Source organism: Aestuariirhabdus haliotis, from assembly GCF_023509475.1.
GTDB lineage: Bacteria > Pseudomonadota > Gammaproteobacteria > Pseudomonadales > Aestuariirhabdaceae > Aestuariirhabdus > Aestuariirhabdus haliotis.
Map to the genome: position 1 here is coordinate 1 of NZ_JAKSDZ010000017.1, position 55,714 is coordinate 55,714.

Genomic DNA, 55,714 nt, shown 5'->3' on the forward strand with positions numbered 1-55,714 from the left:
TCGGATAGATCTCTGCGGATCCTAAAATGGTTTTTATCAAGGCGAAGCTCGCCGTTCATGTCGAGACCTGAACAAGGGCTTCAACACCGAGAAAAGCCATTTTTAGGCCCGCCCTACGGGACTTTCAGGCGAATCCAGAGTTCATCTGAATTAATCAGAGGTGCCTTAAACGGTTGAACGAAAATTCATGCAGGGAGGGTCTAGCAAATGAAACCAGCGTTAACCAAAGGTTTTTTTGCGCTTCTGGCGGAAGCCGAGAAAGTCGTAGAGAGCCTGACCGTCGAGCAGGTACAGCAAGCAAGAAAAAATTCTGATGCGTTGCTGGTTGATCTGCGGGATATACGCGAAGTGCAGCGTGAAGGGAAGATTCCAGGTGCCTTTCATATGCCCAGAGGCATGATGGAGTTCTGGATCGATCCCGAAAGCCCTTACTTTAAAGGCATTTTCGCCGAGCACTCGCGCTGGATCTTCTATTGTAATAAGGGATGGCGTTCGGCGCTCACAACCCATACGGCCATGCGAATGGGGGTGACCGAGATTGCCCACCTCGAAGGTGGTTTTAGCGCCTGGACTGAAGCGGGGGGTGAAATAGAATCCGTTAGTAAACGCTAATCTTGCGCTGCCATGTTGGTGGCAGCTGGATGGCTCGATAACCTACAAAACCTGGAAAGGAAGACAAGCGATGAAATGGATTACACGAATACTGGCAGGGCTCAGTGCGATGGCCATATTGGCAGGATTACCGATAGCTGCGGTGCAAGCGGATGATGGCCTTGTATGGGTACGCAGTGCTCATTCGGTAGCGAACACCAGCGAACGCTTACAGGCCATGTTCAAGAAGAAAGGGGTAACTCTGTTCGCTCGGGTGGATCACGCCAAAGGTGCCATGTCGGTTGGTAATGACTTGGCCCCCACGGAGCTGTTGATTTTCGGTAATCCGAAGTTGGGGACGCCTTTAATGAAATGCCAACCCAGTGTTGCCATCGATCTGCCTCAGAAAATGTTGATCAGCGAAGACAACAAAGGGCAGGTCTGGATCAGTTACAACGCGCCCGCGTATCTGGCCGAACGGCATCAAATGCAGGGCTGCGCTCCCGTGCTGAAAAAAATCGCTACGGTATTAGAGACCTTCGCAAGCAAAGCCGCAGCGCCTTAAGGGGCCTGCTGGTTTAGCGAACCTGTTCAATGCCGCTCAGGGTATCGGCCGAGATATCCTTGGCGGTTAACAGGAAATCCTGCATAAAGGGCGTGTCCAGCTGATCTTCCCGCACTGCGGCAAACAGGGTGCCGGTGACACCATTGGGCCCCAGCGGGCGCGCACTGACATAGCCTTTTTCCAGATATTCTGCCAAGGCCCAGTTGGGCAGGGCCGAGACTCCCCGGCCGCTGGCCACCAGTTGCATCATCATGACGGTTAACTCCGAGGTACGGACCGCCAGTGGCTCAATGCCTGCCGGGTCGAGAAAGCGATTAAATACATCGAGACGATTACGCTCGACCGGATAGCTAATCAGCACCTCCTGGCGCAGGTCTTCAGGCTCAATATGATTGCGTGCTGCCAGTGGATGCTGGTTGGCGACGGCTAATAGGCTTTCGTAGCGAAACAGAGGGATATAACTGACGCCGACCAGTTCTTCGGGGTCGGAGGTGACCACCAGGTCGAGATCGCCGCGCTGCAGGGCAGGTAAAGGAGCAAAATTGAATCCGCTGGCCAGATCCAGTTCGACATCGGGCCAATGGTTTCGAAATTCGTCGATAGTGGGCATCAACCATTGGTAGCAGCTGTGGCACTCGATGGCTAAATGCAGTCGACCTGCTTCGCCCCCCGCCAGACGCTCCAGGTCAAGCTCGGCACTGCGCACCATGGGCAATATATCGCTGGCCAGATTGAGCAGGCGTTGGCCACCGGTAGTAAAGCGCAGTGGTCGGGTTTTGCGAATAACCAGTGTGGTGCCTGCCCGACCTTCGAGATCTTTCAGTTGATGGGACAGCGCCGATTGAGTTAGCCCTATACGGGATGCGGCTTCGGCCATGCTGTCGCAATCGCGCAAGGCGATCAGTGTTTTCAGGTGACGCAGTTCGAGCATTATTAAAAAATCTCAATAAAATTAATATTGTTTGATTGGTATTCAATTTTACGGGCTCGTTCCCCAAGCGTCCAGCCTGATATGGATGGTGATAGCTGCGAAGCTTTATCGAGTGTTATGCTCCATCAATAGATCTCGGCTCGGTATCGGCGGCCGGAAAAAGTAACCAGGAAAGCAGGGAAGAAGGAACCGGATTATGACCCAATACCTGATGGCTATTGACCAGGGGACAACCAGCACACGCGCTATTATATTTAACACCAAGGGGGTCCCCCTTTGGCAGAGCCAGCAGGAGTTTAGCCAGATCTATCCGAATGATGGCTGGGTTGAGCATAATCCGCAAGAGATCTGGGAAAGCACCCTCGAGGTGTGTCGGCAGGTGTTGAAAAAGGGGCATCTGGAAGCGTCCGACGTGGCCGGAATTGGCATCACGAATCAGCGTGAAACGACCATTGTCTGGGAGCGTGAAAGTGGCCAGCCGATCTACAATGCAATCGTCTGGCAGGACCGGCGGACTGCAAAACAATGCGAATTATTAAAGCGGCAGGGGCATGAAGACAGGGTCGCTGAGAAAACCGGGTTATTACTCGATCCATACTTCTCGGCTACCAAGACGGCCTGGATCCTGGATCACGTCGAGGGCGCCCGCGAACGCGCAGAACGCGGCGAGCTGATGTTTGGCACCGTGGACAGCTTCTTACTGTGGCGCCTGACCGGTGGCCGAAGCCACAAGACCGATGCGACCAATGCGTCGCGTACCCTGATGTTCGATATCCACCGGCAGCAATGGGACCCGGAGTTGCTGGAATTGTTTCAGGTGCCTGCTGCCATGTTGCCCGAGGTGGAGGATTGCAGTGCCGATTTTGGGGCTACCGATAAAGCGCTGTTTGGCAGTGAAATTCCGATTGTTGCTATCGCCGGTGATCAGCAAGCGGCGCTCGTAGGCCAAGCCTGTTTTCAGCCTGGTATGGCCAAGAGTACTTACGGTACCGGCTGCTTCCTGATTTTAAACACCGGTGACAAGGCGGTGCGCTCCAATAATCGTCTGCTTACGACGGTGGGCTACCGCTTGAATGGTAAAGTCAGCTACGCTGTCGAGGGCAGTATTTTTGTGGCCGGTGCCGCTGTGCAGTGGTTGCGGGACGGCATTCGATTGATTCCCCACGCCAGCGTCACCGAAGCTCTGGCCAAGGAGGCCCGCGATTCCAGTGTCTATCTGGTGCCTGCCTTTACCGGGTTGGGAGCACCTTACTGGGACCCCAATGCGCGAGGTGCCATTATGGGCTTAACCCGCGATAGCGGCATTCCTGAAATAGTGGCCGCCGGGCTTCAGTCCGTTTGTTACCAGACAAGGGATTTGATGCTGGCGATGCAAGCCGATGGCGCACAAAAGCCGGAAACCCTGAGGGTAGACGGAGGCATGGTGGTCAATAACTGGCTGGTGCAATTTCTCGCCGATATGCTCGATGCCAGGGTCGAACGGCCCGAAGTTACCGAAACCACCGCCCTGGGAGTGGCCTACCTGGCAGGGTTGCAGCTGGGCATTTATGACTCTTTGGAGAGTATTAGCAAGCTTTGGTACGGTGATCGCAGTTTCGAGGTCAATATGGATGCGGAGCGTCGGGAATCACTCTATAAAGGCTGGCTCGATGCGGTTGCCCGGGTTAGCAGTGAGATTCCGGGCAAGTGAAGTGCGAGTGTCCAGTTGAACAAAACTGGACACAGGCTCGTCCATGATTGCTCCGGCATAAGCGGCCGGGGCAACGGCAAACAGGGATCGGTGCCGGTTTTTTTGAGGCTATCAGGCCTCGCGATAGGTGCGGGAAAACTCCGGATTGCCATCGGTCGGAGTGGCAAACACCACCAGGTGATCCGCCTCCACGCGTACGCCCATCTCTTCACCGACGTCCAGATCGAGGTGACTGGGGATCAGTGACTCAACCACACTGCCGGTGGGTAAGCGTAACTGGTATTGGGTGACGGCGCCCATAAAGGTTTTACGGATGACCGTTCCGAGGCAGCTACTGTTTTTGTCGGGGATAACATCGTCCGGGCGCAATAATACTTCCACGGGAGTGCCCTCGGGCCAGTTGAACACTCGGTTGCCGGCCAGCACTCCGAGTTCAGTCTGTATGCTGTCAGCCCGTTTCATCTGGCCGCGAATAAAGTGCCCCTGACCAATAAAATTGGCAACAAAAGGGGAGTTGGGCTCGTGATACAGCTCGTACGGAGTATCCCATTGCAGCAGGTTGCCCTCTTTGATGACACCGACCTTGTCAGAAAAGGCGAAGGCCTCTTCCTGGTCGTGGGTGACCAGGATGGCACTGATTTTCTGCTCTTTGAGAATCTCACGTACCTCCTGGCTGAGCCGGCGACGCAGGTCGACATCCAGATTGGAAAAGGGCTCGTCGAGCAGCAATAAACGGGGCTCGGGTGCCATAGCGCGCGCCAGGGCCACTCGCTGTTGTTGTCCGCCGGAGAGTTCGTGGGGGTAGCGCCGGTCCAGACCTGACAGGTTTACCAACTTCAGTAGACGTTTAACGGTCGCGCCTTTATTGCGCTGTTGCTTGATACCAAAGGCGATATTTTCGTAGATGGTCAGGTGAGGGAAGAGAGCATAGTCCTGAAACACCATGCCAATCTGGCGTTGTTCGGGTGGCAGCTGGTTATCTGCCGAGGAGAGCACTCGCCCATCCAGCCGAATTTCTCCTCCAAGCAGGGATTCAAAACCTGCGATTGCGCGAAGAGTGGTGGTTTTGCCGCACCCGCTGGGGCCTAGCAAGCTGCAGATATCACCGTCGTTGACGTGAAAACTCAGGTCATTAACGATGATCTGATGTTCATAGGCCAGCTTAATCTGGCTGACCTCGAGAAGTAGATCCATGTAGGTCCCGGTTAGAATTCGCCTTTGGCGCGCAGGAAATATGAAGGGGTATTTTAAAGGCTGCGTCCATCACGAGCAATGAAACTCATTCGCAATACTGTCGTAGATCAACGGGAGTGAAAAATATGGACGGGATTTATATTCAATTCATAGATCATCAGCTTGATTGATAGATCATCATCCATCTGGTGAACGCGGTTGCGTGAGGACTGAGGCCGGCGCTAATCTGATTCCATAATAATCATTGAGCACCATAACGAGTGCCCCGAGAGTAACCTGATATGTCGACCAGCGAACAAACCCATTACCGAGCCTGTCATCTGTGTGAAGCCATCTGCGGCCTGAAAATTGTCACTCAGGGAGATAAAGTGATCTCCATCAAGGGGGATGAAGATGATCCTCTGAGCCGCGGGCATATCTGCCCTAAAGCCGTAGCTTTGCAGGATTTGCACGAAGATCCCGACCGACTCAAGAAACCAATCAAGCGAGATGGTGATCAATGGCATGAGATCGAGTGGGAACAGGCCTTCAAAGAGGTGGCTGACGCGCTGTTTGCTGTGCAGGAGTCTTATGGCGCCGATGCGATAGCGACTTATCAGGGCAATCCCAACGCCCACAATATAGGTTCTATTACCCACGCAAAGCAGGTGACCAAGCCGATTCGAACTCGAAATCGGTTTACCGCGACCTCGGTCGACCAGCTGCCCCACCATCTGAATTCCCTTTGGTTGTATGGGCACCAGTTTTTGTTGCCGGTGCCGGATATTGATCGTACCGATTACCTGTTGATGCTGGGTGGTAACCCTATGGCGTCAAACGGTTCCTTGATGACAGTGCCCGATTTCCGCAAGCGTGTGAAAGCCCTTCAGGACCGAAAGGGACAATTGGTTGTCGTTGATCCCCGGCGTACCGAGACCGCTGAAATTGCCGATCAGCACCACTTTATTCGCCCCGAATCCGACGTTTTGTTGCTGCTGGCCATCCTGAATCGAATGTTAATGGCCGGGTATCGTGGCAAGGGGGAAATCGGCGAACGTTTGCAGGGCATTGAAACCGTAGCCGAGCGTATTAAAACCTTTACAGCAGCATCGGTCAGCAATCGCACCGGTATCGCTGCAGAAGACATAGAGGCGATGGCGAGCGCGCTGATGAAAGAGCGTTCACTCTGCTATGGCCGCATGGGGGTATCGACTCAACGATTTGGCGCACTCTGTCATTGGCTGATTAACCTGATTAATCTGGTCGGCGGCAATATCGACCAGCCGGGCGGAATGATGTTCCCGGCCCCGGCGATTGATTTCACCGCTTTTGGCCCGGCAGGGCATTTCAACAAGTGGCAGAGTCGTGTGCGCGGATTACCAGAATTTTCCGGTGAACTGCCGGCTTCGGCAATGGCAGAAGAGATGCTGGAGCCTGGCGAAGGCCAGATCAAGGCGTTGATGACCATTGCGGGGAATCCGGTACTGTCGACGCCCAATGGTAAACAGATGGAAAAAGCCCTGGCAGGGCTCGATTTTATGGTCGCCATTGACCCCTACCTGAATGAAACCACCCGTTTTGCCAATATCATATTACCTCCGGCTTCTCCCTTGGTGCATGAACAGTACGATATGGTGTTTCACCATTTTGCCGTACGCGATACCCAGCGTTATAGCAAAGCAGTCTTCGCCAAAGAGGAGGGGACGCTGCTGGATTGGGAGCTCTTCAATGGGTTGGGGCAGGCTATTGTCGAGCGCATGGGAGACAGCTTCCAGCCGTTGCCATCACCGCGGCAGGTGGTGGATCGCGGTTTGTCGGTCGGTGGTTTGAGTGTTGATGAACTGCAGCAAGCACCCAGTGGTATCGATCGTGGGCCCATGCGCCCCAATCTGCTGCAACGTATAAAAACCGCCGATGGCCAGATCCATTGTGATGTAACCGAGTGCTTGCAGGACATCGATCGTGTTGAGGCCGCAGCGCAGACTCCGGTACAGGGCTTGCAACTTATTGGTCGCCGTCATGTACGCTGCAATAACTCCTGGATGCACAACAGTCAGCGGCTGGTTAAAGGCAAGTCACGCACGGCGCTGTTGATGAACCCCGAGGATGCATCGAGCCATAGTCTGTCGGAGGGTGATAAAGCTGTGCTGAAATCCCGAGTTGGAGAAGCTCTTGTGACGGTATCCACTACTGACAGCCTGATGCCCGGGGTGGTCAGTTTGCCTCATGGATGGGGGCATCAGCGCCCCGGGGTTAAGCTTCGGGTAGCCTCTGAGCAGAGTGCCCCGAGTGCTAACGACCTCACCGATGAGTTGTGGCTGGATAGCTTGTCGGGCAACGCCGCCATCAATGGAGTGCCGGTGACCGTAAAGGCGGTTACTCCTGACTGAGGATATGGGGGACCAAAATGCAGGTATTTGTTGTAGAATGCGCGCAGGAGACGGTGAGGGCACTGTAAAGCAGACCAAGCCGCGGAATCGACGTTGATTACACAGAGGTAACCTGATGGATATTATGGATCAGATCAAACAGCAGATTGAAAGCAACAACGTACTGCTGTTTATGAAAGGCACCCCCAATATGCCCCAGTGCGGGTTTTCCTCGAAAGCTGCTCAGGTGGTGATGGCGTGCGGTGAGCGTTTCGCCTACGTCAATATTCTTGAGCAGCCTGAGATTCGTGCGAATTTGCCCAAGTATGCCAACTGGCCAACCTTTCCCCAGCTGTGGGTGGGTGGCGAGCTGGTAGGTGGTAGCGATATTTTGGTTGAAATGTATGAATCTGGCGAATTGCAAACCCTGATCAAGGAGTCTGCAGCGAAAGCGGATTCTGAATCTGACGCCGAATAAGCTCGGCTCCGGATCATGCCTTAAAGCACAAAGCCCGCAGATTGCGGGCTTTGTGCTTTAAGGGCTCGGCCTGTCCGAGAAAGGGCTTCAGGGTTGTGAGCTGGCAGACTGTAAATAGTTTTGCAGCCCCATTTTATCGATAAGATCCAGTTGGGTTTCCAGCCAGTCAATATGCTCTTCTTCGGAATCCAGAATCTTCTCCAGCAGTTCCCGGCTGACATAATCCCGAACACTTTCGCAGTAGGCGATCCCTTCGCGCAGGTCTGGCACGGCTCTCTTCATTTCAAGATCCAGATCGCTTTGTAGCATTTCAGGGGTGTTTTCACCGATGTTGAGCTTACCCAGATCTTGCAAGTTAGGCAGGCCTTCGAGAAACAGGATACGTTCGATCAGCCAGTCGGCGTGTTTCATTTCGTCGATGGATTCGTGGTATTCCTTTTCGGCCAGTTCGCTCAAGCCCCAGTCCTTGTACATCCGGGCGTGAAGAAAGTATTGGTTGATGGCAATCAACTCGTTGCCAAGACATTGGTTGAGGTGTTGGATGACCTTGCTGTCGCCCTTCATGATGCGCCTCCTGCAGCCGCTATCGCACTGATCTATTGATAACTCAGTATGGATCAAGCAAGTAGATTGGCAAGCCAGAGGCGGGCACTACCAGATCAGGCAGTGCTAATAGAGGTTATTCAGCCTGTGTTAAATGGCAGAATAATAATCGCAGCGCGATGCGCTGTTGTTGCTATCGGATTGGCGCAGAAGATCCCGAGTGACGCTGGCACATTTTCCGCATTGTGTGCCGACCCCCAGACTTTCGCGTAAATCACGCAGATTGCCGGCACCGGCATCAATCGATTGCTGTATTTGGCTGCTGGTGATTCCTTTGCAGAGGCAAACGTACATAAAGGGCTCTCTTGTCGGAGTGGATATCAGAATGCGCAAATGATAAAGCAAACAGGAATCATTATCAATTGTCTTGGGTTGTATTTATATCATTGTTTATCCAATAGTGATTTTCTATCGGTGTGCAAAGAAAAATCAATCGACGATTGCTGGGCTGCCCCAATGGGGCGGTGTAAAATTCTTAACCTGACTCAGTAGGCCGGGTGTTATACACTCAGCCTTCCAGAGAAAACCATCAGCAAGTCCAGTATTCTGCTAACTCGTCTTCACCTTTTGATTGTGCCCTATGGCAGGGTGTTGTTATTGGGTTGCTCATGGCTTTCGCTGGTAGTAGCACCTTTACCTTAAATTAACATTGGAGAGAATGATCCATGGGCGTATTAGTAGGCAAATCTGCACCTGACTTTACCGCAGCGGCTGTGCTGGGAAATGGCGAAATTGTTGATGAGTACACTTTATCAGCGGCCATCAAAGGTAAAAAAGCCGTTGTCTTTTTCTATCCGCTGGACTTCACCTTTGTTTGTCCTTCCGAGCTGATCGCTTTTGATCACCGCATCGAAGAGTTCACCAGCCGTGGTGTTGAAGTAATTGGTGTTTCTATCGATTCCCAGTTCAGCCACAACGCCTGGCGTAACACGCCAGTGAACGAGGGCGGTATTGGTCCCGTTAAGTACACTCTGGTAGCCGATGTGAAGCACGAAATCTGCCGTGCCTACGATGTCGAAGCCGAGGGTGGCGTTGCTTTCCGTGGTTCTTTCCTGATCGACGAAGACGGCCTGGTCCGTCACCAGGTGGTGAATGACCTGCCACTGGGACGTAACGTCGATGAGATGCTGCGTATGATCGACGCACTGGCGTTCCATCAGGAGCACGGCGAAGTATGTCCGGCAGGCTGGAACAAAGGTGACAAGGGTATGAACGCTTCACCTGACGGTGTTGCCAAGTACCTGAGTGAAAACGCTGAAGGGCTGTAATTACTTGACCTTAGTAATTAGCTTTTAGCAAAAAAGGGCGCATTGTTTGCGCCCTTTTTTGTGGTTGTCAGAACCCGTTTGGTTTGTGTATTTAATCGAGGTTCAGCGAAAGGGATTCCAGCCACCGAGTTCTTGCCAACGATTGACAATGGCACAAAACAGCTCCGCTGTTTTTTCGGTATCGTAAAGGGCTGAGTGTGCCTCGCGGTTATCAAATTCGATACCGGCCGACTGACAGGATTTGGCCAGTACGGTTTGTCCGTAGGCCAGTCCGGCCAGGGTCGCTGTATCAAAGCTTGAGAAGGGGTGAAACGGATTGCGTTTCAGTTCGCTGCGATTAACGGCCGCATTGAGAAAGCCCAGATCAAAGGTCGCGTTATGTCCGACCAGTACCGCACGGTTACAGCCGGTACTCTTGACCGTTTTGCGTACGATACGGAAGATCTTTTCCAGCGCCTCTTTCTCCTCCACAGCACCGCGCAGGGGGTTGGTCGGATCTATGCCCGTGAATTCCAGGGCCGCGGACTCAATGTTGGCTCCGGTAAAGGGTTCTACATTGAAGGAGATGGCTTCATCCGGATAGAGAAAACCCTCTTCGTCCATGCTCATGGTGACGGCGGCGATTTCCAGCAGGGCGTCGGTCGCCGCATTGAAACCACCGGTTTCGACATCGATTACAACCGGTAGAAAGCCACGAAAGCGGCCAGCCATCAGGGTTTTTGGCGGGTTCTCTTCGCTGTTCAAGATCGTTCCTCATCGATAACCTGCCACTGCAGTGTTTCACCGGCTCGTAATGGAACCAGTACCTGCTCCCCGAGCTGTTGTGTTTCTGGAATCGTCCAGGGCTGTCTACGCAGAGTAATCTGATCGGTATGGCGTGGCAGTCGATAGAAGTCGGGGCCATTAAAGCTGGCAAAGGCTTCGAGTTTGTCCAGCACTCCCAGTTCTTCAAACACCTCGGCGTAGAGTTCCAGTGCCGCATGAGCGCTGTAACAACCGGCGCAGCCACAGCTGTTTTCTTTGGCGTTTTGTGCATGGGGCGCCGAATCGGTACCCAGGAAGAAACGGTTATCGCCACTGGCGACCACGTCCCGTAAAGCCTGTTGGTGACGATTTCGCTTGAGCACCGGCAAGCAGTAGAAATGGGGTTTGATACCACCGACCAACAGGTGATTACGATTGTACATCAGGTGTTGAGGCGTAATGGTTGCACCCACATTGCTGTCGGCGGAGCGAACAAACTGGGCAGCGTCTTCAGTGGTGATGTGTTCAAAGACGATTCTAAGTTCAGGGTAGCGCTCCCTCAGGGGGGAAAGTTGCTGGTCGATAAAAGCGGCTTCACGATCAAAGATATCGATACTGTCGTGGGTCACCTCTCCGTGTACCAGTAGAGGCATGCCGACCTCAGCCATGGCTTCAAGGGCCGGATAGATGTTTTCCAGAGCGGTCACGCCTGAATCTGAATTGGTGGTGGCTCCGGCGGGATAGAGTTTGGCAGCCGTAACCTGACCCTCCTTATAGGCGGCCCGAATGGTCTCGGCGCTGGTGTTATCGGTCAGGTAGAGCACCATAAGCGGTTGCCATTGACGATCTGTTGGGCGCTGGGCAAGGATTCGCTCCCGATAGGCCATAGCCTCAGCCAGATTGGTTACCGGTGGCGTAAGGTTTGGCATGACGATCGCGCGGCCAAAATAACGGGATGCATCGGCGACAGTGTGTTGCAGGGCAGCACCGTCACGCAGATGCAGGTGCCAGTCGTCGGGGCGAGTGATGGTAAGAGTATCAGTCATGAGGCAAGCCTTGATTGCGGATCCTTGTAGCAGTTGCGCATCCTACCCCAAAGCCGCTGCTGACGGTAGCGGGGGCGTGCGATCAAAGTGATGGTGGCAAGCTTTTGTTACAGGGGTAAAGTAATTGTTGGCTTGGCCGATAGCGGAAAAGAGAGAAGAACGTAACAAGACATATTCGGGAGTGAGCGGTGCGAGGATTGGGTAAATGGGTTGTTATGGGGTCGGGAATGCTAGCGCTGCTGGTGAGCTCGGCTCACGCCATGACATACCGGGCACCAATCGACAATTCGATCTGGAGGCTTGAGGCTTCGGTTTTCGAATGTCGTTTATCCCATGCTATCCCCAGTTATGGCGAAGCGGTGTTTTCCCATCGCGCTGGCGAACGGGTCAGTTTCTATCTGGATAGTTGGCACCGGCCGATGCGACAAGGTAAGGCGGAAATGACCGCTCAACCCCCATCCTGGCGTATCGGCTCCCCGGTGCGTGAAATGGGAGCAGTCAAGGTGGTATCTGGACGCCAACCCGTTGCTATCAAGGGCTCTCTGCCCAGTTCGATGCTGGCCCAGCTCTATGGAGGCATGCAGCCGACGATTCATCGTTTGGCCTGGTACGACAGCAAGCAGCCGGTAAATGTGGAGTTGTCACCGGTGAATTTTCAGGTCGTGTATCAGCAGTATGTGAGCTGCTTGTCGCAACTGCTACCCGTCAACTTCGACCAGATACAGCGCTCTTTCGTGCTCTTCGATACCGGCAAAACCCAGCTTCGTCAGGAAGCCTTGCAGAAACTTGGCAATATCATCACCTACGTTAAAGCCGATCCATCGGTAAGCACCATTTTTATTGATGGCCACACCGATAACCGTGGTCGAAGGCTGGCTAACCGTGAACTATCCAAAGAGCGCGCAGAGGTGGTAAGGGATTATCTGCAAAAGCGTGGACTGCCTACGGATATGATTCTGCTGCGTTTTCATGGTGAGCGCTATCCAGTGGTTAGCAATAACACCGCCGCCAACCGAGCCCGCAACCGCCGGGTTACCATCCGTCTGGAAAAAGAAGAAAACTTCGATACTTGAGCCCATACCGGGCGCCATTTCGGTGTAACGCTGTACTCCGTTACCGACATCTAATCAAAGAAAGCTCGGAAAATTCACCTTATCCCGCTATCGGGCTGGGCTTTGGTTACGTGGGCGTTTAGAATACTCTGCCTTTTGGACGTGAAAACTCGGCAATCATCAGTAGAACAAACAAAGAGAGTGGAATAACTCGATGAAAAGCATCAATAAAGTAGTCCTGGCATATTCCGGAGGTCTCGATACCTCGGTTATCGCCAAGTGGCTGGAAGACACCTACCAATGTGAAGTGGTCACCTTTACGGCTGACCTGGGACAGGGTGAGGAACTTGAACCGGCTCGCTTGAAAGCAGAAGCGATGGGTATCAAGGAGATCTACATTGATGACCTGCGAGAAGAGTTTGTCCGAGACTTCGTATTCCCCATGTTCCGCGCCAATACCATCTATGAAGGTGAATATCTGCTCGGAACGTCCATTGCACGCCCCTTGATTGCCAAACGACTGGTAGAGATCGCCAATGAAACCGGTGCCGATGCGATCGCGCATGGTGCCACCGGTAAGGGTAACGACCAGGTACGGTTTGAGCTGGGAGCCTATGCGCTCAAGCCTGGCATTCAGGTGATCGCCCCTTGGCGGGACTGGGACCTCAGCTCCCGTGAGAGCCTTCTGGCCTACTGCGATTTGCACAATATCCCTGTGGAAAACAAGCAGGGCAAGAAATCGCCCTATTCCATGGATGCCAACCTGTTGCACATCTCCTACGAAGGAGGGTTGCTGGAAGATCCATGGAATGAACCGGAAGAGGATATGTGGTTATGGAGCGTCTCGCCCGAGGCCTCACCGGAAGAGCCCACCTACCTCGAACTGGATTACCAGAAGGGCGACATTGTTGCCATCAACGGTGAGCCCATGTCACCTGCCCAGGTGTTAGCGCACCTCAACCGGATCGGTGGTGCCAATGGTATTGGCCGTGTCGATATTGTTGAAAACCGTTATGTGGGCATGAAGGCGCGGGGTTGCTACGAAACACCGGGTGGCACCATTATGCTCAAAGCCCATCGGGCGATAGAGTCGATTACTCTGGACCGTGAGGTGGCTCATCTGAAAGATGAGCTGATGCCACGTTATGCCAAGCTAATTTATAATGGCTACTGGTGGTCTCCCGAGCGTGAGATGCTGCAACAGATGATTGATAACTCACAGCGTTTCGTAAACGGTAAGGTGCGCCTTAAGCTTTATAAAGGCAATGTGATAGTGGTTGGTCGCCAATCTACAGATACATTGTTTGACGAAAGTATTGCAACCTTTGAAGACGATGCCGGTGCTTATGACCAGGCCGATGCGGCCGGCTTTATCAAGCTCAACGCATTGCGCATGCGCATTGCTGCCAAAAAAGGGCGCAGTCCTCTCGAATAAAAACTTGTATGGAAAATACTGAAAAAAGGGCTCCTATGCGGGGCCCTTTTTTTGTGGATGACTGACAGGCTTGTCGTTTACGAGAGATCCTGCAAGTTACTTATCGTTTGCAGGGTAGGGTTTTTTGTGGCTGTTTCCACTCGGTTACGCCCATTTTGCTTCGCCTCGTAGAGCGCTTTATCGGCACGGGAAATTAAGGTGGATGGGGTACCGTTAAGTTGTATTTCGGCAACACCGGCACTTATAGTAACGGCTTGGTCAATCCCAAAGTCACTGCTCTCAAAGGCGCAGCGGACGTTTTCGGCGAGGGTTTTTGCACCCGCTTGATCGGTATTGAAGCAAATGATCAAAAATTCCTCTCCTCCCCAACGACCGGCACAATCGACCTGTCGTGATTGATCACGAATGATATGAGCTGCCTGTATCAATACTTTGTCGCCGATTGGATGGCCAAAGGTGTCATTAATGGATTTAAACTTGTCGATGTCAATTAAAACCACAGAGAAAGCAGATTGATAACGCTCAAATTCCTGATGCCTGAGTTTTAGCATATCGTCGAGTTTGGCACGATTCGCAAGCCCGGTTAGTTTGTCAGTGGTAGACAGTTCCAGTAAGGCCTTGTTGTGCGCACGCAGTTGAGCATGGCGATAATAGAGAAATAGACCAATCACGAACAGGGCGGAAAAGATTTTTACGAGTAGATCCTTATCAACCACTGTTTCTACCCGGCGTGGAAGCCATTGATTGCTGATAGCGTTGCGAGTTTCAGTGGGCACCCTATTGATGGCTTTGTTCATTACTGCCAATAACTGAGGGTCATCTTTGCGTATGGCCAGGCGAAAATTAATACGGTTATCAAGAACGCCTGAAATTTTCAGTTCGGCGTTGTAATGCTGGGTAATAAGATGGCTGGTCGAACCCAGAGCGTCGATCATCCCGAACAGTTCTCCGCTGGCAACCAATGCCATGCCTTCTCTGAGAGAGTCGACATCAACAAGGTTCAGGTTTGGATATTTTCTGCGCACGAAAGCTGCCATGCCGTAGTCTTTAACGATGCCAATGCGATGATTGCCGATGATGCCTATATCGGTGATAAAGGGCTCTTTATGCTTTGTGACAATCACAACGCTGGAAACAATATAGGGTTTGCTGAATTCGAAGTGTTTAGCTCGACTCTTGGTTTTAACCTCAAGAGAAAGCATATCGCATTCACGTTGTCTGGCTTTATCCAGTGAATCTTTCCATTTGGCTGTTTTAATCACTCGAAAAGGGGTGGCTAAGTGTTGAGAAAACAATGCGAAAAAGGCCGCAGACATACCTATGTGTTGTCCTTCTTGGTCGAATGCTTCGTAGGGTAACCAATCCGGGTCGATGCAAACGGTGATCTCATCTCGATTTTCTAAATACTTCTTTTCCTCCAGGCTTAGTTTGGAGATCGCGGATGGGGCTTTATGAGTCGATTCGATCCACTTGGCTCGCATCGCGAAAATTTCTGAATCGGTCAGCTTGTCCATGCCTTTTTGCAGAATATCCCTGAGTATATAGTTGCTTTTTTTGACACCGATACTCATGGTGGCGGCAAAGGCTTCATTTTCTACTCTGGCTCGGGTGGTCAGGCCGACCAGTGTGTTCTCCCGGACCAGATAATCCACTACTGCCAAGTCCGCAATGGTGGCATCGGCCTGGCCAAATAAAACCGCTTCCAGCGATTGTTTGGCGCCTGGTGTGAGTTTTAAGTGGATACCCGGATAATGGGCCTGCAGCAATTCATGAAAATCAAATCCACGGGGCACGGCTACGGTCAAGCCAATAAGGTCTTCAAGGTTGTTAATATCCGTGACTTCTTCGGAAGTGATAATGGAGGGAATTGAAATCAGGTAGGGCTCGGTAAAGCTGAATGTTTTGCGCCGTTCTGGAGTGCTGCTCATATTCATGATGGCATCAAGCTTGCCCAGTGGCACCATGGACATAAAATCATCCCAGTCCGGGCCGCTGACAAAGTTCACGGTGAGTCCGACTTTTTTGGCAACCAGCTGGATAAAGTCGATTGAATAACCTTTAGGGATATTGCCGTCGTTGTAGTTGAATGGAGGCCAGTCCATTTCGTTGGAGACGCGAATCACTGGGTTGGCCGCGATATAGGCTTGTTCTTCTGTTGTAAGCTCAATCTCAGCGGCTTTGCTACTCGTGCTGAATGCCAGGCACAGCATGCCAAAAAGGCTGCAAAATGTGAGAAATAACTGCCGCATAGTGTCCTTCCGCTGGGCGCTAATACCGATGCTTGTAGGACTAAGAGTAACAGGAAATCGAAAGTTCGCGACTTTCTGACAGAATCGTGCCATTACCAATAAAAGGCCTGATCTCACGGGCTTCTCTGTGGCATAAATGAGGGGGCAGGACTTGGTTAACCTAGCCCTTTGCTGGATCCCTTGCTGGCGATCAATTCAATCGCATAACCATCGGGATCCCGTACAAAAGCAATTTCGGTGGTGCCGCCTTTAACGGGCCCGGGTTCGCGGCTGATGTCGCCACCGGCTTCCCGGATACGCTCACAGGTACCGTAGAGGTCGTCGGTGGATAGGGCGATATGGCCAAAAGCATTGCCGTGGTCGTAGCTATCGGTACCCCAGTTGTAAGTCAGTTCGATAACCGCCCCCTGACTCTCATCGCCATAGCCAACAAAGGCCAGGGTGTACTTATAGGCTTCGTTTTCGGATTTTCGCAGTAGCTCCATGCCCAGAATACGGGTGTAAAAGTCAATCGAGCGGTCCAGGTCGCCGACACGGAGCATAGTATGTAATAAACGCATAGCGGGTATCCTTTCAGGTTGCTGTTAAGGGGCTGGAGCCGTGATTACATTGCCGTTGAGCGTAACGGATTGCAGGTCGATGCGGTAGCCGCTGCCGCGCTCGACATGCTCAATGCGAACGAGCATGTGTTCCCACTGCGGTGCAAACCAGAAAACGGTCTCCCGGTCCTTACCCTTTTTTCTCACGCGCTTGACCTTGATCGCTTCCACTGAGCCTAGCGGGGTATCGATTACCTCGGTTTCCAGTCGTTGAAACCTAAGTGTTTTCTGCTTATCGGCGTCTTCGACGACCGGGTAATGAAGTTCTGAACGGCCGTTGATCAAATCGATACGAATCTGTTCCTGGTAGCTGAGTTCGTCCTGTTGTCCCTTCGTTACTTCTTTTGACCAACTGGTCTTACCCTCGTTGGCAACAGTACTTAACTCCCAGTCGAACACCAGATCGGTAGCGTCGCGGGAGCGGGTGCCTCGATAACGATAGCTGTGGGGTACGACACCAGCCTCATTTGTGATCGATAAATGAGAGGTTTGATGTTGGTAAAACTTGATAAACAGAACGCTGATATCGGTATTGAAGTAAGCCTCATAGCGACCATCTTCCAGCCGGTTTAGCCCGCGCTTGGCTTCTCCGGTTTGGCCATAATAGGTGGCGTTGTAAACCGCTTCGTAAGGCGATAGCAGTTCAGCACGTACCAGCGTGGATGAAAGGAGAAAACAAAGGGCTAGGGCGTTTCGTATTGAGGTCATGGCGATCTGTGTTGGTCGAATAAAGCTTATAGTAGCTTGCCTGAGGCAGAAGGACCAAGGCCAGGATCTTGCCCTGAGCCCTAATCGTGATACTGGTAGCCTTCGACAGGCAGAGGGGCGTTGTCCAGGTAGGCTACTCCCTGTTCGAGACGTAAACGACCCTCGGCAAACCACTGCGCGGCCAGTGGGTAAATTCGATGTTCTACCGCGTGGACTTTGGCCGCCAGAGTCTCTTCACTATCGGCAGAGCTGACAGCGACCGGTGCCTGAATAATGGTGGCGCCGCCATCGAGCTCTTCTGTGACAAAGTGAACGGTAGCTCCGTGCCACTCATCACCGGCTTCCAGCGCCCGTCGATGAGTATGAAGTCCGCGGTACTTGGGTAGCAACGAGGGGTGTATGTTGAGCATACGACCCTCGTAACGACGGGTGAATTCGGGGGTCAGAATGCGCATAAAGCCGGCGAGAATCACCAGCTGGGCTTGCATACCATCGATGGTTTCGCTGAGCGCCGCGTCGAACGTTTCCCGGGATTCGAACTGCCGGTGATCCACCAGAGCGGTAGTGATGCCGGCACGCTGGGCTCGCTGGAGCCCAAACGCCTCTTCACGGTTGCTGATGACGCCACTGATCTCGATACCAATTTCGTTGGCACGATCAATCAACGCCTGCAAATTGCTACCGCTTCCGGAAATGATGACTACGGTTTTCATTGCCATATCGATAATGCCCTAGAGTCCGCGCAGTTCTACCTGTTCTTCATCGTTAGTGGCGGTTGCGATTTCGCCAATTACCCAGGGGGTTTCACCCTCTTCGGCCAGCAAGGCCAGAGCGCTGTCGCGTTGAGCGCTTGGTACCACAATCACCATGCCTACGCCGCAGTTAAGGGTGCGGTACATTTCACGTTCTTCAACATTGCCCTGTGCTTGCAACCATTGGAAAACCTCGGGACGTTGCCAGCTATTGATATCAATAATGGCCTTGCAGCTGTCCGGCAGAACCCGGGGAATATTTTCCAGCAAACCGCCCCCGGTAATATGGGAGAGCGCATTGACCTGTGACTCACGAATCAGGCGCAGCAATGCCTTAACGTAAATACGGGTGGGCTCCATCAGGGCCTCACCCAGGGTTTTATCACCCATCGCTTGACTCAGGTCGTTGTCGGACACTTCCAGAATCTTGCGAATCAACGAATAGCCATTGGAGTGCGGGCCCGATGAGGGCAGGGCGATTAGCAGGTCGCCAGCTTTGACCTTGCTGCCATCAATCAGGCGCGATTTCTCGGCGACACCGACACAGAATCCAGCCAGGTCGTAATCTTCGCCTTCGTACATGCCGGGCATTTCTGCCGTTTCACCACCAACCAGCGCGCAGCCGGCCAATTCGCAGCCTGCACCAATGCCGGTAACAACCTGGGCAGCCACATCGACATTCAGCCGGCCGGTTGCGTAGTAATCGAGGAAAAACAGGGGTTCGGCACCGGCCACGATCAGATCGTTGACGCACATGGCGACCAGGTCGATACCAATAGTATCGTGTTTGCCGAGTTGCATGGCCAGTGCCAGCTTGGTACCAACGCCATCAGTACCGGATACCAGAACCGGTTCATCGTAACCTTTGGGCAGCTCGCACAATGCGCCAAAGCCGCCTAAACCGGCCATGACTTCCGGACGACGAGTCCGCTTGGCGACTCCTTTGATACGGTCGACCAGTTGGTTACCGGCATCGATATCGACTCCGGCGTCTTTGTAACTGATCGAGGGCTTGTTGGCATCACTGTGGCTGGTCATTCGGGGCCTGCATGGTTGGCGAAAATAGGAAAAACTGTGACCCCTGTTTGGGGCTGCGCTATTTTAACAACAGTTTAGGGTTGCGAACAGGGATGCCTACGGACGAATCTGTGGCAAAATAGATCTTTTACTTTTGTGGAAACTTCTTTCGATGGTTCATTGCCTGATAGCTTTGCGTAGACTCCTTATAGGTTCACTCTTGGTATTGGCTTGGCAAACGCCGGTCTGGGCCGAGAGCGTAAAGAATTTGTACAGTGCCGAGGTGCTGGTGCAGGGGCAGGATGCGGAATCCCGTGCCATCGGCATGAAGCAGGCACTGACCATCGTATTGGGTAAGGTTTCCGGTAGCCGCCTGGCTGCCGATCCCGCATTTTTGCAAAGGCTTGGCGATGCGGGACGTTATGCCCGCACCTTTGGCTATCGTGAAACCGATGAAACCCTGACCAACGATGCCGGCAAGCAGGTCGCTGCGAGCCGCATGAAAGTCAGCTTTGATGCCAACGGAGTAATGAATCTGGCACGGGAGTTAAATATGCCAATCTGGGGGGCTAATCGGCCATCGGTATTGGTGTGGTTAATAGAGGAACGTCGGGGCCAGCGTGAAGTGGTGGCCAATGGCGGTACCGGGCCGTTAAATGAAGCCCTGGCGGCTGAAAGTGATAATCGTGGATTGCCGGTGGTGCTGCCCATTATGGATATTAATGATCGTACCGAGATCACCGATACCGAGCTCTGGGGACTGTTTGCCGAGCCTATAGTCGAGGCATCAACGCGTTATAATCCCGGGGCCATTTTGGCTGGACGGTTTTATCGCAACGCTTCCGGTCAATTGATAGGTCGCTGGATGATGATCTTTCGGGGAGAACGCAGCAGTATCAGCGTAACCTCAGTATCGGAGCAGGCATTAGTGCAACAGGGGATGGATCTTGCGGTACAGGAACTGGCCAAACGTTATGCCGTGCAGGCTGATGAGATCAGCGAATTGCCTGCCAAATTGCTGTTGTCAGGGGTCTATTCGGCGGATGACTACGCCCAGGCGATGGCCTATTTACAGCAAATGACCGCGGTTCGAGGAGCCAAACCTCTTGAAGTGCAAGGTGACTTACTTACTTTGCATCTGACGATCGATGGCGGTTTGCAACAGCTGCAGGAAGTCATTGCCCTCGATAGTCGCATGCAGCCCCAGCCCCAACGGAATGAGCTGGAACCCATCGGTAGCCGTTCGTTGTATTACCAGTGGCTGGGTGCCCAGTAAGACGTAAGGGTTTAAAAATCATTATGAGTTCGTCGAGATCATCACGACACCTACAAATTTCTACGGATAGGATGTAACAATGGATGCACAGGGTATGACCAGCTCCCAGCGCTGGTTTATGCTGGGAACAGCTTTGGTGATCGGTGGCCTTATCTATTTACTGAGCCCGATTCTAGCGCCTTTTCTGGTCGCAATGATTCTTGCCTATCTGGGCGATCCCATTGCCGATCGGCTGGAAGCAAAAGGCTGGTCTCGAACCTGGTCGGTGGTGGTGGTTTTCGTCGTGATGACGCTATTACTGCTGGCCGTCTTGCTGGTGGTGATTCCCATGCTCGGTGCTCAGTTGCGGTACCTGATAACCAATTTGCCGGAGTGGATAGGGTTTGTTGAGCAACACCTGGTGCCTCTGTTGCAGACAAAACTGGGGGTTGAAGCCGAGAGTTTGCAATTTTCTGCATTGATATCGGAAGTGCGAGACAGCTGGAAAGGCATCGGTAACCTGATGGTGGGTGGTCTGGTGTCGGTGTCCAAATCCGGGCTTGTGGTTATTGCCTGGCTGGCCAATCTGTTGTTGATACCCGTCGTAGCATTTTACTTGCTGCGGGATTGGGACATCCTGATGGACAAATTCAGTGCCTTGCTGCCCATCAATCTGCAACCGGTCATGAGAGGCCTGGCCAGCGAGTGTGATGAGGTGTTGGGGGCTTTTCTGAAGGGGCAGATGATCGTCATGATCTGTCTCGGGGTTATCTATTCCATAGGTTTGTGGGTGGTTGGGCTCAAGCTGGCTTTGGTAATTGGGTTATTGGCCGGATTGGCCAGTATTGTCCCCTATATGGGGTTTATTGTAGGGATTGGTGCGGCGCTGGTGGCGGCCCTGTTCCAGTTCGATGGTTATTTGCCCCTGGTATGGGTCGGGGTGGTCTTTATGATTGGGCAAGCACTGGAAGGCATGGTGCTGACACCCATGTTGGTGGGAGACCGCATTGGCTTGCACCCGGTAGCGGTCATCTTTGCCATCATGGCGGGAGGGCAGCTGTTTGGTTTTACCGGAGTGCTGCTGGCCTTACCCATTGGCGCCGTGATTATGGTATTACTACGCCATCTGCATGGTCATTACCGGCAGAGCCACTTTTACCATGCCGATATTTCGGATCAAGCCACCGATGTACCACCGGCCAACCAATCGGGAACTGATGTTTAGCTGTCATGACTGATCCAGTGCAATTGCCCCTGGGTATTCGCCTGCGCGACGATGCCACCTTTGATAACTTTACGGTCGGTGACAATGGCCTGTTGTTATCGATGCTGGATCCTCGAGAAGCGCAAATCGGGCAAACCGAACAGGTGGTGTTTATTTATGGTAACCCCGGTGTCGGGGTCAGCCACCTTTTACAAGCGGCTTGCCATCAGGCCGAACAGGCCGAACAGGGCTGTGTTTATCTACCGATGTTAGAGCTGAAGGATTATTCGGTGTCGTTACTGGACGGCCTGGAAAGTCTCTCGCTGGTGTGTATCGATGATCTGGAGCAGATTGCCGGTTCCCCGCTATGGGAGGAGGCCTTATTTCATCTGTTTAATCGCCTGCGTGAAAGCGGAACCCGTTTGCTGTTAGGGGCCAGGCAGACACCGACTAATATGGGCATTTTGTTGCCTGACTTGATTTCCCGGCTGGGCTGGGGATTGGTGTTTCAGGTCCAGCCCCTGAGTGATGAACAAAAGTGTGTCGCCCTGATACTGCGAGCCCATAATCGTGGGCTGGAGATGAGCGATGAACTTGCGCGCTATATCCTGTCCCGCAGTGATCGTGGAATGGGGGCGCTGTTCAAGGTACTTGAACAGCTGGATAATGCATCCTTAAGAGATAAGCGAAGGCTGACGTTACCCTTTATCAAACAGGTGATGGGCTGGTAACACAGAATTACTGGGGCTTTTTCTCGCTGAGTCCTGATCGTGGGCTTGGATCAGTAGCTATAGAGTGAAACTTCATCTGCAGTCATTGAATACCCCGCCATGCCGAGGTCTGATTCATAACCCTGAATACTGAGTTTTCCTTCTATCCAAAAGGGGTCAAACAGCTCGTCAGCTTCCAGTCCTTCCGGGTAGCGTACGTAAATGATCTGGTTGGCCGGAGGAGGGGGGACATGGATACAGGCGCCAAAGTAGGGCACGAGTAGAAATTCGCGAATCACCTGTGTGTCGTCAAATTCAAGAGGTACCACATAGCCCGGAATTCGAACCTGCTGTTGATCCAGTTCTGTCACCAGTTGAGGACTGATTTGCAGTCCGTTCATCCGATCCTTGGCTTCCTGGATCATCTGCTCGGTCATATTGGCCAGATCGTGATAGTTGGCATTGCGCTCGGCCAGCACCTCGTTAACTTGAGATTGTGGCACCAGATCGAGCCAGTCCAGGGTTCGAGATTCAGCCTGAGTGATACTGGACAGGAGGCCCAGCAAACATACTGTAAACGCGCGGACAATCATCGGTTGACCTCTTAAAGGCGAAGGCTAAGGCCATCGCTCAACGAATTTTTATAGGCTCGCCAGGCGGGTAAAAGTCCAATAATCAAGGCGCCGGAAATTACTGAGGTGATGATAGACAACTCGTAAAGCCCGGGTGCTCTAATGCTTATCTGGATGCCATACAACTGATTAACAAGGGGCTGTGCCAGAAGCAGTAGGAAGTACAACAGGGCCAGCCCTAAAAAACAGCCTAAGCTGGCTAATATAACGGATTCACTGAGCATTAGGGTAAAAATATGCCGAGGTCGCGCGCCCAATGCTCGTAATATGGCCATTTCCCGCCGGCGTTCATTTAGCGATGTCAGTATGGTTGTCAGCATGCCGATGAGCCCCGCAGCCACCACAAACACAGAAATAACGAACAGCGCTTTCTCGGCATTGCCGATCAGATTCCACAGCTGGCGAAGCGTGACCCCAGGCAGTATGGCCAGCAAGGGCTCTTGTGGGAGCTGGTTGATCTCCCGCTGAACGCTGAAGGTGGCGATGCGGGATTTAAGTCCAACAAAAATAGCGGTTATCGACTCGGGTTGAAGGTCGGAAGCCGCTTTTTGTGGAGCTCCTGCACGGGGTGCTGCACCGCTCTCCCAGCCCTGGTGAATTGCTTCTATGGCCTGTAATGAGACATGAATGGTGCGATCAACGGGAGTCCCTGTAGGGGCCAAAATTCCGCTGACCTTAAAAGGATTATCGCTATGATCGGCAAAGCTGACCTTGCCGGTACCGTGGGACAAGATTAATGAACTGTCGATTGAGTAACCCAGTTCTTGCGCGACTTCATAGCCCAGCACGGCATCGTGCAGGTCATTAAACCAATCCCCTTCGGCTACTGTCAGTGGGGTGCGATTACCGTAGCGGTAATGATTCAGATAGCTGTCTGTGGTGCCAAGAACCCGGTAGCCTCGATGGGAGTCGCCCAAAGAGATCGGGATCGACCACTTTACCTGGGGGTGCTGGGTTATCTGTTGATAGCTGCTCCAGCGAATATTGTTGGTGGCATCGCCTATGCGGAACACCGAATACAGCATCAGTTGAACGGGACCGGTTCGGGCTCCGACAATCAGATCTGTCCCCGAGAGCGTTTGGGTGAAACCGCGTTTTGCTTCCTGACGAATGGTTTCAACCCCAAGCAATAAGCTTACGCTGATGGCGATGGATAGCAGGGTGAGCAGGGCGGTGGTACGTCGGCTCAACAGACTTTTCCAGGCAAGAGAGAGAACCGACATCAGTCTTCCTCCTGCAGGCTGGCCTGATTGATGGTGGGCAGATCGATCAGGTTATCAAATTGCCCTTCCAGACTGGCATCGTGGCTAACAAATAGCAGTGTGGTGCCCACGCTGTCACATTCATCAAACAGCAACTGCAGGAAGCGTTCCCGGTTTTGGGTGTCGAGCGCCGAGGTCGGTTCATCCGCGATCAGAAGCTCGGGACTACCGATGAGGGCGCGGGCCGCAGCGACCCGTTGTTGCTGACCGATGCTCAGCGATGCCACCGGGCGATCGAGCAATCCCGAACCTTGACCAATCCCCAAATGGTCCAGTAACCGCAGGGCTTCGGTTTCGAGGTTTGATGATCGCTCCAGCGCACGATGCTGACGACGCGCACTAAAGCGGCAGGCGAGGACAACATTCTCAACTACTGACAGATAGGGCAGCAAGTTAAACATCTGGAAGATGTAACCAATGTGATCGCTGCGAAAATGGTCTCGTTGAGATCCATTAAGCTGATGCAATTGATGCCCTAACACCTCCACAGAGCCCGATTGTGTCGATAACACTCCGCCCAAAAGCCCCAACAGCGTGGTTTTTCCGCAACCACTGGGGCCGCGAATAAAAATGCGTTTACCGGCATCGATCTCAAGCTGAGGAATCAGCAAAACGGGATCATGGCCAGGCCAGGCGAATCGGGCCTCTGAGACGGAAATGATAGGGGGCATAGGGTGCTTAGTTGAGCTCAACCATAGGTGATGAAGGTGTTAGCTTGATCATATCCTGTCGGCTTTCAGTGATCCATTGGGTGTTGATGCTTTCCATGGCAGGGAAGTTATCGAACAGTTTGAAGGTGATTCGAGCCAGTTTTTCCGGGTTTTGGCACTGATAGTGATAATGCGCTTCTATGTCCTGGTGATCATCATCATGGTGCTCTTTATGTTCATCATCATGGTGCTCTTTATGTTCATCGTCATGATGCTCTTTATGTTCTTCATCATGGTGCTCTTTGTGTTCATCATCATGGTGCTCTTTATGTTCATCGTCATGATGCTCTTTATGTTCATCGTCATGATGCTCTTTATGTTCATCGTCATGATGCTCTTCATGTTCTTCATCATGGTGATCTTGGTTGGATTTGGCATGGCTCGGACTGTTTTCCAGGCCTTCCAGTTTCAGATCCTTTAGAGAACATTGGGCATCTTCCGGAAGTTGTATCAGGGTCTCGGGTTTGCGTAATTGCTGTATCAATTGGGCGACTTGCTGACGCTGTTGATCGGTTTTGGGGTCGTGCTCAAAGCCCAGCAGGTTATAGGCTGGGGAGACCAATTGCACTTCCAGTTCTTTCCCCTCCAAGGCTATTTTCAGGTCAGCATGACCATGTTCATGTGCGGCAAGTTCGGCCGTCGCTGAAGTGGCGATGAACAGGCTGGTACAGGCGAGGGAAGACAGTAGAAAATTAGGGCGCTTTGACACAGTGAATGACTCCGGGCAGTGGATTGTTGCTGTTGATGTGATTAGTCCATGGATGAGGCTGACTCCGACCTTTATTTCTCAGTAGGTGGGTGTTGTTCGGTGTCCATAGGGGTACGTTTCTTTCGTTTTGTTATGTTATAACAAAACGAAAGAAAGGCAACAACAAACTGCCGGAGGGTTTACAAACCTTGATTAATCAGCTGGAATTTCCAGCGGACATACATCATAGAGCTACAAAACAGCAGAGCACTGAGGGTCGACTCTAGCCAGCCAAAAAGGTCGGAGGGGTCTGCGAAGGCGTTAAGCACGCCGGCGGTGAAGTAAAACAGGACGACAAAGCAGAGCCAGGCATGGGCTCTGGGAGCGCCACCCAGTACGGCGGGTAAAAAGAGCAGCAGGGGAACCGTTTGAACCAGCCAAATGATGAGCAAGTTATCGACCTCTGGAGGTCGGATCACAAAGGTCCACATAGTGATCACCACCAACAGGGAGAAATACAGCACACGGCTGAATTTGTCCGCGTAGTCCGCTTTTTGTTGCAGGCTAGCGTTCGTCATTGTCTGTTCCTTGTAGTCGACTGGCCAGGCGTGCGATGCGCTGACCTAAGGCCAGACAGAGATTGGTTTCATCTTCGCTGAGTGCTAACTCGCTATCGGCACCGGCCAGATGGCTGGCGCCATAAGGTGTGCCACCCGTCGTGGTGCGCATCAAAGCGCTTTCGCTGTAGGGCAGACCACAATACAGCATGCCGTGGTGAAGCAGGGGGAGCAGCATACTGAGCAAAGTACTCTCTTGTCCGCCGTGCAGGCTGGAGGTTGAGGTAAAGGCAGCAGCGGGTTTGTCGATCAGTGCTCCGGTTAGCCAAAGGGCACTGGTGCCGTCGATAAAGTATTTCAAGGGGGCGGCCATATTGCCAAAACGTGTCGGGCTGCCCAGGATCAGGCCCGAGCAGTGGCGCAGATCTTCTTCAGAACAATACAGTGCACCCTCAACAGGTATGCTGTCTTCGCTGGCTTCGCAAACCGTGGACACCGCAGGCACGGTACGCAATCTGGCCTCCATGCCGGAGATACTTTCGACCCCTCGTGCGATCGCTTGCGCCATATCCGCGGTGGCGCCGTGGCGACTGTAATAGAGCACCAAGATATAAGGTTGCATTACAAAATCTCCAATACCGCTTCGGGAGGACGGCCGATGGCGGCGCGTTGGCCGCTGACGACTATCGGGCGTTCAATCAGGCGCGGACAGTTGAGCATGCCTTCGATCAGTTGCTGTTCACTCAGCTCGGGCTGGTTGAGTCCCAGTTCCTTGTACTCACTCTCTTTGGTACGCATCAATTCGCGTGCTGAGGAGAGTCCCAGCTGGCCAATAATGGTTTGCAGCTGGTCTGCATTGGGCGGCGTATCCAGATAGAGAATAACCGTTGGTTGCAGCCCTTGCTCTTCGAGTAACTGCAATGTTTGGCGTGATTTGGAGCAGCGCGGATTGTGGTAGATGACGACGTCGGACATTGCTGGGTTACCTCTCCCGTGACATGATGATGGCCTTCACCCCGCATTCATTTGGTATCGGCGCGAGGTGAGCTTGGGTCGCTATTCTAGAACGATTGGCAGGGATGGAGAAAGGCTAGTATGAGCAAGGTTGAGAGTGCGCTGCATTATTTGCGCTATTTACAGCGGCGTTTTGTCGAAGATGGTTGCTTGCAGCGCGCCTCCTCCCTGACCTACACCACCCTGTTTGCCGTTGTTCCTATGATGACCGTGACCTATAGCATGCTATCGGCGATACCCTCTTTTGATGGGGTCGGAGAGCAGGTGCAAAATTTTATTTTTGAGCATTTTGTGCCCTCTGCTGGCGCGACAGTGGAAGAATACCTTCAGGGGTTTTCCCGCCAGGCTCGGCACTTAACCGCCATTGGTATCGCCATCCTGGTGGTGACCGCCTTTATGATGTTGAGAAGTATCGAAAGCGCACTGAATGCGATCTGGCGAGTAGAGCATGGTCGCCGAGGACTCGCGGGATTCCTTTTGTACTGGGCGATTCTTAGCCTCGGTCCGCTCCTGTTGGGTTTGGGATTTGTGCTTACCTCTTACGTGGCGTCGCTTAAATTATTTACCGACACCAGCGAAATGCTGGGGCTGGGCAGCTGGTTGTTCCGGATTCTGCCGTTCTTGATGGGGGTGGCGGCCTTTTGTTTGATCTATATGGCGGTACCCAATCGAAAGGTGTTGTTTCGACATGCTCTGGTGGGAGGGATTACGGTTTCCCTGTTGCTTGAGCTGGCAAAATCCCTGTTTGCCCTGTTTATCTCTTTTTCCCCCTCTTATCAGTTGATTTATGGGGCTTTCGCTGCAGTCCCTCTGTTCCTGCTTTGGATCTACCTGGGTTGGGTGATAATTCTGATTGGTGCGGAAATGGTTCGCAGTCTGAGTGATCTGCAGGCCATTATGATTCGTCATCCCTTGCCCAATATGATTCAGGCGCTGTTAGTGATGGAGGCCTTTGATGAGGCCTTTGCTCATGGGCAACCCATGACTCGCGAACAATACCAGCTACGGCGTCCGATCAGTATGGAGCAGTGGGAATGTTGTTGTCGGGCGTTGGCCCGAGAGGGGCTACTGCGGGAAGATCAGGAGGGAAGCTGGACGCTGTGTCGCAATCTGGCCAAAGTCGAGTTGTGGACGTTAATACGAAACCTGCCCTGGAGTATTCCAACCGCAAAGAGCTTATCGGAAGTCAATGAAGCTTTACCAAGTTGGTTGCTGTCATTACTGGCCCGATTGCAACGGTTTGATGCCGATGGCAATAAACAGTTCTCGATCAGTTTGTCCGCCCTTTTTTCAGGGGATGAGGACTCATCACCGGAGCCAGCCGCTCAGTCTACGCCCTGAACCATGTTGCACTGGCAAGAAACCCTTGAGCCTGGCAGCCTGAGAGCTCAAGCGGCCTGAAAGCTAAATCGGTCGATTAATGGGGTTCGGGTTAATAGTTCTGATGCACGCACATCGTACTGTTTGCCCTGCTGGGGGACGTCGAGATGCATCTCCCGTCCGGTGTTATAGACGCCACTGGCCGCCAGTACACTGTGCTGTTGGCGGCCATTGTTGCGCTGGGTCACCAACAGACCAGATCGATAATTATCGCCGGGACCGGGACGATCCTGAGGGCAAAGTTTGATCGGGCGTATTGCACCACGGATATATTCTACCCCTACCAGCTTTTGTGAATTTGGCGTGTTTTGTTGCCAGCGAACAATGCCCAGTATCCAGTGTGGGTGGGATTGGCGATCGCTACGGGTTGCAATGACCTGACCGTTGTAGAGATTTTTCAGGTCAGACTGCGATAGACGCAGGCAAAAGCCTCCATGACTCTCGTTCATCATTTTGCCGGTGGTTTTCTGCTGATTATGAGGGTCGGTTTCAATGGTGGAGGGCGTCAGCAGGTGGTGGATGCTGTGTATTCCCCAAACGATCCCGGCCATAGCGGTTACCGGTATGCGCAAATCCTGACGGTAATTGAGCTGCTGCCAGCATTGGCTGGCCTTCTGCAAGAGATCAATCGCGTGTTCTGAATTAATGGCAGCTGGCATGCCAATGGAAGTGCTGCTGCTGCCGGATGAGAGTGAATGAATGTGCTGCTCAACCAATGAAATCAGCTTTTTACTGTTGATCAGGCGCAGCTCGGCTGATTGAGGTGGTTGGTGGCTGTGATTGCTGAACGGTTTGTCCGCATGGTTGAGGTCAACCATAAAGGCATTGTCGGTGCCTTCGCTCTCGAATTGCTGATCCAGCATGACGTACTTGGACCAGTGCCCCAGATAGTTGAAAAGCACCCAGTGTTCACCGCTGTTGAGCTGATAGGGGTTGGCCCCTTCAAGCATCAGTATCTGTTTAAACAGGTCACTGCTGGTATTCGCCGTAACCGGCTCGAACACCTGTCCGACCGTCACCTGATGCAAGTGGCGGCTCTCGGCCAGAAAATACAATTGGTTGATTTCACTCCAGATGTAGGAGGGGTGTTGTTGAAAATTATCGTAACAATGCAGCAGGCAGTGACTCAGATAATAGAGGCTCATATAAATATGGGTGGCCAGACTGCGGCCTCCCTGGCGACTGTTTAGGCTCTCCTGCAGGATGATCTTGTAACCGTTTGCCATCTCCTCTTTCAGCTGCATCAGATTGGCTGTTTCGGTGGCCTTTTTAGGGCGCAGGTATTTGATTGAAATGCTGGGCCGATAGTAGCTTTCAAAAACCCGATAGCTATAGTCGAAACTCTGCATAATTCCGATACGATCGCTGATGGCAATCTGGGTACGGTTAAGCAGGGAGAGTAGTTTGGTGCACTCCTGAAGAGCCGTCGGGATATTACCCAGTGGTAGCTCCTGCAGCTCATGTTTCACGGCTTTGGGTGTTGCTGCAAATAAAGTGCTGCGACTGATCTCCTGTGGGGGAGTGTGCAGTTGTGGTATCTGTGTAGTCATGCTGCAATCCTTGCAGGCTGGGCGTTCCATTGCGTTGTCTGGCTAGGTAACATGGAACATCCTAGAGGCGCTAAGCGTCGCACGAGTGGCCAAAAAACGAGCGTATTATGAGAATAGTTCTTCTCGCTATTTGTTGTCTAATGAGTATTGGTTGTAGTGAAGCGGTTTTTTATGACCAGCATGGTAATAACATTCAGCTTGATCGCTTAAATGGCGACTGGGCCGTGGTCAATTATTGGGCCGAATGGTGTGAACCCTGCCGTGAAGAGATCCCTCAGCTGAATAATCTGCACCAGGCTAATCAAGGTGTGCAGGTACTTGGGGTTTCCTTTGATGGCGCGCAGTCTGCAGTCGAGCTGGATCAGCAGATCAAAGCCATGGGCATTGAGTTTCCGGTATTGGATCGGGATCCGGCCGATGATCTTGGGGTGAAGCGTCCGATGGCGCTGCCAGCCAGCTGGATTATTAATCCTGACGGCAAAGTGGTAGAGCAACGCCTGGGTCCGCAGACCGAGGCAGAATTACTCCAGGCTATTGCACTCTTAAAGGCGCAAACACAATGAGCATTGAACTCTGCCGCAGAGCGGTCGTGAGTGGCAAGGTGCAGGGCGTGTGGTTTCGTGCGTCCACCCAGCGGCGGGCGCTGCAGTTGGGCGTGACAGGTTGGGCCCGTAATCTGCCTAATGGCGACGTTGAGGTGCTGATGTGTGGCGCCGAAGATGCCATTGCAGAGCTTGAACAGTGGTTGCATAAAGGACCGCCGTTAGCGCGTGTACGAACCCTGGAGGTTGAAGAAGTAGCTCTGTCCGATCCCCAGGGTTTTACGACGGGCTAGCGGTCCTCAGGATTCATGAACAAACCAGTGGTCGTACCAGGCGTTCATCACCCGTTCGGGATACCAGGTTTTGCCCAGGCTGCCGTTGTAACGGGCTAACCCCCGAATCAGGTTACCTTTCTCTTTTTTCAGATAGAAGGAGAGTATGGTGCAACCGTATCTGAGGTTGGTATCGATGTCGGTCAGGTTATCTTCCGGTCGGCCAATCTCATTTTTCCAAAAGGGCATCACCTGCATTAAGCCTTGCGCTCCGGCCGATGATACGGCGTAGCGGTTAAAACCACTCTCTACCTGAATCAGGGCCAAGACCAGTTCGGGTTGCAGATTCGCGCGAGTGGCTTCGCGGTGAATCTGCTGCAGCAACTTGAGTCGACGATTGTGATCCGGGATTCGGCGCTGTAAACGATTGGACATATCCAGCAGCCAGACCTGGGCATCGAAGCGATCCTCGAAGCTCTCGGATTGGTTGACGGTATCAACCAGCAGGGCTCGGAGATCGGGGTCAACCTCATCGGTTGCCAGTGCTGACAGCGGGGAAATAACCAGACAAAGCAACCCCAGGACTCGCAATAGCGAGGTTCCGGGTGTTGCTGTTGTCATGTGCCAACTCAATTTGTGCTCAGGCCTGAATCTGTTGTTGCAAGAAGCTGATAACAGAGTCGAGGTCCAGATCCTGTTTATCACTCTGGCGACGGTTTTTATACTCAACCTTACCTTCTTTCAAGCCCCGCTCGCCGATGACCAGACGATGAGGAATACCAATCAGTTCCATATCGGCAAATTTAACCCCCGGGCTGGTCTTCTTATCGCGATCATCCAGTAGAACGTCATAGCCCAGAGCCGTTAACTCGTTATAGAGCTTTTCGGTGGTTTCGCGTACCAGCTCAGATTTGTCCATCTGCATGGGAACAATACCAATCTGGTAAGGTGCAATCGCATCGGGCCAGATGATGCCCTGCTCATCATGGTTTTGTTCAATAGAGGCGGCTACAACGCGGGAAACACCGATCCCATAACACCCCATCGACATAACCACTTCCTTGCCATTCTCATTCAGTACAGTGGCGTTGAGGGCCTGGCTGTATTTGTCTCCCAACTGGAATATGTGACCAACTTCAATACCGCGTTTGATCACCAGCTTGCCATTACCACAGGGGCTTGGATCACCTTCGTGAACATTACGCAGGTCGGCGATCTGGGGTTCGGCGGCATCTCGTCCCCAATTAACATTGAAGTAATGTTGGTTTTCAATGTTGGCGCCGGCAGCGAAGTCGGCCATTTTGGCCACTGAGCGATCCGCAATGCACGGAATCGGCAAGTTCACAGGACCTAATGAGCCTGGGCCTGCGCCCACAGTCGCACGAATTTCCGCCTCGGTGGCAAAGCGTAAGGGACTTTCCACTTCGGGCATATTTTCTGCCTTGATTTCGTTCAGCTCATGATCACCCCGAACCAGCAGGGCGATAAACTCAGCCTCTGAAGCTTCGCTGGCAGCAACGATCAGGGTTTTGATGGTTTTCTCGATCGGCAGATCAAACTGGCTTACCAACTCTGCAATGGTATGGGCATCAGGTGTGTCGGTTAGCACCATCTCTGCGCCTGGAGTAGGGCGTTCACCGGAAGGTGCGAGTGCTTCTGCTTTTTCGATGTTGGCGGCGTAATCGCTACCGTCGCTGAAGACAATGGCGTCTTCACCAGAGGAGGCCAGGACATGAAACTCATGGGAACCGCTGCCACCAATCGATCCACTATCGGCCTCTACTGGACGATAATCGAGTTGCAGGCGATCAAAAATACGACAGTAGGTACTGTGCATATTGTCGTATGTGTCTTGTAAGGATGCCTGATTGGCGTGGAACGAGTAGGCGTCCTTCATCAGGAATTCCCGTGCACGCATCAAACCAAAGCGAGGGCGGATTTCGTCACGAAACTTGGTTTGCACCTGATAGAAGCTGAGCGGTAGTTGCTTGTAACTGTTCAGCTCATTGCGTGCCAGGTCGGTAATGACCTCTTCGTGGGTGGGGCCGACGCAGAACTCGCGATTATGGCGGTCATTGAGGCGTAGCAGTTCTGGACCATATTGCTGCCAGCGACCCGATTCCTGCCACAGTTCGGCCGGTTGTACCGCAGGCATAAGCACTTCCAAGGCACCACTGCGATCCATTTCCTCTCGTACAATGCGCTCTACTTTACGCAAGGTACGTAGCCCAAGGGGTAACCAGGTGTACAAGCCTGATGCCAGCTTGCGGATCATTCCCGCACGTAACATCAGCTGGTGACTGACGACCGCCGCATCAGCAGGGGTTTCCTTGAGAGTAGGGATCAGGGTTTGGCTTGTACGCATAAGAAGTAGAATCCGATGTCGGTAAAAGCGGACTATTTTACGGTGCCAGACCGGTGAATGCATCATCTGTCGCCTATTCTGTTCTAAGGTAGTCGGATCTGGCACAATCGCGGCCAATTTGAGAATGCTGGATTCTCTATATCGACTTAATGGCATGAATAATTGGAGAAGGCGATGGACGAATACGTATTGGATCCACAGCTGGACAAAGACACCATAAACATTGGTGATTTCCCCTTGTGCACCCTGTTATTAATGAACGACAGTAACTACCCCTGGTTTATCTTAGTGCCGAGGCGGGCTGGGGTGCAGGAGATATTTCAACTAAGCGAAGAGGACCAGCGCCAGCTGTTGTGGGAGTCCTGCTATGTCAGCGAAAAGCTGAAAGACCTGTATTCGGCCGATAAGATGAATGTAGCGGCTTTAGGGAACATGGTGCGACAGCTGCATTTACATCAGGTCGTTCGTTACGAAACAGATGTCGCCTGGCCAAAACCTGTATGGGGCGCGGTGAAAGCTAAGCCCTATACTCAACAAGGTTTGGTAGAGACTATTGAGCGACTTAAAATTGTTTTCACCATTCATCTTGAATTTGCTGATCAGCCAGGTATCTGAGACGACTATGAGCAACAAAGCATTCGCTGAAGCCGTGCAAACCGAGCAAATGGCTGGAATTCAAGATCAAGTGATCGACTTGCAGACCCAGCTGGCTTTTCAGGAAGACACCATTAACACCCTTAATGCCGTAGTCACCCGTCAGCAGCAACAGATTGATCGCATGGAAATTCAGCTCGAAAACCTGAAAAAGCGCTTTGAACTATTGCCCGATACGCAAGGCGAAGAGGTCGCTGATCAAAAGCCACCTCATTATTAAGACAAGAAAGGGCCAAGAGCCATTATCTCCAGACATTCGGAAATAATGGCTCTGTGTTTTTCAGGGGCGGATTCTTCTTATCCTGAGCTTAAATCGGTGTGACATCTTCGGCTTGCAGGCCTTTTTCACGTTCCGTCACGATAAAGCTGACTCGCTGACCGTCGGATAGGGTACGGTGACCCTCGCCGCGAATGGAACGAAAGTGAACAAAAAGGTCATCGCCACTCTGCCTTGTAATAAATCCAAAACCTTTGGATACGTTAAACCATTTCACGACACCCTCTTCGCGACCCTGGCTAACGCGTTTGCCTTTGATGGCTTTTGAGAACAACCGTTTTGGCAAGCGCTGTTGGGCGATGAAATGCATCAAAGCTCCGGTGATTAATAGCCAGATAGACAGAGGCAGCAATTGGACGTTTAGGCCGGCATCCAAACGAGCAAAACGCTCTGCGGTAACCATTAAGGAGGCCAGTAAAATCAACAGTGAGCCGATACCGGCGATGACTCTCAGGCTTGGACTGCGTGCGGATTTTAGGTAAATTCCCAAGAATAAATTAATTGCAGCAAAGGCGATTAACAATAGGCTTTCAGGTTGCTCCAGCACCTGGCTGGCGCTAAAGCCAGGATAAACCTCTGGATAGATTGAAATGATGAGGGTACCGCTTAACAGGCCAAGCAGCATTAGCGACAGGCCAAAAACAAGATGACAATACTTTAACAGCATTAGAAGGCATACCTTATGAAGGGCCAGTTAGGTTGGGTGGGTGCTTGAATAGTGCTTCGGGTCCTGTAGCGTCAGAGACATGGACTATTGACCCTGAGACTGTGCCGGCTATAAAGCCGCCAAGCCTTCCCCATTTGCAGTAGCTGACCTAGTTTATCTTTATGGTTATAAGTGTGTGATGAGCGGATTTCTCTATGAGCAAAAAATGCAGATCACGACAGCTCGCTTATTTAACCGCAACCATAGTACAACCTCAAATCAATAAATGCGCTCTAAGCCACGAAAAAGAGGGTGCTTTGTGCTGAAGTGTGTATTATATTTTTTTACCATGCTGCGATGAGCTGATTCATTTTGGCAGACAGCGATGGATACTGCAGCAGAACGATAATTAACTCTTGGGGAGTCAATCAGATGGCAGAGCAGAAGCGCAAAAAAACAGCGGTCAAAGACCGTTTTACCAAAACCCAGATTATGGGTGAAATCGCCGATAATACGGGTTTGAGCAAGAAAGAAGTGGCGGCTGTACTCGATGAGCTGTCAGTTCTGATGGAACGTCATATCAAGAAACGTTCCTGTGGTGAATTTACTCTGCCCGGGTTGCTCAAAGTAACCACCGTTAAAAAGCCGGCTGTAAAGGCGCGTAAAGGTATTAACCCCTTTACTGGTGAAGAAACGATGTTCAAAGCCAAGCCTGCAACCACTCAGGTAAAGGTGCGGCCTCTGAAGAAACTGAAAGATTTTGCCCTCAGCTGATCAGCCGTCAAGCATGATAAAAAGGCCCTCCCAGTGAGGGCTTTTTTTATGTACAGGATGTACATATGCAGCCCAAGACAATGAGGGTGGAAGTAGCGAAGCGAGGGTAACTATCAAGCCGCCATGATGCCGAAAGCAAAGGCGCAAGAGCGAATTGCCTTAAGCAATAATGAGGTGTCTGGTCGTTACCCGTTATGGAATGCTCATGTATTGGCAAGGCTGATTATGCTTGAAAGGTTTGAGCTAGCGGGATAACCGGCATACAGAATAAAAAAAGGGCTGCGAATGCAGCCCTTTTTCGACCTTAAGGATATGAATGCGTTTAGAACACGGAGATCGTGTAATCCACATACACACGGTGATCATCTTGTTCGATCACATCGAAGGTTTCACCGCTACGAGATGCTGGCGCATTGTTGCTGTAGCTGGCGTAGTTGTAGCTTAGGCTAAGGTCTTTGAGTGGCCCACCTTGAATGGTATAGCTGATCTTATACTCGCTTTCCCATTCGTTATACTCCTTGCCGTTGTCGGGATCTGCTCGATTACTGGATACCCATTCACCATCCTTGCCATAGGTGTAACTATAAGAGGCATTCAGGCCAGGTACGCCGAGTGAGGAAAAGTCATAGCTAAAGAGGCCCTGGTAGACGTCCTCTTCCTTGGCCAGGAAATCGGATACCTGCATGGATGTGTAGAGGTAAGTCATACCATGGTCGTATTCGCCTTTTTCATCCTGATACATGTAGTAGTAGGCTTTGTCGTCTTTGTTTTTGGTGTAAGTGAGGGCGAATGTCCAGTCATTGGTATTATATGCGGCACGAAGGCTGTAAGTCTTAGCGTCCAACTTGTCTGCTTTGGATGTGGTCGTCAGGGCGGTGGCATCCGTCCAAAGATTGCCGGCATCTTCAAAGGTGTAGTACTGAGCATCAAGATCGATACTGCGATCTTCACCCAACTTAAAGGTGTAATACGCATTTAGCATCAGTTTCTCGACGAAATCGTCAGATTCGCCGTAAGCTATTTCAGCGCCAAAGCCGCTGTCGTGGTTGTAAGTGGCACCGAATACGATGATGTCATCGATATCCTTACCACCAGCATCAAATTCTCGTGTTCCGCTTTGGTTACGAGGCGACCATTCATCAGTATAAACGGCATAAAAACCGAAGTCGGCTATAGATAGCTGGCCCTGCACGGCATCGAAGCTGCTAGGGGTCAGTCGGGAGCCAGAGCTGGCGACAATCGGGTTGTCCAGTACCATGCGGCCGGCTTGCAGGTTGATCATGTCCAGTGCCTGAAGTTTCACGAACCCCTGGCCTAGCTTGCCGTAATTATTGATATCCCCACTGTCTCCTTGGGGGAGTAAGTCGCCACTGGTGTTGGAATCCTCGTCGGCAGCAAGCTTAACAGCGCCATAGTAAGACACGTCAGCACCGATGCCGAAGTCTTCTGTGCCAAAGTAGCCGGAGCTGAAGTTAACTTCGGCGCTCTGAGCCCATTGCCGAATCTCTTTCTTTTCGCCCAATACGTTGTGCTCAAAACCGCCGTATTTGTCGGTTTTGCTGAAGTACGCGTTACGCAGTTTGATGTCTAGGGTGCTGTCGTCGACCATTTTGGTCATCATATCGGCGCTGGCCGAGCAGCTGGTGTTGGCCGCCAGTACGGCGATTGCCGAAGACAGCAAAGTCTTGTTAAAAGAACGCATGAGTTCCACTCCTGTGTGACAGATAGTTGTTGTTGCTCAAATGACCAGGCAGGTAATGAAAACTGCCGTTCCCCTTGCCATTAATAGAACATTAACCTATTGATATTTACGTCAGGGAGCTGGATCTGTCAAGAAAACAGCAGGATTGGTGTGGCTTTTAAGTGGTGGTTGGCTTTGTTGGAAGGTTGGCTGAATAAATTGGGGGCAAAAAAAACCACCGCCGAAGCGGTGGTTTTAACACTATCAAACTCTAGTCTCAGGCGAGATTAGAATACAGACAGAGTGTAAGAGGTGATGAAACGGAAGTCATCCAGCTCAAGTTCCTTATCACCTGTCTCGTTGGTGTCGTACTCATACTGAGCGTAACGAAGGTGGAACTTCAGGCCTTTAGCCGCACCAGACTGGATGGTGTAAGCAGCTTCCAGGTCCAGTTCGGTTTCGTCAGCATCTTTAGTGGAGCCAAGAGAATCCTTGTCTACTTCACCATCAATGTAGCGAGCCATCAGAGTCAAACCAGGTACACCCAGGTCAGCAAAGTCGAGATCACCACGAACTTGGTAAGAGGTTTCACCGTTTTCGTGGAAATCACCAATCTGTACGGAGTTACGACCGTAAAAACCGGTATCGTCATCGCCACCTTCCCAAGAGTAGGCTGCTGTATCAAAACCAAAGCCGTCATCGGCATCCTGTTGCTCAACTGCTTGATATGAAACAGATACTTTGGCTGGGCCGAAGCTAAGGCTGGCGCCTAAGTCGTACCAGTAAATATCATCTTCCTTGTTTCCGTCAGCTTTGTTTTCGTCTTCGAAATCACCAATCAGAGAAGCAGATCCATATTGAGAGCCCAAAGCGAGGTTTACATTGTCTGTCAGATCGAAATCAATATCTGCAGCAAGGTAGTAGCCTTGCAAATTGTTGGTTTGCTTACCGTAAGCGGCAGAAATCAGCAGGCCGTTGCCCAAACCGGCAAAATTGTAGTCGCCACCAACAACGTAGACGTTCTCTTTATCGCCGTTTACTTCGTACTCAGAAGTGCCTGAGTTGGTCTTCGCTGAGCCGCCAGTTACTACCTGTCCGTATAGATTCAGGTTTTCCCAAGCAGTAGAGCGGATCTGGCCACCTTCACGAACAGAGGGAAGGTTGCGAGAGTCGGAATCGTTAACCATTGGGCCGGACATGCGGAACTGACCTGCTTTAATCATGGCCATGTCGGCGATGCTAAGCTTCAATGCTGCACCAGCTTTACCGTGGCTTTCTTGTTTGCCGCCAGAGCACTTGGCATCCGCGCCTTTGTGAACATCGATATCACTTGGGCAATCCCCTTTTAGGGTCCCTAGGCCACCTTCGCCACTGTCACCTGCCAGTTTTTGGTTATAGTAAGCATAAGCATCTACACCGACTTTAACCACATCGTTACCGGCCATGCCGGAGGCGAAGTCGAAGCGGAAAGCCTGAGCCCAAGATTGTTGCTCGGAATCTTGGCCTTTGTTGAAGCCGTTATTATCACGATCGCGATCGTGGAAGAAGTTACGCAAGTGCAGAGACAGAGAGCTATCGTTAGCAAACTGGCTCCATGCCTGAGCGGCGTCAGCCTGTGCAACGGTAGATACAGAGGAAGCGGCTACAACAGCAGCTGCCAATGCAGAGATTTTAAAAGCGTTCATATAAGACCTACTCCTAAGGTTTCGTGTGTTGTTGAGTCGTGAACTTACCCCAAGTACGACCCAAAAATTCCAGTTGCCTCAGCTCAAATGGCAGCTGATGCATCCGGGAATCATATTCGCTCATCATTATGAACGATTGATGACAACAGTTTGTAATAAAAATAACGGAAGAATGCAACGGTAAATACGGATTGAGCGCGTAAATACCGAAAAAAGTGATCTTGAACAAATAAAACTGTCTAAAAAGCACTCTTTGGCTGGTACGAAAGGCCTAAAAAGAACTTTTTGATCCTTGGTTTGCGGGTCTCGACAATACTACTTTGGGCTAATCTTTGCGTGGTTCACGACGGACTAAATCTGTCTGCTGATGGTCTATTTTGTCGCTTTTTTATTTTTAGCTTGTGTTGTGGTTTTTTAGTTTCTTCGGGATTGCCATATTTTGGTTGAATCGGGGTATAATCGCGCGCCTTGTTGGGTGGGTTGCCTGTTCGAAGGCGGCAGGATCTTGCGATTGTCGATCCGGGATTTCCACACAAAAATAAGTTCAAGATCTAAAGCAGTAGAAAGAGTTACGGGTTCAATTATGCCGATTTATGAATATAGCTGCGCTGCCTGTGGTGAGAGTCACGAAGCGATCCAGAAAATTAGCGATCAACCTCTGACCTGTTGTCCGCATTGTGAAGCAGATGCCTTGAGTAAAATGATATCGGCCCCGGGTTTTCGTTTGGCCGGTGGTGGCTGGTATGAGACGGATTTTAAGACGGGCAGCAAGAAGAATCTGGCCGGAGATAACGGAGCCAAGAAGGGCTCTGACGATATGGCCAAGGCTTGATGTCAGCAAAACTTCGACCTTTATACTGGCCATTGGCGGCCCTGCAGGCCGTGTCTGGTTGTTGACTGTGGCATTCAATAGGATAGGGTGCACTCAACATATAGCCTCAGCAGCCTTAGGTTGCTGAAGATTCCAGCCTACAAGGCTAACTACAACCATTATTTGAGAAACAGGATACCAATTATGCGCAGTCAGTATTGCGGCGAACTCAACAGCTCACACATCGATCAGCAGGTTACACTCTGCGGTTGGGTGCACCGTCGTCGGGATCACGGTGGTGTGATCTTTCTGGATTTGCGCGATCGTGATGGTATCGCTCAGGTGGTTTTTGACCCGGATACCGAAGAGCACTTTGAGCTGGCCGATAAAGTCCGCAATGAATATGTGATTCAGGTTAAGGGGCGAGTGCGTGCACGACCTGAGGGTACGGTGAATTCTGAAATGCCAACCGGCGAAATCGAGGTGCTGGGTAAAGAGCTGGTTATTCTGAACAGTGCCGCGACGCCTCCTTTCCAGCTTGATGAGCATCAGAGTGTCGGTGAAGATGTGCGTCTCAAGTATCGCTATGTCGATTTACGTCGTCCGGAAATGCAGCAGAAGCTGCGTTTTCGCTCACGGATCACGACGGCTATTCGCAACTACCTCGATGATAACGGCTTTTTGGATATTGAAACTCCGATTTTGACCCGTGCCACCCCTGAGGGGGCGCGTGACTATCTGGTGCCAAGCCGAACCCATGCCAATAATTTCTTTGCTCTGCCCCAGTCGCCCCAGCTGTTTAAGCAGCTACTGATGGTCTCCGGCTTTGACCGCTACTACCAGATTGCCAAGTGCTTTCGCGATGAAGACCTGCGTGCGGACCGTCAGCCTGAATTTACCCAGATCGATATTGAGACCTCTTTTATGAATGAAGAGGAGATCATGGGAATGGCAGAGGGGATGATCCGACAGATGTTCGAGCGTTTGCTTGAGGTTGATCTGGGCGATTTCCCTCGCATGCCTTATCTCGAAGCGATGCAGCGTTACGGCAGTGATAAACCCGATTTGAGAATCCCGCTCGAACTGGTTGATGTTGACGACCTGATGCAGCAAGTCGACTTTAAAGTCTTTAATGGCCCAGCCAACGATCCGAAAGGCCGTGTTGCGGCCTTGAAAGTGACCGGCGGTGCGACCCTGAGTCGTAAGCAGATCGATGACTACACCAAGTACATCAGCATTTATGGTGCGCGTGGGTTGGCCTGGATCAAGGTTAATGACGTAGAGAAAGGTATCGAAGGCCTCCAGTCGCCCATCATCAAGTTTATGCCTGCTGAGGTCGTTATGGCTCTGATGGAGCGGGTAGAAGCCGCTAACGGTGATATCGTCTTCTTTGGTGCCGATAAGGCAAAAATTGTTAATGAATCTCTGGGTCACCTGCGCTTGAAGCTGGGTGAAGATCTCGATCTGTACACCTGCGAGTGGGCGCCATTGTGGGTGGTTGATTTCCCCATGTTCGAGGAGGATGGCAATGGTGGGCTGACGTCACTTCATCACCCGTTTACGGCGCCATCCTGCACACCGGAGGCGTTGATCGAGCAGCCCGAGCAGGCGCTTTCCAGGGCTTATGATATGGTTCTGAATGGTTGTGAGCTTGGTGGTGGTTCGATTCGTATTCACGATCAGGCCATGCAGCAAACTGTATTCAAAGTGTTGGGTATCGAAGATGAGGAAGCGCGTGAAAAGTTTGGCTTCCTGCTGGATGCACTGCAATTCGGTTGCCCTCCTCATGGTGGTTTGGCCTTTGGCCTGGATCGTCTCGTTATGCTGATGACGGGCGCTCAGTCTATTCGTGAAGTGATCGCCTTCCCGAAAACCCAAAGCGCCGCCTGCGTCATGACGGATGCACCAGGGACTGTCAGTGCGCCACAGCTGCGCGAGCTGCATATCCGTTTGCGTCAGGTGGAAAGCAAGGCCGAAGCCAAAGACTAGTGTTGATGGCTGGTTCGGCTGTTTAATGTGCGAATAGCACGTTATTAGCCAGTCAGGCTTTTTTGGTAAAAGGGTAGGAGGGTTTTATGGCGGGTCATAGCAAATGGGCGAACATCAAGCACCGTAAAGCAGCCCAGGATGCCAAAAGGGGTAAGGTATTTACCAAGATCATTCGTGAGCTGACCGTTGCTGCCAAGCAGGGCGGCCCGGCTCCCGAGGATAATCCCCGCCTGCGTGCTGTGATGGATAAAGCCCTGGCTGCCAATATGACGCGCGATACCATTGATCGTGCGGTCGCTCGTGGAGCCGGTACCAATGAAGCGGACAATGTCGAAGAGCTGGTGTACGAAGGGTATGGGAATTCCGGTGTCGCGGTTTTGGTGGAAGTGATGACCGATAACCGTAATCGCACGGTGGCCGAAGTGCGGCATGCCTTTTCCAAGCGGGGAGGCAATTTGGGTACCGATGGCTCGGTCGCTTATCTGTTTTCCCGTAAGGGTCAAATATTTTTTGAGCCTGGTGCGGATGAAGAGAAGGTGATGGATGCGGCGCTGGAAGCCGGGGCCGAGGATGTATTGACCCATGAGGATGGTTCTATCGAGGTGATCACCGACTGGACCGAGTTTGGTGCCATCAAAGATAGTCTGGAAGCCTCGGGCGTAGTGGCCGCGGGCGGTGAGGTCAGTATGGTGGCCTCGACTACGGTAGAACTGGACCAGAAATCAGCCGAAAAGGTAATGGCGTTGGTGGAGCATTTGGAAGATCTGGATGACGTTCAGAACGTTTACACCAACGCTGAGATACCGGATGCAGTGTTATCAGCAATGGAATAATTGCTACCCCTCGTCGTGGAATAAAAAAAGAGCGCTGATGCGCTCTTTTTTTGTGGCTGACAGCCTTGGTGACATGGGGGGCAAGGGTCAGAGATAAAGGTTGACCCCTAGCAGAAGAATAAAGAGTGCCGAGGTAATCAACAGAATTTTCAGCATGGTGGAAACGCGTTCGCTCATGAGAAGGCCATCAACGGGGACTCATCGCAGAATAGGAGGAAAGCGAACGCTATTACATAGCAGTTTTGTAACCGGTGATAACGATCGGTTACGGCATTGGCTGGTTCGGTAGTTTGCAGCTATGTTCAGAGGCCGCTTTCACAATCTAGTGTATATGTGTACAGTATGTCGAAAGTTTAATGGAGCAGGCGTTAATAAATATGACGTTGATATTGGGCATCGATCCAGGGTCTCGCATTACCGGTTATGGCGTGATAAATCAGGTGGGTGCCCTGAGCGAATATGTGGCCAGTGGTTGTATTCGTATAAAGGGGGAAGCCTTACCTGAGCGTTTGCATCAGGTGTTCCTGGGTATTAACGAAGTTATCGAGCTATACAGCCCACAAACGGTGGGTATCGAGCAGGTTTTTATGTCCCGCAATGCGGATTCGGCATTGAAACTTGGTCAAGCCCGCGGCGCCGCGATTGTGGCGGCGGTCAATCAGGGCTTGGAAGTAGAGGAGTACTCTGCACGCCAGGTAAAACAGTCGGTCGTAGGTAATGGTGGTGCTGATAAGAGCCAGGTTCAGCATATGGTTCAGTCTATTCTCAAGCTTGAAAGTAAGCCTCAGGCTGATGCCGCCGATGCTTTGGCTGTGGCTTTATGCCATGCCCATACACGGCAAGGGATGGTGCGTATGGCGGGCGCTTCGAAGATTCGCAGGGGTCGGCTACGGTAAATAATATGACTTTAGAGTGTGGCATGGTAATTGTTGCCGGTAATGGAGAGTGAGGGGTAGATGATAGGTCGATTGCGTGGGCTCTTGCTGGAGAAACAACCGCCTAACCTGCTGATTGAAGTTGGAGGGGTGGGTTATGAGGTGGATGCGCCGATGAGTGTTTTCTATCGTTTGCCCGAGTTGGGGCAAGAAGTGACCCTGTACACCCATTTTGTGGTGAGAGAAGATGCCCAGTTGTTATACGGGTTTGCTGACAGGCAGGAACGCGAACTGTTTCGTACCCTGATCCGTGTTAATGGGGTGGGCCCTAAATTGGCCCTGACTATACTCTCCGGTATTGAGGCACCCGCTTTTGTGCGCTGTGTGAATGACAATGACAGCGCTTCCTTGGTTAAATTGCCCGGAGTGGGTAAGAAAACCGCCGAGCGCCTGATCGTTGAAATGCGTGATAAATTGGACGGGTTGAATATTGCGGGTTCTGGCGACCTGTCCGAGATGCAAGCCGCAGCCGGTAATGCACCGGTCGTCGAACAGAGTGCCGTGCAGGATGCAGTCAGTGCCCTGGTGGCCCTGGGGTATAAGCCAGCCGAGGCCAGTCGAGCGGTTGCGCGAGCCGAAGAAGGGTTGTCCAGTGAAGAGATCATTCGACAGGCTTTAAAGGGTATGGGCTAGCTTGCGGACAATCGTTTTAAAACTTAACAGGTGAAGTAGCTAATCAATGATCGATTCAGATCGAATACTGACCACGGCTGGTAACTCGCTTGAAGAAGCGCAAGACAGGGCAATTCGCCCTTCACGCCTTGCTGACTATGTCGGCCAGCCAGTGGTGCGTGAGCAGATGGAAATTTTTATCAGCGCGGCCCGTAACCGCGATGAAGCGCTGGACCATACCTTGATTTTTGGCCCTCCCGGATTGGGCAAAACCACGCTGGCGAATATACTGGCCGCGGAAATGGGGGTGCAGCTCAAGACGACTTCTGGCCCAGTACTCGAGAAAGCCGGTGATTTGGCGGCCATGCTGACTAACCTTGAGCCTGGCGATCTGTTATTTATTGATGAAATCCACCGTCTCAGCCCAATGGTTGAAGAGGTGTTGTACCCCGCGATGGAAGACTATCAGCTCGATATTATGATTGGCGAGGGGCCCGCAGCCCGCTCCATCAAACTGGATCTTCCCCCTTTTACCCTGGTGGGGGCCACAACTCGGGCCGGTTTGTTGACGTCGCCGCTGCGTGATCGTTTTGGTATCGTGCAGCGCCTTGAATTCTATTCGGTCGCAGATCTGACCCACATTGTCAGTCGTTCTGCCGGTATTTTGGGGGTGGCTATTGATCAGGCTGGAGCCGGAGAGATTGCTCGGCGGTCTCGAGGCACTCCGCGTATTGCCAATCGATTATTACGCCGGGTGCGGGACTTTGCCGAGGTCAAGGGGGAGGGGCGAGTGTGTCAGGATATAGCTGACAAGGCCCTGAATATGCTTGATGTGGATCATCAGGGCTTTGATCATATGGATCGAAGGCTGTTACTGGCAATGATTGACAAGTTTGATGGCGGTCCGGTCGGCATAGACAGTATGGCGGCGGCCATCAGCGAAGAGCGTGACACCATAGAGGATGTTCTGGAGCCCTACTTGATTCAGCAGGGTTTTATCATGCGTACACCTCGTGGGCGGGTTGTGACTCGTCACGCTTATCTGCACTTCGGCCTGCCTGTGCCCGGCGGTGAGGCTTGAGTGGGAGGTTCTGACGTGTCACCGTTTGTGATCAACACTCGGGTCTATTTTGAAGATACCGATGCGGGTGGCATAGTCTACTACGTTAATTACCTGAAGTTTATGGAGCGTGCGCGCACGGAATATCTCAGGGCGCTCGGGTTTGAGCAAAAGAGGATGTTCGAAGATAACCTCATGTTTGTTGTGCATAGTCTCAATGCGCGTTACCACAGTCCGGCGCGTTTGGATGATTTGTTGCGACTGGAATTGCGAGTGAATCGCACTGCACGCAGTTATCTGCTATTCGAGCAGAGAGTTCTGAATCAGGATTCAGGCGATCTGTTGTGCTTGGCAGAAGTCAAAGTTGCCTGTTTGCGAGCCGATGGAATGAAACCCTGTGCCATACCCGAGTCGATGCGAACTGCCCTTGCGGATGGTGCAAGCGCGCCCTGAGTCACAGAACCGTCATCTCTGTTCATTCCGATCTCTTTTTATGCTGGTATGATCGTTGTGGTACTGTCGATGACAGCAAAAATAGTTGCCGGCAAATAAAACAAGTCCATTAGGGAGAATTTTGTGAACGAAACCATGCCAATGTGGAGTCTGATTGTCGAAGCCAGCTGGGTGGTTCAGCTGGTCATGCTGTTGCTGGTTGTGGCATCCGTTGTCTCCTGGGTCATGATCATTCAGCGGGCTATCTTGCTGCGCAACACCAGAAACTCCCTGAGAGCGTTCGAGGATCGTTTTTGGTCTGGCATCGATCTGGGCAAGTTGTATCGAGAGGTGTCTACCCAACCGGACCCGGATAGCGGTGCAGAGCACATTTTTAGAGTCGGTTTTAAAGAGTTTACCCGCTTGCGCCAGCAGACCGACGCGGACCCTGAAGCCGTCATGGATGGGGCGCAACGGGCGATGCGAGTGGCTATGTCCCGTGAAGAGGAAAAACTCGAAACTAACCTTCCTTTTCTGGCAACGGTGGGATCGACCAGCCCCTATGTGGGCCTGTTTGGTACCGTCATTGGTATTATGAATTCGTTTCGCGGTTTGGCGAATGTGCACCAAGCCACTCTGGCTTCGGTAGCACCAGGCATAGCTGAGGCACTTATTGCAACAGCAATGGGGCTGCTTGCCGCCATTCCTGCAGTGGTGGCCTATAACCGGTTTTCTGCCCGGGTTGAAAGCACTATTAATGGTTATGACACCTTCGCTGATGAGTTCTCCAGTATCCTGCATCGCAAGGTGCATTCCCGTGTGACCCAGGAATAACGCAATGGCTAAGCAGAGGCAGCGTCGCAAGCCGATAGCCGAAATAAATGTGGTGCCTTACATCGATGTCATGATGGTGCTGCTTATTGTATTTATGGTCGCAGCCCCCTTATTGACCCAGGGCGTTCAGGTCGATCTCCCGAAAACCAATGCCAAGCCGATGCAGATGCCGGAAGATGAAGAGGTGCTTATTATCTCGATCAAGGCCGATGGTAGCTATTATCTGAACATCGGTCAGAAACAGGAGGAGCCGATAGGTCTGTCTTTATTGACAGAGCAAGTCAGTAAGATTTTAAGGGCTCAACCCCAACGCCCGGTGATGATCAAGGGTGATCAAAAGGTACCCTATGGTGCTGTAGTGACTGCGATGGCTTCCTTGCAGGAATCTGGAGTCGATAATGTAGGTTTGATTACCGATCCCAAGGATCTGTAATGAAGTCGTTGTCGCGTTTGTCGGGAGGTGGTGGGTTCAGGCTTCCTAATGGCTATGGATTGCCGATTATTCTCGCCCTGGTATTGCATCTGGCAGCGGCTTCCGCCTTGCTAGTTGCCTGGCCGGCATCTGAGCCGCTTAAAATGAAGCCGGTACCGACCCATGTCAAAGCCTCGTTGGTAGAGATAAAACCCAAATCAAAACCGGCCCCTAAAAAGAAGGCCGTAAAGCCCCAAGTCAAAAAGAAGGCGCCGACTAAAAAGCCTAAAGTGGATAAACAAGCGGAACAAAAAAAGAAAGAGATCGCTTTGAAACGTAAGCGTGAAGCCGAAGCCAAGAAAAAAGCAGAGGCGGAGCGTAAGGCTAAAAAGAAAAAGGAAGCGGAACGAAAAGCCCGTGAAAAGAAAGCTGCGGAACTCCGTCGGCAACAGGAGCTCCAAAAACAGAAGCAACAGCAGGAGCGCGAGCAGGAGTTAGCCGCTTTACTTGAGAGTGAAGCCGCATTTGAACAAGAGCAGCAACAGGCCGCGAGTGATTTCGAGGTTGCCATGAGCTATGCGGACCTGATACGTGAGCAGGTTATACCTCATTGGTCGAGGCCTCCCAGCGCACGTAATGGTATGGTCAGTGTGTTACAGATCAGCTTGGTGCCGACAGGTGAAGTGGTCGATGTTAATGTGATAAAGAGCAGTGGTGACAAGGGGTTTGACCAATCTACCCTTCGAGCCGTCCGCCGGGCAGGGCGTTTCCCGGAATTGCAGCAGATCGAACCCAGGGTGTTCGAGAAATATTTTCGTAAACTGAGAATCGAATTCAAACCGGAGGACCTGATCAGGTGATGACTCGCATAACAGTATGGACGTTAGCGCTTTGGGTGGTGTTGGCTATGCCGGCCCGGGCAGACCTAACCATTGAGATAACCCAGGGGGCTGATAACCCGGTGCCGATCGCCGTGGTTCCTTTCGGTTGGAGTGGTTCTTCTGCGCTTGCTGAGGATATGGCGCAAATAGTGGCTAATGATCTGCAGCGCAGTGGTCTCTTTGCTCCACTAGACAGGAACAATATGCTGAGCTTGCCAGCACAAGAGTCTGATGTTGTTTTTCGTGACTGGCGGGTGTTAGGCAGTGACTATCTTGTGATCGGACAAGTAACGCAAACCTCAGACCAACAGTTTCAGTTACGCTATAGCCTGTTTAATGTACTCAACCAGCGAACCATCGCCACCGGTACGGTGTCAGGCAGTAACGACCTGATGCGGGATATGGCGCACAGAGTTAGCGATCTGGTCTATGAGAAGGTAACTGGGCGACGAGGAGCGTTCTCTACCCGAATCCTATATGTTACTGCTGATCGACATTCCACCTATAACACTGACTTTAGGCTCAACTACGCCGATGCGGATGGTCATCGTGCGAGGGTGATCTATCGTTCCAAGGAACCCATTCTGTCACCCTCCTGGTCTCCCGATGCCAAGCGCGTCAGCTATGTCTCGTTTGATGGTGGCCGTCCCGGTATTTATGTGCAGGAACTGGCCACCGGGAAGCGCGAGCAAATCACCCGCTTCCCGGGCCTTAACAGTGCCCCGGCCTGGTCCCCCGACGGCAAAAAACTGGCTCTGGTTCTTTCCAAGAGTGGCAATGCGGATATTTATATCAAAAATCTGAATACGGGTGAGCTCAAGCAGGTGACTCGCCATTATGCGATCGATACAGAGCCTTTCTGGATGCCGGATGGGAAGTCTCTGGTGTTTACCTCTAACCGTGGTGGTTCTCCCCAGATTTATCAGGTGGAGCTGGAGAGTGGCTGGGTAGAACGTCTTACTTTTGAAGGTAAATACAACGCCCGGGCTCGAGTGTTTGATGATGGCAAAGCTCTGGTGCTTGTCCACAAAGGTGAGGGGGCTGCCGATTTCAATATTGCCGTACAGAATCTGGAAAACGGTCGTTTGCGCATTCTGACATCAACGTTGCTGGATGATTCGCCCAGCATTGCCCCTAACGGTGATATGTTGATCTACGCGACTCACAAGGGGGAGCGAGGTATTTTGGCGGCCGTTTCCGCAGATGGTCGAGTAAAGTTTGAACTGCCATCGAATAAAGGTGATGTGAGAGAGCCCGCATGGTCTCCTTTTTTGAACTAAGTTGTGGTATTTTCGAGTGGTTTTGTTAACTTAATTGAGCAGGTCAACCCAATCTGGAGTGAATAATGGAAATAATGAAAATAGGTAAGCTCTTTGTGCTGGCAGCTTCGCTGGCCGTGGTTGCTGGCTGTAGTTCAACCGGCGGCAGCAGTTCTGGTGATACCGAAGGTGGTTCCACCTCGAGTGGTTCAGGTGTTGATTCCGGATCTGTGAGCTCCTCAAGCTCCACGGGTTCCGATGCCGGTTCCCTTTCTATGGATGAAAAAACACTGGTTGACCAGAAAGTATTCCTGTTCCCTTTTGATAGTTCAACGCTATCGCCATCCGATTACGATTCCCTCGATGTGCACGCTAAGGTGCTGAGCGGCAATAGCAGCCAGCGTATCACCATCGAAGGTCATACCGATGAGCGCGGTACTCGTGAGTACAACCTGGCCTTGGGTGAGCGTCGTGCCAAAGCGGTCAAGCGTTATCTGGTTATGAAAGGTGTCGCACCGGGTCAGATTGAAACCGTAAGCTACGGTAAAGAGCGTCCTGTTGTAGAAGGTCACAGCGAGAGCTCCTGGAAGGAAAACCGTCGTGCGGTGATTATTCCTTCTTCAGCGGGTTACGGTAGCTGATAACAGGCTGGTTTATGACACGCGAATCTAAGCGATTATTCCAGCTCAGCCCGGCAATTGCCGGGCTGTTTGCTGTCAGTCTGGCCTGGGCAGAAGTGCCTGTGGTGGAGTCTACTCCAATGAGTGGGTCGGCACCTGTTCCTCAGATGCAGGGTAATAATCCCCAGACCTATAATCAGCCACAAACCAGTGCCGAAAACAGTCTGTATTACCAGTTGGAGCTGCTACAACAAGAGGTGCAGACGTTGCGTGGGATGCTTGAAGAGCAGTCTCATGCCATGCGTCTGATGAAGCAGGAGCAGCGTGATCGATATATCGATCTGGATCGTCGTATTGGCCAACTGAGTAATCCAGGACTTTCGACAGCCCAACAACCAGCAGTTGTCGGTAATGCCAAGCCAGGAATAGATACTGCCCCTACGCCAAGCACTACGTCTGGTGGGCAAGGTGGCAATCCTGAAGTGGAAAAAGCCGCCTATAGCGAAGCCTTTGCCCTGATCAAGGAGCGAAAGTTTGATGATGCGGTGGTTGCCCTTAAGGCATTTCTGGAGCAATACCCATCAGGTGCCTATTCGGCTAATGCACGTTACTGGTTGGGTGAAGTCTACCTTGCAACGGAGCAGTCGGATCTGGCGCAAACTGCTTTTGAGCGGGTTTTAAGTGATTTTCCCAAGCACCGTAAAGCTCCCGATGCCAGCTATAAGTTAGGCCGAGCCTATTATAATCAAGGGGATCTGGAAAAGGCTCGTAGCTATTTTCAGGCGACAATCGATAGCTACCCGGGGTCGACTTCCGCTAAATTATCGCAAGAATTCCTGAAAAAGCTCTAAATCACGAATCCTGATGTCTCAGTGCTTAGTGTCTGTTGCTCGATAGTATTCCCGGAAACTTTTGCTCTTTGCCCGCTCACCCAGGCTTCAGATTCTGCATTTATGGTGGGGTAGAAAAAAATCAGGTAGAGGGGTTGTTATCAGTCTTCAAATCAGTACTATATGCAGCGCTCAGGGTCGTTAGCTCAGTTGGTAGAGCAGTTGGCTTTTAACCAATTGGTCGGGCGTTCGAGTCGCCCACGACCCACCATTTTCTTCTTGTTGTTACTGAGTCCTTCAGTTTCGTAGTCAAAGCAAAATCTTACTGACTCCCTATGCGGATTTACGCGTATATATCTGTTTTCTGCCGGCTTCAAAAACATTGAATATGTTAAACTAGCCCCAATTATTGTAAGCAAGCCCCATTGCTGAGGGCGCAGCGGAAGTAGAGAAAAGTATGACCCTGGTGAGTGATCGAGTTTTTGTGCAGCAGCATCTGGCAACAGAGCACCTGCAAACCATGGACCCTGCACGTAAGCTGGCGCTTAAGGACGAGGTGAAGTCTCTCCTTAAAGAACGCGATGCGGTTTTAGTTGCCCATTATTACACTCCGGATGTTATTCAGGAGCTGGCCGAGGAAACAGGCGGTTGTGTGTCTGATTCGCTTGAAATGGCCCGCTTTGGCAACCAGCATGAAGCTTCGACCCTGTTGGTGGCGGGTGTACGCTTTATGGGGGAAACGGCGAAAATTCTGACCCCTAATAAACGAGTTATCATGCCAACTCTGGAAGCCACCTGTTCGCTGGATCTGGGTTGCCCTGTTGATGAGTTCTCAGCCTTTTGTGATCAGCATCCTGATCGTGAGGTGGTGGTCTACGCCAATACTTCGGCGGCGGTAAAGGCACGGGCTGACTGGGTGGTGACTTCAAGTATCGCCTTGCAGGTGGTAGAGCACTTGATGGATCAAGGTAAAAAGCTTATTTGGGCTCCGGATAAGCATCTGGGAAGCTATATCCAGGAGCAGACTGGTGCCGATATGTTGATGTGGGATGCCGCTTGCATCGTTCATGAAGAGTTTAAAGCCAAGGGTATCGTGGAGCTGAAACGTGTCTATCCAGATGCTGCGGTACTGGTTCACCCTGAGTCCCCCTCGTCGGTGGTTGCGATGGCAGATGTCGTCGGGTCGACCAGTCAGCTAATCCAGGCGGCAAAAACCTTACCCAATGAAATGCTTATTGTTGCAACCGATCGGGGTATTTTTCATAAAATGCGTCAGGCCGCACCCGGTAAGCAATTTATTGAAGCGCCAACCGGCGGTACAGGTGCTACCTGCCGTAGTTGCGCTCACTGCCCATGGATGGCATTAAACGAGCTTGAAGTGATGGTGGACACCCTTAAGGCGGGCAGTAACGAGGTTCAGGTCGATCCTGAATTGGCCCGCAAGGCCATGATTCCGCTACAGCGCATGTTGCAATTTAGTGCAGAGCAGGTGGTTTGAGTAAACGGCATTAAGCGTATGCTTTGATCGGGCCGTATTGCTCTTGTCAGGAATGGGCTCGTTAAAAGCCCATGTTCTGTTGATAGGTGCGCAGGTCTTTAATTTGTTGCTCTATTTTTGCGCTCAGTGCGAAATTTCCCTTAATCTGGGTTTGCGCATATTCCAGGTGCTTGATCGCCTGATCCATATCGCCGGTTAGATAAAAGAACTCTGCTCGAGCCAGGTGAACTCCTAGAATATCTTTTGCGAGCCCTCTTGCTTCGGCCAGGATATACCACACATCCGGGTCATTTGGTCGTTTGTTGGCGAGCTGGGTAAGTATGCGCTCACCCTCTTTGTATTTTCTCTCGGCCAGCAGTATATCGGCATAATTCATGGCCAATGGAAGGTTGTCCGGCGAAAATTCCAGAGCGTCGCGCAAGCGTTTACCTGCGGCTTTGTAATGGCCTCTTTTACTGTCTATTTGCGACTGCGCAATCATGTAATGCAGGTTGTCGGGTTCGGCTTTGATGAGTGGGGCAAGTGTCTGCTGAGCCTGGTCCAGTTTTTGAGCTTTGGTCAGAGATAGGGCAAGTCCATAACGCACGGCAAACTCCGGCGTGCTGGAGCCATTTTCCAGCTCGGCTTTGTACCTATTTATGGCTTTTCGAGGATCTCTGGAGTGATTTATCTGGGCTTTGACCCGCATCAGGTGATAAGTCGGGTTATCCGTGAAATGTTTTAACGGATACTGCTCTGCTCGAGCCCGGGATTCTGCGATCCGGTTTTCTGTCACCGGGTGAGTCGAGAGAAATTCTGGCGGCCTCTGCCCCGAGAATCGAGTGGCTCGGTTCATTGCCTCAAACATTTCGGGCATCGCCCGGGGGTCCATATCGGCTCGAGCCATATTCTGTATGCCCACATTGTCAGCTTCACGCTCATTTTGACGGCTGAACTTCATCCGCTGGCTCTGGATCGCCGCCTGGCTTGTGGCCAGGGCCGCGAGTCCTGCGTCACCGCCGCCGGCGGCGATAAGGAGCACGCTTCCTAACGTGGCTGCCAGGCTGGGGATCCGGTTGCGCTCGGCTTCTTCTACGTTTCGGGCAAAGTGGCGCTGGCTAAGGTGAGCCAATTCGTGAGCGAGTACCGATGCGAACTGCTGTTCGTTTGCCGCGTAGAGGAATAAGCCGGAATTGATGCCCACGATTCCGCCGGGGACCGCGAAGGCGTTCAGTTCAGGGCTGTTGAGAATGACAACTTCGAGCCGTCGGTCTTTGACCTGACTGGTTTCAAGAAGCCGATAAATCAGGTTTTCGGCGTACTCTTTCATCTCCGGGTCATCGATGGTCGGTGCTTGCCTGCGCAAGGCTTGTAACCAGGCGCGACCCAGATAATATTCTTGCTGGGTAGAAACGATAGCGGATGAACTGTCACCAAGCGAGGGGAGAGTTTGTTCCTGGGCGTTAGCTGGTGCTAATGAGCTACTGCAGAGCACACTACAGAGGGCCACCATATTGGTGAATTTTGGCATGATTGTGTCGATTCCTTACGATGAAGTTACTTTACCGACATTTTGGGATCCTTCCCAGTCCCTTTACCCAATCAACAGATAAGTGTCGGGTACTATGTGAATTACGTCGTCATCGGTTACTATCGTTGGCTTATTATGCTCAAAACGTTGGCAGCAATGTTGGTTAAGGAGAGTCGGGTGACGCTGGTGATAGATGTTGAATTGGATGCGAAGGGATTAAATTGTCCCTTGCCGCTTCTGAAAGCAAAGCAAGCGCTCAATGGCATGGAAGGTGGTCAGGTGCTGCGGGTTGAGGCGACCGATGCTGGCTCGGTAAGGGATTTTAAGGCGTTCTGCGAGGTGGCCGGTCATAAGCTGATCGCCAGTGAAGAGGTCGATGGCACCTTTGTGCATACAGTAAAGAAGGGTGCTTTGTGAAAGATCTGAATATGACCCGTTTTTTTAAAGGCTGGCTACACCGTTATTTCTTTGACGAAGAAGCCGTTATCTTATCGGTTCTGCTGATTGTTGGTTTTGTTGTGGTGTTAACCATGGGAACCATGCTGGCCCCGGTTTTTGCCGCCATGGTATTGGCATTTTTGCTTCAAGGGTTGGTCAATCAACTTAAGCAGAGGCGGTTATCTCATAACTTGTCGGTGAGTCTGGTGTTTATGTTGTTTATCACCTCGTTTTTGGTGATTCTGCTGATTGTGTTACCGCTAATTGGTGACCAGGTCTCGCGTTTGTTTGGTGAGTTGCCGCGCATGATTGGCGATGCTCATCACGCGTTGTCGGTTTTGCCGGATGAATACCCCGGTTTTATCTCGGACACGCAGGTAACGGTCTGGATCGATACCCTCAATAACCAGATTACCAATGTCGGGCAGTGGTTTGTATCGTTTTCATTGTCCAGTATTCCCGGTTTTGTTGGCGTCCTGATCTATCTGGTGCTGGTACCCATTCTGGTGTTTTTCTTTCTCAAGGACAGCGGTGTTTTGGCCGCTTGGGCTGGCGGTCTATTGCCTCGCCAGCGTCCCATGATGAACCAGGTGTACGAGGAGATGAGCGATCAGATTGCGAATTATGTGCGAGGTAAGGCGATCGAGATTCTTATCGTCGGGGGTGTTACTTACCTGGCTTTTGCCATTCTTGGTGTGCGTTACGCGGCCTTGCTGGGTTTGCTGGTAGGGTTGTCGGTGGTTGTGCCCTATATAGGCGCTGCAGTAGTCACCATTCCCGTTGCCTTGATCGGCTTTTTCCAATGGGGCTGGGGCAATGAGTTCATTGTGCTGATGGTCGTTTACGGTATTATTCAGGCGTTGGATGGGAATGTTCTGGTGCCGTTATTGTTTTCTGAGGCGGTCAATCTGCATCCCATTGCTATCATCGTTGCAGTACTGGTGTTTGGTGGGCTATGGGGTTTTTGGGGGGTCTTTTTTGCGATCCCGTTGGCTACTTTGTTAAAAGCCCTGATGACGGCCTGGCCCAAACCCGAAGAGGAGGAATCAACCAGCAGTTGATTCCTTCGGCGCTCAGTTTCTAGTTTGCCAGAGACTGAGCCGCAGCCAATACTTCCTCTGCGTGGCCCTTGACCTTGAGCTTGCGCCACTCCTGCTTGAGAACACCCTCGGCGTCGATCAGGAAAGTGCTGCGCTCAATACCCCGTACCTGTTTGCCGTACATGTTTTTCATTTTGATCACGTCAAACAGCGTGCAGAGCGCTTCGTCAGTATCGGAGATCAGTTCGAAAGGAAATTCCTGTTTGGCTTTAAAGTTTTCATGGGAGCGTAAAGAGTCGCGGGAGACACCAAAGATAAGGGTTTTGGCTGCTTTGAAGTCGTTGTACAGGTCACGGAAGTCCTGACCTTCGGTGGTGCAGCCCGGTGTGCTGTCTTTCGGGTAGAAGTAGATAACTACCTGATAGCCCTTGAGGGCGGACAGTACAATATCTTTCTCACTGGTTGCCTGGGCACGAAAGTCGGTTACTGCTTCGCCTACGCTAAAACTCATCTTGAGGATCCCTTGAATGGTTTGGTTTCTGGAGCGCCCGAAGGGGCGCTTTACGCAAGCCATATAGGACCAGTTTGATGA

At 51.8% G+C, this 55,714-nt stretch carries 58 protein-coding genes, 1 tRNA gene and 1 pseudogene; 34 read left to right on the plus strand and 26 right to left on the minus strand.

The window, feature by feature from the left end:
• Positions 1-207: 207 nt before the first annotated feature.
• Entirely contained in the window at positions 208-612 is a 405-nt protein-coding gene (locus tag MIB40_RS11160) for a rhodanese-like domain-containing protein (protein WP_249694068.1), read from the plus strand.
• A gap of 70 nt (positions 613-682) precedes the next feature.
• Positions 683-1,156, plus strand: coding sequence for a DUF302 domain-containing protein (locus MIB40_RS11165; protein ID WP_249694070.1), 474 nt, complete (start codon positions 683-685; stop codon positions 1,154-1,156).
• A gap of 13 nt (positions 1,157-1,169) precedes the next feature.
• Here MIB40_RS11165 and MIB40_RS11170 read toward each other — a convergent pair whose 3' ends face one another.
• Entirely contained in the window at positions 1,170-2,087 is a 918-nt protein-coding gene (locus tag MIB40_RS11170; RefSeq protein ID WP_249694072.1) for a LysR family transcriptional regulator, read from the minus strand.
• A gap of 196 nt (positions 2,088-2,283) precedes the next feature.
• Here MIB40_RS11170 and glpK point away from each other — a divergent pair, with 196 nt between their 5' ends.
• Positions 2,284-3,777, plus strand: coding sequence for a glycerol kinase GlpK (gene glpK / locus MIB40_RS11175; protein ID WP_249694073.1), 1,494 nt, complete (start codon positions 2,284-2,286; stop codon positions 3,775-3,777).
• Positions 3,778-3,888: 111 nt separating this feature from the next.
• Here glpK and MIB40_RS11180 read toward each other — a convergent pair whose 3' ends face one another.
• Positions 3,889-4,971 (minus strand): ABC transporter ATP-binding protein, encoded by a 1,083-nt coding sequence (locus MIB40_RS11180; protein ID WP_249694081.1) that lies wholly within the window; start codon positions 4,969-4,971, stop codon positions 3,889-3,891.
• Between the two features lie 281 nt (positions 4,972-5,252).
• Between MIB40_RS11180 and MIB40_RS11185 the strand changes: the two genes are divergently transcribed.
• Entirely contained in the window at positions 5,253-7,340 is a 2,088-nt protein-coding gene (locus tag MIB40_RS11185) for a molybdopterin-dependent oxidoreductase (protein ID WP_249694083.1), read from the plus strand.
• 115 nt (positions 7,341-7,455) lie between these two features.
• A complete protein-coding gene (grxD, locus tag MIB40_RS11190) occupies positions 7,456-7,797 on the plus strand; it encodes a Grx4 family monothiol glutaredoxin (RefSeq protein ID WP_319941653.1) in 342 nt (113 codons plus the stop codon).
• An 87-nt stretch (positions 7,798-7,884) separates the two neighbouring features.
• On the opposite strand, the gene bfr is transcribed toward grxD, so the two are convergent.
• Both bfr and MIB40_RS11200 read right to left on the minus strand, forming a co-directional pair.
• Positions 7,885-8,361 (minus strand): bacterioferritin, encoded by a 477-nt coding sequence (bfr, locus tag MIB40_RS11195; RefSeq protein WP_249694085.1) that lies wholly within the window; start codon positions 8,359-8,361, stop codon positions 7,885-7,887.
• 129 nt (positions 8,362-8,490) lie between these two features.
• Positions 8,491-8,694, minus strand: coding sequence for a (2Fe-2S)-binding protein (locus MIB40_RS11200; protein WP_249694088.1), 204 nt, complete (start codon positions 8,692-8,694; stop codon positions 8,491-8,493).
• Between the two features lie 371 nt (positions 8,695-9,065).
• On the opposite strand from MIB40_RS11200, the gene MIB40_RS11205 reads away from it, so the two are divergent.
• A complete protein-coding gene (locus tag MIB40_RS11205) occupies positions 9,066-9,668 on the plus strand; it encodes a peroxiredoxin (protein ID WP_249694090.1) in 603 nt (200 codons plus the stop codon).
• Between the two features lie 102 nt (positions 9,669-9,770).
• Here the strand turns inward: MIB40_RS11205 and rnt are convergent, their stop codons facing one another.
• Together rnt and pyrC are read right to left on the minus strand one after the other, a co-directional pair.
• A complete protein-coding gene (gene rnt / locus MIB40_RS11210) occupies positions 9,771-10,379 on the minus strand; it encodes a ribonuclease T (RefSeq protein WP_249694223.1) in 609 nt (202 codons plus the stop codon).
• 29 nt (positions 10,380-10,408) lie between these two features.
• Positions 10,409-11,458, minus strand: coding sequence for a dihydroorotase (gene pyrC / locus MIB40_RS11215; RefSeq protein WP_249694091.1), 1,050 nt, complete (start codon positions 11,456-11,458; stop codon positions 10,409-10,411).
• Between the two features lie 227 nt (positions 11,459-11,685).
• On the opposite strand from pyrC, the gene MIB40_RS11220 reads away from it, so the two are divergent.
• Positions 11,686-12,531, plus strand: a complete 846-nt coding sequence (locus MIB40_RS11220; RefSeq protein ID WP_249694093.1) for a flagellar protein MotY — start codon at positions 11,686-11,688, stop codon at positions 12,529-12,531.
• A gap of 193 nt (positions 12,532-12,724) precedes the next feature.
• Positions 12,725-13,945 (plus strand): argininosuccinate synthase, encoded by a 1,221-nt coding sequence (locus tag MIB40_RS11225; protein ID WP_249694095.1) that lies wholly within the window; start codon positions 12,725-12,727, stop codon positions 13,943-13,945.
• A 77-nt stretch (positions 13,946-14,022) separates the two neighbouring features.
• Here MIB40_RS11225 and MIB40_RS11230 read toward each other — a convergent pair whose 3' ends face one another.
• The 5 genes from MIB40_RS11230 to purM all read right to left on the minus strand — a co-directional run bounded on the left by MIB40_RS11230 (position 14,023) and on the right by purM (position 19,291).
• The gene (locus MIB40_RS11230; protein WP_249694097.1) at positions 14,023-16,194 is read right to left on the minus strand and encodes a transporter substrate-binding domain-containing diguanylate cyclase; all 2,172 of its coding nucleotides are present in this window, start codon (positions 16,192-16,194) and stop codon (positions 14,023-14,025) included.
• Between the two features lie 155 nt (positions 16,195-16,349).
• Positions 16,350-16,754, minus strand: coding sequence for a lactoylglutathione lyase (gene gloA, locus MIB40_RS11235; protein WP_249694099.1), 405 nt, complete (start codon positions 16,752-16,754; stop codon positions 16,350-16,352).
• A 24-nt stretch (positions 16,755-16,778) separates the two neighbouring features.
• On the minus strand, positions 16,779-17,501 hold the full coding sequence (locus tag MIB40_RS11240; protein WP_249694101.1) for a DUF3108 domain-containing protein: 723 nt from the start codon (positions 17,499-17,501) through the stop codon (positions 16,779-16,781).
• 80 nt (positions 17,502-17,581) lie between these two features.
• Entirely contained in the window at positions 17,582-18,220 is a 639-nt protein-coding gene (gene purN, locus MIB40_RS11245; protein ID WP_249694103.1) for a phosphoribosylglycinamide formyltransferase, read from the minus strand.
• A 12-nt stretch (positions 18,221-18,232) separates the two neighbouring features.
• Positions 18,233-19,291: a phosphoribosylformylglycinamidine cyclo-ligase gene (gene purM, locus MIB40_RS11250; protein WP_249694105.1), complete on the minus strand. Its 1,059-nt coding sequence runs from the start codon at positions 19,289-19,291 to the stop codon at positions 18,233-18,235.
• A gap of 205 nt (positions 19,292-19,496) precedes the next feature.
• Here purM and MIB40_RS11255 point away from each other — a divergent pair, with 205 nt between their 5' ends.
• The 3 genes from MIB40_RS11255 to hda all read left to right on the plus strand — a co-directional run bounded on the left by MIB40_RS11255 (position 19,497) and on the right by hda (position 22,460).
• The gene (locus MIB40_RS11255) at positions 19,497-20,546 is read left to right on the plus strand and encodes a DUF2066 domain-containing protein (RefSeq protein ID WP_249694107.1); all 1,050 of its coding nucleotides are present in this window, start codon (positions 19,497-19,499) and stop codon (positions 20,544-20,546) included.
• 79 nt (positions 20,547-20,625) lie between these two features.
• Positions 20,626-21,750, plus strand: coding sequence for an AI-2E family transporter (locus tag MIB40_RS11260; RefSeq protein WP_249694117.1), 1,125 nt, complete (start codon positions 20,626-20,628; stop codon positions 21,748-21,750).
• Between the two features lie 5 nt (positions 21,751-21,755).
• The gene (gene hda, locus MIB40_RS11265; RefSeq protein ID WP_249694119.1) at positions 21,756-22,460 is read left to right on the plus strand and encodes a DnaA regulatory inactivator Hda; all 705 of its coding nucleotides are present in this window, start codon (positions 21,756-21,758) and stop codon (positions 22,458-22,460) included.
• A 50-nt stretch (positions 22,461-22,510) separates the two neighbouring features.
• Here hda and MIB40_RS11270 read toward each other — a convergent pair whose 3' ends face one another.
• The 7 genes from MIB40_RS11270 to arsC all read right to left on the minus strand — a co-directional run bounded on the left by MIB40_RS11270 (position 22,511) and on the right by arsC (position 27,263).
• On the minus strand, positions 22,511-23,032 hold the full coding sequence (locus MIB40_RS11270; RefSeq protein WP_249694121.1) for a DUF3299 domain-containing protein: 522 nt from the start codon (positions 23,030-23,032) through the stop codon (positions 22,511-22,513).
• Positions 23,033-23,043: 11 nt separating this feature from the next.
• Positions 23,044-24,294 carry an ABC transporter permease gene (locus MIB40_RS11275; RefSeq protein WP_249694123.1) on the minus strand — a complete coding sequence of 417 codons (1,251 nt, stop codon included), beginning with the start codon at positions 24,292-24,294 and terminating at the stop codon, positions 23,044-23,046.
• Positions 24,294-25,004 (minus strand): ATP-binding cassette domain-containing protein, encoded by a 711-nt coding sequence (locus MIB40_RS11280; RefSeq protein WP_249694125.1) that lies wholly within the window; start codon positions 25,002-25,004, stop codon positions 24,294-24,296. Before MIB40_RS11280 ends, MIB40_RS11275 begins: the two co-directional genes overlap by 1 nt.
• A 7-nt stretch (positions 25,005-25,011) precedes the next feature.
• Positions 25,012-25,752: a DUF2796 domain-containing protein gene (locus tag MIB40_RS11285; RefSeq protein ID WP_249694127.1), complete on the minus strand. Its 741-nt coding sequence runs from the start codon at positions 25,750-25,752 to the stop codon at positions 25,012-25,014.
• A gap of 179 nt (positions 25,753-25,931) precedes the next feature.
• Positions 25,932-26,309, minus strand: a complete 378-nt coding sequence (locus tag MIB40_RS11290) for a DUF2069 domain-containing protein (RefSeq protein WP_249694129.1) — start codon at positions 26,307-26,309, stop codon at positions 25,932-25,934.
• Complete coding sequence (gene wrbA / locus MIB40_RS11295; RefSeq protein WP_249694130.1) at positions 26,296-26,910, minus strand: NAD(P)H:quinone oxidoreductase; 615 nt, start codon at positions 26,908-26,910, stop codon at positions 26,296-26,298. Before wrbA ends, MIB40_RS11290 begins: the two co-directional genes overlap by 14 nt.
• Positions 26,910-27,263 carry an arsenate reductase (glutaredoxin) gene (arsC, locus tag MIB40_RS11300; RefSeq protein ID WP_249694131.1) on the minus strand — a complete coding sequence of 118 codons (354 nt, stop codon included), beginning with the start codon at positions 27,261-27,263 and terminating at the stop codon, positions 26,910-26,912. Before arsC ends, wrbA begins: the two co-directional genes overlap by 1 nt.
• A gap of 120 nt (positions 27,264-27,383) precedes the next feature.
• Here arsC and MIB40_RS11305 point away from each other — a divergent pair, with 120 nt between their 5' ends.
• Positions 27,384-28,643: a YihY family inner membrane protein gene (locus tag MIB40_RS11305; protein ID WP_249694132.1), complete on the plus strand. Its 1,260-nt coding sequence runs from the start codon at positions 27,384-27,386 to the stop codon at positions 28,641-28,643.
• A gap of 47 nt (positions 28,644-28,690) precedes the next feature.
• On the opposite strand, the gene MIB40_RS11310 is transcribed toward MIB40_RS11305, so the two are convergent.
• Positions 28,691-30,232, minus strand: coding sequence for a hypothetical protein (locus MIB40_RS11310; protein ID WP_249694133.1), 1,542 nt, complete (start codon positions 30,230-30,232; stop codon positions 28,691-28,693).
• A 107-nt stretch (positions 30,233-30,339) separates the two neighbouring features.
• Here MIB40_RS11310 and MIB40_RS11315 point away from each other — a divergent pair, with 107 nt between their 5' ends.
• Positions 30,340-30,795 (plus strand): TlpA family protein disulfide reductase, encoded by a 456-nt coding sequence (locus MIB40_RS11315; protein WP_249694135.1) that lies wholly within the window; start codon positions 30,340-30,342, stop codon positions 30,793-30,795.
• The gene (locus tag MIB40_RS11320; RefSeq protein ID WP_249694137.1) at positions 30,792-31,067 is read left to right on the plus strand and encodes an acylphosphatase; all 276 of its coding nucleotides are present in this window, start codon (positions 30,792-30,794) and stop codon (positions 31,065-31,067) included. The genes MIB40_RS11315 and MIB40_RS11320 overlap by 4 nt, the downstream gene beginning before the upstream one ends.
• A 6-nt stretch (positions 31,068-31,073) precedes the next feature.
• On the opposite strand, the gene MIB40_RS11325 is transcribed toward MIB40_RS11320, so the two are convergent.
• Together MIB40_RS11325 and MIB40_RS11330 are read right to left on the minus strand one after the other, a co-directional pair.
• The gene (locus MIB40_RS11325) at positions 31,074-31,667 is read right to left on the minus strand and encodes a lytic transglycosylase domain-containing protein (RefSeq protein ID WP_249694139.1); all 594 of its coding nucleotides are present in this window, start codon (positions 31,665-31,667) and stop codon (positions 31,074-31,076) included.
• Between the two features lie 19 nt (positions 31,668-31,686).
• Complete coding sequence (locus tag MIB40_RS11330; protein ID WP_249694141.1) at positions 31,687-33,411, minus strand: proline--tRNA ligase; 1,725 nt, start codon at positions 33,409-33,411, stop codon at positions 31,687-31,689.
• A gap of 174 nt (positions 33,412-33,585) precedes the next feature.
• Between MIB40_RS11330 and MIB40_RS11335 the strand changes: the two genes are divergently transcribed.
• Together MIB40_RS11335 and MIB40_RS11340 are read left to right on the plus strand one after the other, a co-directional pair.
• Positions 33,586-34,026: an HIT domain-containing protein gene (locus MIB40_RS11335; RefSeq protein ID WP_249694143.1), complete on the plus strand. Its 441-nt coding sequence runs from the start codon at positions 33,586-33,588 to the stop codon at positions 34,024-34,026.
• 7 nt (positions 34,027-34,033) lie between these two features.
• On the plus strand, positions 34,034-34,285 hold the full coding sequence (locus MIB40_RS11340; protein ID WP_249694144.1) for a SlyX family protein: 252 nt from the start codon (positions 34,034-34,036) through the stop codon (positions 34,283-34,285).
• A gap of 88 nt (positions 34,286-34,373) precedes the next feature.
• On the opposite strand, the pseudogene MIB40_RS19870 reads toward MIB40_RS11340, so the two are convergent.
• Positions 34,374-34,574 (minus strand): annotated as a pseudogene (locus MIB40_RS19870) (cold shock domain-containing protein); the annotation flags it as partial.
• Between the two features lie 846 nt (positions 34,575-35,420).
• Between MIB40_RS19870 and MIB40_RS11350 the strand changes: the two are divergent.
• Positions 35,421-35,762 (plus strand): HU family DNA-binding protein, encoded by a 342-nt coding sequence (locus MIB40_RS11350; protein WP_249694146.1) that lies wholly within the window; start codon positions 35,421-35,423, stop codon positions 35,760-35,762.
• A gap of 322 nt (positions 35,763-36,084) precedes the next feature.
• Here the strand turns inward: MIB40_RS11350 and MIB40_RS11355 are convergent, their stop codons facing one another.
• A complete protein-coding gene (locus MIB40_RS11355) occupies positions 36,085-37,464 on the minus strand; it encodes an OprD family outer membrane porin (protein ID WP_249694149.1) in 1,380 nt (459 codons plus the stop codon).
• A gap of 266 nt (positions 37,465-37,730) precedes the next feature.
• Positions 37,731-39,128: an OprD family outer membrane porin gene (locus tag MIB40_RS11360; protein WP_249694151.1), complete on the minus strand. Its 1,398-nt coding sequence runs from the start codon at positions 39,126-39,128 to the stop codon at positions 37,731-37,733.
• Between the two features lie 583 nt (positions 39,129-39,711).
• On the opposite strand from MIB40_RS11360, the gene MIB40_RS11365 reads away from it, so the two are divergent.
• From MIB40_RS11365 to nadA, 15 genes are all read left to right on the plus strand, one after another.
• A complete protein-coding gene (locus tag MIB40_RS11365) occupies positions 39,712-39,960 on the plus strand; it encodes an FmdB family zinc ribbon protein (RefSeq protein WP_249694153.1) in 249 nt (82 codons plus the stop codon).
• A gap of 183 nt (positions 39,961-40,143) precedes the next feature.
• Positions 40,144-41,928 carry an aspartate--tRNA ligase gene (gene aspS / locus MIB40_RS11370; RefSeq protein WP_249694155.1) on the plus strand — a complete coding sequence of 595 codons (1,785 nt, stop codon included), beginning with the start codon at positions 40,144-40,146 and terminating at the stop codon, positions 41,926-41,928.
• 86 nt (positions 41,929-42,014) lie between these two features.
• Complete coding sequence (locus MIB40_RS11375) at positions 42,015-42,761, plus strand: YebC/PmpR family DNA-binding transcriptional regulator (protein WP_249694157.1); 747 nt, start codon at positions 42,015-42,017, stop codon at positions 42,759-42,761.
• Positions 42,762-43,138: 377 nt separating this feature from the next.
• Positions 43,139-43,657 carry a crossover junction endodeoxyribonuclease RuvC gene (gene ruvC, locus MIB40_RS11380; RefSeq protein WP_249694159.1) on the plus strand — a complete coding sequence of 173 codons (519 nt, stop codon included), beginning with the start codon at positions 43,139-43,141 and terminating at the stop codon, positions 43,655-43,657.
• 60 nt (positions 43,658-43,717) lie between these two features.
• Positions 43,718-44,329, plus strand: a complete 612-nt coding sequence (gene ruvA / locus MIB40_RS11385; protein WP_249694161.1) for a Holliday junction branch migration protein RuvA — start codon at positions 43,718-43,720, stop codon at positions 44,327-44,329.
• Between the two features lie 46 nt (positions 44,330-44,375).
• Positions 44,376-45,389, plus strand: coding sequence for a Holliday junction branch migration DNA helicase RuvB (gene ruvB / locus MIB40_RS11390; protein WP_249694163.1), 1,014 nt, complete (start codon positions 44,376-44,378; stop codon positions 45,387-45,389).
• 15 nt (positions 45,390-45,404) lie between these two features.
• Positions 45,405-45,821, plus strand: a complete 417-nt coding sequence (ybgC, locus tag MIB40_RS11395; RefSeq protein ID WP_249694166.1) for a tol-pal system-associated acyl-CoA thioesterase — start codon at positions 45,405-45,407, stop codon at positions 45,819-45,821.
• A gap of 135 nt (positions 45,822-45,956) precedes the next feature.
• A complete protein-coding gene (gene tolQ / locus MIB40_RS11400; protein WP_264758554.1) occupies positions 45,957-46,634 on the plus strand; it encodes a protein TolQ in 678 nt (225 codons plus the stop codon).
• 4 nt (positions 46,635-46,638) lie between these two features.
• Entirely contained in the window at positions 46,639-47,067 is a 429-nt protein-coding gene (gene tolR / locus MIB40_RS11405; protein WP_249694170.1) for a protein TolR, read from the plus strand.
• A complete protein-coding gene (tolA, locus tag MIB40_RS11410; protein ID WP_249694180.1) occupies positions 47,067-47,906 on the plus strand; it encodes a cell envelope integrity protein TolA in 840 nt (279 codons plus the stop codon). The genes tolR and tolA overlap by 1 nt, the downstream gene beginning before the upstream one ends.
• Positions 47,906-49,207: a Tol-Pal system beta propeller repeat protein TolB gene (gene tolB / locus MIB40_RS11415; protein ID WP_249694182.1), complete on the plus strand. Its 1,302-nt coding sequence runs from the start codon at positions 47,906-47,908 to the stop codon at positions 49,205-49,207. The genes tolA and tolB overlap by 1 nt, the downstream gene beginning before the upstream one ends.
• A gap of 65 nt (positions 49,208-49,272) precedes the next feature.
• On the plus strand, positions 49,273-49,827 hold the full coding sequence (gene pal, locus MIB40_RS11420; protein ID WP_249694184.1) for a peptidoglycan-associated lipoprotein Pal: 555 nt from the start codon (positions 49,273-49,275) through the stop codon (positions 49,825-49,827).
• A 14-nt stretch (positions 49,828-49,841) separates the two neighbouring features.
• A complete protein-coding gene (gene ybgF, locus MIB40_RS11425) occupies positions 49,842-50,657 on the plus strand; it encodes a tol-pal system protein YbgF (protein ID WP_249694187.1) in 816 nt (271 codons plus the stop codon).
• A gap of 174 nt (positions 50,658-50,831) precedes the next feature.
• Positions 50,832-50,907 (plus strand) — tRNA-Lys (locus MIB40_RS11430).
• A 249-nt stretch (positions 50,908-51,156) separates the two neighbouring features.
• The gene (gene nadA / locus MIB40_RS11435) at positions 51,157-52,134 is read left to right on the plus strand and encodes a quinolinate synthase NadA (protein ID WP_406566463.1); all 978 of its coding nucleotides are present in this window, start codon (positions 51,157-51,159) and stop codon (positions 52,132-52,134) included.
• A 61-nt stretch (positions 52,135-52,195) separates the two neighbouring features.
• Here the strand turns inward: nadA and MIB40_RS11440 are convergent, their stop codons facing one another.
• On the minus strand, positions 52,196-53,644 hold the full coding sequence (locus tag MIB40_RS11440; protein ID WP_249694191.1) for a M48 family metalloprotease: 1,449 nt from the start codon (positions 53,642-53,644) through the stop codon (positions 52,196-52,198).
• A 96-nt stretch (positions 53,645-53,740) separates the two neighbouring features.
• Here MIB40_RS11440 and MIB40_RS11445 point away from each other — a divergent pair, with 96 nt between their 5' ends.
• A complete protein-coding gene (locus MIB40_RS11445; RefSeq protein ID WP_454892283.1) occupies positions 53,741-54,061 on the plus strand; it encodes a sulfurtransferase TusA family protein in 321 nt (106 codons plus the stop codon).
• Positions 54,062-54,072: 11 nt separating this feature from the next.
• Positions 54,073-55,143 (plus strand): AI-2E family transporter, encoded by a 1,071-nt coding sequence (locus tag MIB40_RS11450; RefSeq protein WP_249694193.1) that lies wholly within the window; start codon positions 54,073-54,075, stop codon positions 55,141-55,143.
• A 19-nt stretch (positions 55,144-55,162) separates the two neighbouring features.
• Here MIB40_RS11450 and MIB40_RS11455 read toward each other — a convergent pair whose 3' ends face one another.
• The gene (locus MIB40_RS11455; RefSeq protein ID WP_249694203.1) at positions 55,163-55,633 is read right to left on the minus strand and encodes a peroxiredoxin; all 471 of its coding nucleotides are present in this window, start codon (positions 55,631-55,633) and stop codon (positions 55,163-55,165) included.
• Between the last annotated feature and the right edge of the window lie 81 nt (positions 55,634-55,714).

Excerpts from the sequence above, each read along its gene's own strand:
- purN (WP_249694103.1), bottom strand. The coding sequence starts at position 18,220 with ATGGCAATGAAAACCGTAGTCATCATTTCCGGAAGCGGTAGCAATTTG.
- arsC (WP_249694131.1), bottom strand. The coding sequence starts at position 27,263 with ATGTCCGACGTCGTCATCTACCACAATCCGCGCTGCTCCAAATCACGC.
- grxD (WP_319941653.1), top strand. The coding sequence starts at position 7,456 with ATGGATATTATGGATCAGATCAAACAGCAGATTGAAAGCAACAACGTA.
- MIB40_RS11350 (WP_249694146.1), top strand. The coding sequence starts at position 35,421 with ATGGCAGAGCAGAAGCGCAAAAAAACAGCGGTCAAAGACCGTTTTACC.
- MIB40_RS11165 (WP_249694070.1), top strand. The coding sequence starts at position 683 with ATGAAATGGATTACACGAATACTGGCAGGGCTCAGTGCGATGGCCATA.
- tolB (WP_249694182.1), top strand. The coding sequence starts at position 47,906 with ATGACTCGCATAACAGTATGGACGTTAGCGCTTTGGGTGGTGTTGGCT.
- MIB40_RS11315 (WP_249694135.1), top strand. The coding sequence starts at position 30,340 with ATGAGAATAGTTCTTCTCGCTATTTGTTGTCTAATGAGTATTGGTTGT.
- tolA (WP_249694180.1), top strand. The coding sequence starts at position 47,067 with ATGAAGTCGTTGTCGCGTTTGTCGGGAGGTGGTGGGTTCAGGCTTCCT.
- ybgF (WP_249694187.1), top strand. The coding sequence starts at position 49,842 with ATGACACGCGAATCTAAGCGATTATTCCAGCTCAGCCCGGCAATTGCC.
- aspS (WP_249694155.1), top strand. The coding sequence starts at position 40,144 with ATGCGCAGTCAGTATTGCGGCGAACTCAACAGCTCACACATCGATCAG.
- tolR (WP_249694170.1), top strand. The coding sequence starts at position 46,639 with ATGGCTAAGCAGAGGCAGCGTCGCAAGCCGATAGCCGAAATAAATGTG.
- MIB40_RS11185 (WP_249694083.1), top strand. The coding sequence starts at position 5,253 with ATGTCGACCAGCGAACAAACCCATTACCGAGCCTGTCATCTGTGTGAA.
- MIB40_RS11305 (WP_249694132.1), top strand. The coding sequence starts at position 27,384 with ATGAGCAAGGTTGAGAGTGCGCTGCATTATTTGCGCTATTTACAGCGG.
- MIB40_RS11325 (WP_249694139.1), bottom strand. The coding sequence starts at position 31,667 with ATGACAACAGCAACACCCGGAACCTCGCTATTGCGAGTCCTGGGGTTG.
- MIB40_RS11170 (WP_249694072.1), bottom strand. The coding sequence starts at position 2,087 with ATGCTCGAACTGCGTCACCTGAAAACACTGATCGCCTTGCGCGATTGC.
- tolQ (WP_264758554.1), top strand. The coding sequence starts at position 45,957 with ATGCCAATGTGGAGTCTGATTGTCGAAGCCAGCTGGGTGGTTCAGCTG.
- rnt (WP_249694223.1), bottom strand. The coding sequence starts at position 10,379 with ATGGCTGGCCGCTTTCGTGGCTTTCTACCGGTTGTAATCGATGTCGAA.
- MIB40_RS11365 (WP_249694153.1), top strand. The coding sequence starts at position 39,712 with ATGCCGATTTATGAATATAGCTGCGCTGCCTGTGGTGAGAGTCACGAA.
- nadA (WP_406566463.1), top strand. The coding sequence starts at position 51,157 with ATGGACCCTGCACGTAAGCTGGCGCTTAAGGACGAGGTGAAGTCTCTC.
- MIB40_RS11180 (WP_249694081.1), bottom strand. The coding sequence starts at position 4,971 with ATGGATCTACTTCTCGAGGTCAGCCAGATTAAGCTGGCCTATGAACAT.
- MIB40_RS11455 (WP_249694203.1), bottom strand. The coding sequence starts at position 55,633 with ATGAGTTTTAGCGTAGGCGAAGCAGTAACCGACTTTCGTGCCCAGGCA.
- MIB40_RS11160 (WP_249694068.1), top strand. The coding sequence starts at position 208 with ATGAAACCAGCGTTAACCAAAGGTTTTTTTGCGCTTCTGGCGGAAGCC.
- MIB40_RS11330 (WP_249694141.1), bottom strand. The coding sequence starts at position 33,411 with ATGCGTACAAGCCAAACCCTGATCCCTACTCTCAAGGAAACCCCTGCT.
- MIB40_RS11225 (WP_249694095.1), top strand. The coding sequence starts at position 12,725 with ATGAAAAGCATCAATAAAGTAGTCCTGGCATATTCCGGAGGTCTCGAT.
- MIB40_RS11275 (WP_249694123.1), bottom strand. The coding sequence starts at position 24,294 with ATGTCGGTTCTCTCTCTTGCCTGGAAAAGTCTGTTGAGCCGACGTACC.
- gloA (WP_249694099.1), bottom strand. The coding sequence starts at position 16,754 with ATGCGTTTATTACATACTATGCTCCGTGTCGGCGACCTGGACCGCTCG.
- MIB40_RS11220 (WP_249694093.1), top strand. The coding sequence starts at position 11,686 with ATGCTAGCGCTGCTGGTGAGCTCGGCTCACGCCATGACATACCGGGCA.
- MIB40_RS11450 (WP_249694193.1), top strand. The coding sequence starts at position 54,073 with ATGACCCGTTTTTTTAAAGGCTGGCTACACCGTTATTTCTTTGACGAA.
- purM (WP_249694105.1), bottom strand. The coding sequence starts at position 19,291 with ATGACCAGCCACAGTGATGCCAACAAGCCCTCGATCAGTTACAAAGAC.
- hda (WP_249694119.1), top strand. The coding sequence starts at position 21,756 with ATGACTGATCCAGTGCAATTGCCCCTGGGTATTCGCCTGCGCGACGAT.
- wrbA (WP_249694130.1), bottom strand. The coding sequence starts at position 26,910 with ATGCAACCTTATATCTTGGTGCTCTATTACAGTCGCCACGGCGCCACC.
- MIB40_RS11320 (WP_249694137.1), top strand. The coding sequence starts at position 30,792 with ATGAGCATTGAACTCTGCCGCAGAGCGGTCGTGAGTGGCAAGGTGCAG.
- MIB40_RS11205 (WP_249694090.1), top strand. The coding sequence starts at position 9,066 with ATGGGCGTATTAGTAGGCAAATCTGCACCTGACTTTACCGCAGCGGCT.
- ruvB (WP_249694163.1), top strand. The coding sequence starts at position 44,376 with ATGATCGATTCAGATCGAATACTGACCACGGCTGGTAACTCGCTTGAA.
- MIB40_RS11310 (WP_249694133.1), bottom strand. The coding sequence starts at position 30,232 with ATGACTACACAGATACCACAACTGCACACTCCCCCACAGGAGATCAGT.
- MIB40_RS11280 (WP_249694125.1), bottom strand. The coding sequence starts at position 25,004 with ATGCCCCCTATCATTTCCGTCTCAGAGGCCCGATTCGCCTGGCCTGGC.
- MIB40_RS11360 (WP_249694151.1), bottom strand. The coding sequence starts at position 39,128 with ATGAACGCTTTTAAAATCTCTGCATTGGCAGCTGCTGTTGTAGCCGCT.
- MIB40_RS11200 (WP_249694088.1), bottom strand. The coding sequence starts at position 8,694 with ATGTACGTTTGCCTCTGCAAAGGAATCACCAGCAGCCAAATACAGCAA.
- MIB40_RS11340 (WP_249694144.1), top strand. The coding sequence starts at position 34,034 with ATGAGCAACAAAGCATTCGCTGAAGCCGTGCAAACCGAGCAAATGGCT.
- MIB40_RS11260 (WP_249694117.1), top strand. The coding sequence starts at position 20,626 with ATGGATGCACAGGGTATGACCAGCTCCCAGCGCTGGTTTATGCTGGGA.
- ruvC (WP_249694159.1), top strand. The coding sequence starts at position 43,139 with ATGACGTTGATATTGGGCATCGATCCAGGGTCTCGCATTACCGGTTAT.
- pal (WP_249694184.1), top strand. The coding sequence starts at position 49,273 with ATGGAAATAATGAAAATAGGTAAGCTCTTTGTGCTGGCAGCTTCGCTG.
- MIB40_RS11335 (WP_249694143.1), top strand. The coding sequence starts at position 33,586 with ATGGACGAATACGTATTGGATCCACAGCTGGACAAAGACACCATAAAC.
- MIB40_RS11270 (WP_249694121.1), bottom strand. The coding sequence starts at position 23,032 with ATGATTGTCCGCGCGTTTACAGTATGTTTGCTGGGCCTCCTGTCCAGT.
- MIB40_RS11355 (WP_249694149.1), bottom strand. The coding sequence starts at position 37,464 with ATGCGTTCTTTTAACAAGACTTTGCTGTCTTCGGCAATCGCCGTACTG.
- MIB40_RS11290 (WP_249694129.1), bottom strand. The coding sequence starts at position 26,309 with ATGACGAACGCTAGCCTGCAACAAAAAGCGGACTACGCGGACAAATTC.
- MIB40_RS11440 (WP_249694191.1), bottom strand. The coding sequence starts at position 53,644 with ATGCCAAAATTCACCAATATGGTGGCCCTCTGTAGTGTGCTCTGCAGT.
- MIB40_RS11230 (WP_249694097.1), bottom strand. The coding sequence starts at position 16,194 with ATGCGGCAGTTATTTCTCACATTTTGCAGCCTTTTTGGCATGCTGTGC.
- pyrC (WP_249694091.1), bottom strand. The coding sequence starts at position 11,458 with ATGACTGATACTCTTACCATCACTCGCCCCGACGACTGGCACCTGCAT.
- bfr (WP_249694085.1), bottom strand. The coding sequence starts at position 8,361 with ATGAAGGGCGACAGCAAGGTCATCCAACACCTCAACCAATGTCTTGGC.
- glpK (WP_249694073.1), top strand. The coding sequence starts at position 2,284 with ATGACCCAATACCTGATGGCTATTGACCAGGGGACAACCAGCACACGC.
- MIB40_RS11375 (WP_249694157.1), top strand. The coding sequence starts at position 42,015 with ATGGCGGGTCATAGCAAATGGGCGAACATCAAGCACCGTAAAGCAGCC.
- MIB40_RS11240 (WP_249694101.1), bottom strand. The coding sequence starts at position 17,501 with ATGACCTCAATACGAAACGCCCTAGCCCTTTGTTTTCTCCTTTCATCC.
- ruvA (WP_249694161.1), top strand. The coding sequence starts at position 43,718 with ATGATAGGTCGATTGCGTGGGCTCTTGCTGGAGAAACAACCGCCTAAC.